Raw genomic sequence first — 57,671 nt, 5'->3', positions numbered from 1 at the left:
CATCGAAACAACGGTTCGAAATGCGGCCAGATTGTAGTAGCCGGCGGCTAATTCGCGGCAATCCTGTGGCGAAATTATGTTCCTGAGGATTGTGGCGCCGAACTCATCCAGTTCGGCGCCAATTTTTTGCCAGTCATAGGCGGCGATATTATCCGCGAGCATGGGTTCATTTCTGTTCATGCCTGGCTCTCCCGCTCCAGGAGATCGCGCTTGCGCTCGACGCCCCAGCGATAGCCGGAAAGACCGCCATCGTTGCGCACGACCCGGTGGCACGGAACCGCGACAGCAATCTTGTTGGCCGCACAGGCCTGTGCCACCGCCCGCACCGATTTCGGCGCGCCGATGCGCTCGGCAATATCAGTGTAACTCACTGTTTTTCCCGCAGGAATTTCGCGCAATGCCTGCCAGACGCGCTGCTGGAAAGCGGTTCCCTGCAGGTCGAGTGGCAGGTCGAGGCCAATGCGTGGCGCTTCGACGAAGCCGACCACCTCGGCCACCATGTTCTCGAAATCGCGGTCCGCGCCGATGAGATTGGCCTGCGGAAAACGCTTTTCCAGATCGCGGATCAATTCTTCCGGGTCGTCCCCCATCAAAATGGCACAGACGCCCTTGCCGCTTGCGGCCACCAGAACGGCCCCGAGTGACGACTGACCGATGGCAAAACGAATATCCGCATTCTTGCCACCTTGCTTGTAAGCCTTTGGAGTCATTCCCAAAATCCCATCCGAAGCCTCATAAAATCGGCTGCTGGAATTGTAACCGGCATCATAGATGGCGTCGGTTACACGGATTTCCGGTGCATCGAGCGCCGCCCGCATCTTCTTTGCACGATGCGCATTCGCATAGGCTTTCGGGGTCAGCCCCGTGAACTCCTTGAAAACACGATGAAAATGGGCAGGGCTCGCCTTCACGGAAGCCGCTATTTCTTCAAGGGAAGGCACCTCTTCCGCCATCTCAATGAAGCGGCAGGCGGCAGCTACCATATCGGCGTAACGCGTGCTGTTTTGCGTCGCCAAGGTTTCGGAGAGATGCGGCTTGCAGCGCATGCATGGCCGGAAGCCAGCGCGTTCTGCATCCTCGCAACCGTCGAAGAACTGCACATTTTCGCGTTTTCCACGCCGCGACGGGCATGATGGACGACAATAGACGCCCGTAGTGCGCACCGCATAGACAAATGCACCGTCCGACGCCTTGTCGCGGTCGAGCACTTTCTGCCAGCGGTTTTCATCAGGGTCGTGGGTCTTCATGGTCATAAGGTTCATGTCGGTATTCCTTCAATATGAGCATGAAGGAAGGCTAATGCCACCGCGTCGAAGCTACACTCCGCTGCTTGCTTTCAAATTCGAGACGATATCGTTGCACGTTTTGTCCGCAAGTGAGAACAATTCGGCAATCAGCTCCATCATCTGGCCGGACAGAAACTTGCCTCAACGCACAGTAAAATCAAATCCAGCAACAAAACAGAGAATCAATAAATCTCCTCCCCCGGAAGAAATACTAGATTTAATTCGACCGCCAATCCGATATTATTTATCGATTAAAATACATTTTCAATAGCACCAAGGAATTTAGAATGGTTAAACAGTTCACATGGGACCCGGATAAATCACAGGTATTTGATAGCAGCTATGAATCTCAAGAGAGCCTTTGCACCTCGGCTGTCTCCTTTTCCAAGGATAACGGAAGCAGCTTCGAGATGAATGCGCCGGGAAAAACGCTGACCTTGAAGCAATCCACAGCGACAGACATTGTTTCCTGGAACCCGACGGCAGACCAAGAAACTCCGGTAATTTCAGTAACCGGTGGAGAAGTTATCTTTGATTTCGCGGGTAATGCACAAACATTATATGTTTATAATCCATTCGGTGACGAAACAATAAAAATACTCAATGGCCGTTTTTTGGTACACAACGTATCAAGCTTTATATCAGAATCTGGGAGAATATATTTAGATGAAAACTCCCTCACACACATTCTAACCTCAGATGTAACGGATTTGACAGGATCAATTCTATATATAAATAGTAGCTCATTAAGTATAGATTCAGAAAATATAAAGTTCGGAGAATTCTCCATCAGCGAGTCGATACTCAATACAAATTCCAAAGTATTGGCGTTCGAGGGAAATGATATAAACATCACAAACAGTAAATTAGAATTTTATACAACTGAATTTTATACGAATGGGAAAATGGCTTTTGGCCAGAGAATAACAATACTAGACGCGAGTTTTATAATTTATTCTCAAAAGACATCTATCAGTAATTCTGAATTTGATATTTTTAATGCCAGCTTGCTAGAGATTAGCGGACAAAAGGATGAGGATTTTTCTGAAGGCGCGAGCTTCCGATTCAACTTCATAAAAGACAATGAATCTGGTCCGAATACATCTGAAATTCACTTCAACAATGGAAGTGCATTTCTTGCCAGCAGACTTGGTACTTACGGATTGATTTGCATTAATGGCGTGCCCCAGACCGGGACCAATTGGTCAAAGAATATTTCCTGGGAGATGACGTCGGACAGAGTTCTGATCGTAAAATTGCGCTAATATTCTCAAAGCATCGAAATACGTCTCCGGAGAGTGCGAAAGGATGCGATCGACAGACGATGAAGTGGCAAGACAGATATCGACCAGTTTGGCACTCTGGATTACCATTAACGGCCCGCAGCATTATCCGTTTTGAATCAAGAAAGGGCGGCATTTCAACTCCGCCCTTTCACAAATGGTATTGAATTAGGCCTTCCGCGCTTCCTTGATCGCTTCGATCAGTTCCGGCTCCTTCATGACCCCGCCATAGAGCTTGGTACCGATAACGAAGGAAGGCGTACCGCCGAAATTGAAGGCTTCGCCCTGATCCATGTTGCGCTCAAGAATGGCGTTGATGCGCTTGGAATCGGCTTTGTAGGCTGCATTGAGCTTTGCCGGATCAAGCCCACCCTTCTTCAGTGCCGTATCCACCTGTTCCGGCGTAAGACGACCGGGCGTTGCCATCAACGCCTCCATGGCCTTCACATAGTTGCCGGACTTTTCCGCAGCCAGAACGAGACGTGCGGCATAGGCCGACGTGTCACCGAAGATGATCCAGTCCTTCATGACAAGGCGAACATTGCCGTCATTCTTGACCACGCGCATCAGCTCGCCATGCCCCTTCTTGCAATAGGGGCATTGGTAATCGAAATATTCCACGATGGTCACATTGCCGTTCGGGTTGCCCAGAACCGGAATTTCCTTGTCGTAAAGCACTTCCGCAACCGTCGGCACGCGCTGTGCAAGGCTTTCGCCGCCTGAAATCGCAATCGTTGCGGCACCGGCTGCCGTTGCTGCCAGTATCTGACGACGATTCATCATGAGCTTGCTCCTTTCCCCGCCTTTGCTCCAGACTGGGATTTATCCAACACGACGACACGCGCACCGGCGGTGGCGCGCTTGTAGAGATCGAGAATGTCCTGATTGTAGAGACGGATGCAGCCGGACGATGCCGCCTTGCCGACGGACCAGGGCTCGTTGGTGCCGTGGATGCGGTACAGCGTGTCCTTGCCATCACGATAAAGATAAAGCGCACGGGCACCGAGCGGGTTGCGGATGCCGCCTTCCAGACCATTGGCGTATTTTGCGTAATGTTCCGGATTGCGCTTGATCATGTTGGCTGTCGGCGTCCAGCGCGGCCACTGCGACTTGTATGCAAGCTTGGCATCACCCTTGAAAGTCAGACCAGCGCGACCGACACCCACAGAATAACGGATCGCCTTGCCGCCCGGCTGCACGAGATAGAGATAGCGCGCATAGGGATCGACCACGATAGTGCCAACCGGCTCCGTCGTGGCATAATCGACTTCCCGGCGCAGATTGCGATCCGCAATCTTGCTGAGATCAAGTGCCGGAATGAGATTGCCGCGGTCGTTCACCGCGCCATACATGGTCTCATATTCGCTCTTGGCCGTTTGTACTTCCGGTGCCGGTTCGCTGACCGGTTCAACGGCAACAGGCTCCGGCGTGAAAGCAACAGTCTGCGGCATGGTAACGGCAATCGGTCGATCTGCGGATGCGGTCGTACATGCTGCGGCAGCAAAAGGCAGACAGGCAACCACAGCCATCCGTAGCAGCGATCTCCGTGCATCCGGCTTTTCATTCAGTACCATCAATTTCCTTGCCCCCGGGCCATCTTGAAATCCTTTATTTCTAGAGCATTTCCTGTTTTTCCTGAGCCATCGGAAATGCTCTATCTCTTTGTTTTTTTGCATTATCCGACGCAAAACCGCTTCGCAGTTTTGCTGGAAATGCTCTAGTCAGCGCTCACAAGGCCTACCGAACGTTCGATAGAGGCGGTCGTGACATCGCCCACCAATCTGGTCCCCTCCGGTTCTTTGCTGATGCGATCGAAGAAGATCATCGTCGGCGGGCCGGCGACACCAAGCTTTGCCATAAGATCGGCATTGCCGCTGGTAAGCTGCGAAATATCCGCCTTGATGAGCTGATAGTCGCCCAGCGCCTTCTTCACGCTCGCGTCGGGCAAAACCCGGCGCTCCACGGTGGAGCAGCTTACGCACCAGTCCGCCGTGAAATAGACAAGCGTCGGCTTGTCGCCGCGCGCTTCAACAAGTTTCTCCTGAAGGGAAGAAACAGTCTCGACCGGCGCAAATTGCAGCGCGGCCAGATTCTGGTTGCCGCCACGGTTACCGAATGCGGCCAGCGGTTGCAACGGGTCTTTTCCGCCCGAAGCCACGCCGAGCATCAAAATGACACCGTAAACGAAGGCTGCGGTGCCGATTGTGCGCGCCACAACGCTGCGCCCCGGAATCCTCAGAAATGCGAAACTTGCAGCCCCGAAAAGCAGGAGCGCCCACAGCACCATGTCCACGCCGGGCGGCAGAAGCGGGGCGGCCATGAAGATTGCGGTTGCCAGAAAACCGAAGCCGAAAATCTGCTTCACCGTTTCCATCCATGCGCCTGCGCGCGGAAGCGTGCCAGCGCCAAGCGTGGCGAACGCAATGAGCGGAAGTCCCTTGCCGATACCGAGCGCAAAGAGCGCGGAAGCGCCCAGAGCCACATTGGCCGTCTGCGCAATATAGAGCAGCGCGCCTGCAAGCGGAGCCGTCACGCAGGGGCCGACAATCAGCACGGACGAGAAACCGAGAATGGCTGCCGACCGCTTGGAACCTGTCCGCTGCTGGCCATTGGGGCCAGTACGCGACGAAATTGCGCTGACCCATGAATTTGGAAGCTGTATCTGGAACAGGCCGAACATGGAAAGCGCCAGAAGCGTGAATAGTCCGGCCAGTGCAAGCGCGGTCCATTTCGACTGCAGCACCATCTGCAGATTCTGCCCCGACCAGCCTGCAATTGCACCCACCACGGCAAAGCCCAGTGCGAGACTGACGACGTAGACGGCGGAAAGCACGAAGCCGCGCTTTGCCGTCAGCTTTTCACCTTCGCGGGCCAGCGTTCCGGCAAGGATCGGATAGATGGGAAACACGCACGGCGTGAAAGCAAGCAGAACACCGAAAGCCAGAAACGCCGCGATCACCAGCCCGGTGCCGCCCTGATCGAGCAGTCCTTCGACCATGCCTTTTTCGGGTGCAAGGGCAAACGCCGTATTCTGCTCAACGGTTGGCATAGCAGCTGGAGCGAAGACCGATGCCTGCGTCAGCGCTTTGGCCTTCTGCCCCATTTCGCTGGATATGGCGAGCGTGACCGGATCGACGGTTCTGGTTTCCGGACGGTAGCAGATGCCGTCTTCCTGACAGCCCTGATAGGTCAGTTCCACCGGCTGTGCATCTGCTTTCACACTTGCTGTGGCATGGGTGTAATAGACTTCAAGCCGTCCGAAATTCGGATCGTCCTTGGGCTGGCCGGGCTGCGTATCGACGGCAAGCGCATTTCCCTGCCCGTCCTTCGCCTCGATGTGATCGCGATAAAGATAGTAACCATCCGCGATCTGCCAGTTCAGCACGAGACGGCCATCCGTATCCTTCAGCACACTCAGGCGGAAAGCCTGATCGACCGGCAGCGGGTTCGCTGCCGATGCCGGGCCGAGCGCAAGAAACAAACTGATGAATAAGCCAGCGAGGCCCGTAAAGAAACGCATTACGATTTTCCGCATAAATTCGATTCGGACAAATTGATCATGTTGCAAAAGGCGAATGCTCCGGCCACCTTAAGACAGCCTTAAGCTGGCGCGGTGAAAAGCCCGTGTGCTTCTAATTGTCAATGAAGGCGGAAACAGGAACTCATGCGCATACTCGTGGTAGAAGACGACGCGATCCTCCTCGACGGACTGACCGTAGGATTGGGGCTTGCCGGTTTCACCGTGGATGCCGTTTCCAATTGCGGCGATGCGGAAGCAGCCCTTGCCGCCCAGAACTATCATGCCGTGGTGCTCGACCTGATGCTGCCCGATGGCTCGGGCCTCGACATCCTCAGAACGATGCGGCGCGGCCGCGACGAGACACCGGTGCTACTGTTGACTGCCCGCGATCAAGTGCCCGAGCGCATTGCCGGCCTTGATGCAGGTGCCGACGATTATGTCGGCAAGCCCTTCGACCTGCATGAGCTTGCAGCCCGCGTGCGCGCAGTCGCCCGACGCGGTGCAGGGCGCGCCAATGCCCTGCTTGAATGGCGCGGCGTGGAACTGGACCCGGCGGAGATGTCGGTGCTTCTTCATGGTGAACCCGTCAGGCTGACCCGACGCGAATTCTCGATCCTGCGCGCCTTGATGGAACGGCCGACCGCCACCTTCTCCAAATCCTCACTGGAAGAAGCGCTTTATGGCTGGCAGGAGGAAGTGGAGAGCAACGCAGTGGAAGTCCATATCCATCATCTGCGCTCGAAACTCGGTTCGGATTATATCGAAACGGTGCGTGGGGTCGGCTACCGTCTGGCAGGGGCAAGCGCATGAATTCCATCCGCAGCCGCCTGACCGGCATCCTGATCGGCGTTACCTGTCTCGTGTGGCTTTTCGCGGTGGTGTGGATCCATATCAGCACCCAGTCACAGCTTGAAAAAGTGCTCGATGCGCGCCTGATGGAGGCCGCACGCATGGTCAATTCGCTTCTGACCGAGCACCGTGTGGAGGTTGGCCCGGAAGGCGATGGCGGGCAATTGTCGCTGAAGCCAATGCCGGATTTTCCGCTTTATGACCGGCAGCTGTTCTGCCAGATATGGGCGCTTGACGGCAAGCTGGTGGGACGTTCCGAAAGTGCGCCCGGCGTGCGGCTCACCAATGTTGCAAACGGCTTTTCCGATACGGAAGTTGCGGGTGATCGCTGGCGTGTATTCGCTGTCGAAAATACCCAGCTCGGACTGCGTGTCATGGTCGGCGACAGCCTGAGCGTTCGTGAAAGGCTGGTGCAAAACGTCGTGGCGGGCCTCGTGCTGCCAGCCCTGCTGATGCTGCCGGTTCTGGCGCTCATGATCTGGCTGTGCGTGCGGCGGGGCCTCGACCCGCTGAGCCGCCTTGCATCCGTGCTTTCCAAGCGGCAGGCGCAGGATCTGCGCCCACTGCCCGAACAGAACCTGCCCAAGGAGATCGCACCCGCCGTCACCGCGCTGAACGGGCTTTTCCATCGCGTTGAAGAGGCGCGCGAGCGCGAGCGCAACTTTGCGATCTTTGCCGCGCATGAGTTGAAGACGCCGCTCGCCGGACTGAAGACGCAGGCACAGATTGCCGAAGGTGCGAAGGATGAAAAAATGCGCGCCAATGCGGTGCGCCAGATCGCGGCGGGCGTCGACCGCACCAGCCGCCTCACCAACCAGCTTCTGGATCTGGCAGCGCTTGAAACCAGCGATGAGATCGAAGCACCAGCATACGAACCGGTGTGCCAGCTTCTGGTTGCGGTATCCACCGACATGCGGATGCTCGCAGTCCAGCGCGGCATTTCCATCGAATTGCCAGACAACATGCCGCTGGTGCAGTTGCCCTCCCCGCATCTCTTCACGCTTGCTGCTCGCAACCTGATCGAAAATGCCGTCAATCACTCGCCCAGGGATGGCGCCGTGCGCTGCCGGATCGAAGCTGAAGCGGGCAAAGTCAGGCTCACTGTCGAGGATAATGGACCTGGCATTCCCGACAGCGAAATGCCGCATGTAACCGAGCGTTTCTTCCGTGGCGCACATCGCAACGAAACCGGCAGCGGCCTTGGCCTCGCAATTGTGAAAATGGCGGCAGAACGGATGGGTGGCGAATTGCAGCTGCAAAACCGCTCACAAGGCGGGTTAAGCGCATCAATCATCGTGCCGGGCACGATTGTCGAATGACATAATACTGCGTCCCGCATCATGATCCGGCTGAAGCGGAATATTGACGAATCCTGAGCAAGGCTCTCTTCCCTATTTTTCGGGCCTTCTGGCAGCTGTCTTTGATTTAGATCAATGACAGCTGCTCTCTAAGCGCTGATAGGAAACCTATCGCTATTGCTGTCTCATCCGAGATGGCTCTTGTCATGCGCTGCGAGGGGATTTCATGAACTACGCCGCTGGAACAGTCCTTTCCGGTCTGGGAGCACTTTTTGCCGTGCTTCTGGCCGGATTTTCCCATGATGAGCTGTTCAGAACCCATATGTGGATTCTGTTCGCTACACTGGCCATCTTCACCATTCTTCTGATGCGAAATGCCGATTACGGCCTGACGCCGAAAAAGGTCGACCAGTCCACCTATATGGACGGCCCGATCCGCTACGGCGTCATCGCAACGGTTTTCTGGGGAGTGACCGGTTTTCTGGTCGGTGTGGTTATCGCCGCGCAGCTCGCCTTTCCAGATCTCAATCTGGAACCTTACCTGAACTTCGGCCGCCTGCGTCCGCTGCATACCTCTGCGGTTGTTTTTGCGTTTGGCGGAAACATCCTGATCGCGTCATCGTTCTATGTCGTGCAGCGCACCTGCCGCGCCCGCCTCATCGGCGGCGATCTCGCATGGTTCGTATTCTGGGGCTATCAACTCTTCATCGTGATGGCTGCGACCGGCTATCTGCTCGGCATCACGCAGAGCCGTGAATATGCAGAACCGGAATGGTATGTCGACATCTGGCTCACCATCGTCTGGGTCGCCTATCTGGTCGTGTTCCTCGGCACGATCCTGAAGCGCAAGGAGCCGCATATCTATGTGGCGAACTGGTTCTACCTGTCCTTCATCATCACCATCGCCATGTTGCACATCATCAACAATCTGGCGATCCCGGTCTCCTTCCTCGGCGTGAAGAGCTATTCGGCTTTTTCCGGCGTTCAGGATGCTGTGACGCAGTGGTGGTATGGCCATAACGCCGTTGCCTTCTTCCTGACCGTGCCATTCCTGGCCATGATGTACTATTTCGTGCCCAAGCAGGCAGAGCGTCCGATCTACTCTTACCGCCTGTCGATCGTGCACTTCTGGTCGATCATCTTTCTCTATATCTGGGCTGGTCCGCACCATCTGCATTACACCGCCGTTCCCGATTGGGCGCAGACGCTGGGCATGGTGTTCTCCATCATGCTGTGGATGCCGTCCTGGGGTGGCATGATCAACGGTCTGATGACGCTTTCCGGCGCATGGGACAAGGTCCGTACCGATCCGATCATCCGCCTGATGGTTGCAGCTATCGCCTTCTACGGCATGGCGACCTTTGAAGGCCCGATGCTTTCGATCAAGGCCGTCAATTCGTTGTCGCACTATACGGACTGGACCATCGGTCACGTTCATGCGGGTGCGCTCGGCTGGAACGGCATGATCACCTTTGCCGCCGTCTATTATCTCGCACCGAAGCTGTGGAACCGCCAGCGGCTCTATTCGATCCGCATGGTCAACTGGCACTTCTGGCTGGCGACGCTCGGCATCGTTCTCTATGCGGCGGCCATGTGGGTTGCCGGTATCCAGCAGGGCTTGATGTGGCGCGAATACGACGATCAGGGCTTCCTCGTCTATTCCTTCGCGGAAACCGTGCTCGCCATGTTCCCATATTACGTCATCCGTACGCTTGGCGGCGTGCTCTACCTCGCCGGTGGCTTCGTGATGGCCTGGAACGTCTATCAGACCATTCGCGGCAATCTGCGCAACGAAGCCCCGATGGGCGGTGCGCAGCCTGCAACTGGCACCACCATGCAGCCTGCCGAATAAGGAGCGTGTGATTTATGTCGATACTAAAGAACCACTCCAAGCTGGAGAAAAACGCAACGCTGCTGCTGATCGCATCGCTCGCCGTGGTCACGGTCGGTGGCATCGTTGAAATCGCGCCGCTCTTCTATCTCGAGAACACAATCGAGAAGGTGGAGGGCATGCGCCCCTACTCGCCGCTGGAACTCGCGGGCCGTGACGTCTATGTGCGTGAAGGCTGCTACCTTTGCCACAGCCAGATGATCCGTCCGTTCCGCGACGAGGTGGAACGCTACGGTCATTACAGCCTTGCCGCGGAATCCATGTACGATCATTCGTTCCAGTGGGGTTCCAAGCGCACGGGGCCTGACCTCGCGCGCGTCGGTGGCCGCTATTCGAACGAATGGCACGTGCAGCACCTTGTCCGTCCGCGTGACGTGGTGCCGGAATCGGTCATGCCAAGCTACGCCTTCCTGAAGAACCGTCCGCTGGACGCCTCCAACATTGCTGGCAATCTGAAGGCCAATGTGGCGGTCGGTGTGCCCTACAGCCAGGAAATGATCGACAGCGCGCTGGACGATCTCAAGGCGCAGGCTACGCCCGATGCCGATACATCCGGTGTCGAGGCCCGCTATCCCAAGGCCAAGCTCGGTGATTTCGACGGCAATCCGCAGATGATCTCGGAGATGGACGCACTCATCGCCTATCTCCAGATGCTCGGCACACTGGTCGATTTCTCGACCTACGACCAGTCCCCCAAAGCGAGATAAAGCGGAGATTTAGCGATGGATTACAATACCATGCGCACGTTCGCCGATAGCTGGGGTTTGCTCGGCATGGCGCTCTTTTTCCTCTTCGTCGTCTTCTACGCCTTCCGGCCAGGCAGCAAGCAGATAGCCGACCACGCGAAGGACATTCCTTTCAAGGATGACGCAAATGACTGACAAGCAAATTGACGATGTCACCGGCGTAGCGACGACCGGCCACGAATGGGACGGCATCAAGGAACTCGACAATCCAATGCCCCGCTGGTGGCTGTGGACATTCTACGCCACCATTTTCTGGGCGATCGCCTATGTCATCGCCTATCCCGCCTGGCCGCTGATTTCCAGTTCCACCGGCGGCGTGCTCGGCTGGTCGAGCCGTGGCGCCTTCTGGGAAGAAACCGCCAAGATCGACAGCGAGCGCCAGGGCATTATCGACCAGATCAAGGCCAAGGACGTGCACGAGATTCTGGCTGATGAAAACCTGCGCCAATATGCGATTGCCGGTGGCGCTGCTGCCTTCCGCGTCAACTGCGTGCAGTGCCACGGTTCTGGCGCACAGGGCGCACCCGGCTATCCGAACCTCAACGATGACGACTGGCTGTGGGGCGGTTCCATCGACGACGTTCTGACGACCATTCGTCATGGTGTGCGCTCGAAGGACGATGCCGACACCCGCGTTTCCGAAATGCCGGCTTTTGTCGACGTGCTGGAACCACAGCAGATCCGCGATGTCGCGGCCTATGTGGTGAGCCTCTCCGGCACGCCGCACAATTCGGAAATGGTGCCGGAAGGCAAGAAGGTGTTCGCCGAAAACTGTGCTGTCTGCCATGGCGCGGATGCCAAGGGCCTGCGTGAGTTCGGTGCGCCTAACCTGACAGACGCCATCTGGTTCTATGGTTCCGGCGAGGACGCCATCGTGCGTCAGGTATCGCATCCCAAGCATGGCGTCATGCCTGCATGGGAAACACGCCTCGGCGATGCGACCGTCAAGCAGCTTGCCATCTTCGTCCATTCGCTGGGCGGTGGTGAGTAACAATCACTGCCCCCGCATCGGAACCGATGCGGGGGCAGATGCTCCCGGCTTAAACGGCAGGTCGGGATACACTTCAAACCACTGCATTGGAACGGACGGCGAATAACCACCCCGCTCTCAATTGTTGCAAGTGCGATCATTCCGGGAAACCAGCTTCTGTCTTTCCGGGATCACGCTTCAGGAGCAAGGCAAATGTCAGACGATGTCGAACGCATTGACGTTCAGGCAGTCAATTCCCCCAAGACCCGCCCCTCTAAGATTGGGCAGTCGCTTTATGCGGCGCGGGTGAAGATTTTTCCAAAGCGTGTGCAGGGCGAGTTCCGGCGCTTCAAATGGATTGTCATGCTCATTACACTGGGCATCTACTATCTGACGCCCTGGCTGCGCTGGGATCGCGGTCCCTATGCACCCGATCAGGCGGTGCTGATCGATCTTGCCAATCGCCGCTTCTATTTCTTCTTCGTCGAAATCTGGCCGCAGGAATTCTACTACGTCGCAGGACTGCTTATCATGGCGGGTCTCGGCCTGTTTCTTGTAACGTCCGTCGCGGGCCGCGCCTGGTGTGGATATACCTGCCCTCAGACCGTCTGGGTCGATCTCTATCTGGTCGTCGAGCGCGCCATCGAAGGCGACCGCAATGCGCGCATGAAACTCGACAAGGCACCTTGGACCTTCGACAAGGTCTGGAAGCGGGTTGCCAAACACTCCGTCTGGATCGTCATCGGTGTTCTGACCGGCGGCGCATGGATTTTCTATTTCGCCGATGCGCCGAAGCTGCTCATGGATTTCGTGACAGGTCAGGCCGCACCCGTCGCCTATTTCACCGTCGCCATCCTCACCGCCACCACCTATATTTTCGGCGGGCTGATGCGCGAGCAGGTCTGCACCTATATGTGCCCGTGGCCACGCATTCAGGCTGCGATGCTGGACGAAAATTCGCTCACCGTCACCTATAATGACTGGCGCGGCGAGCCACGCTCACGCCATTCCAAGAAGGCGATTGCCGCAGGCGAAACCGTGGGCGACTGCGTGGATTGCAATGCCTGTGTCGCTGCCTGCCCGATGGGTATCGACATTCGCGACGGCCAGCAGCTGGAATGCATCACCTGTGCGCTGTGCATCGATGCCTGCAATTCGGTGATGGACAAGATCGACAAGCCGCGCGGTCTCATCTCCTATGCAACGCTTGCCGATTACGACTTCAACATGGCGCTGGCGACCAATAATGGCACGGCGCCCATCGACCCGGCACGCGTTTACAAGGCGCCGAACAGCTTCTCGGACAAGGTGCAGAACCTGTCGTGGAAGAAGGTGTTGCGTCCGCGCAGCATGTTCTACTTCGCCGTATGGGCGCTGATCGGCCTGACGCTCATCATCTCGCTGTCGATGCGCCAGCGCATCGGCATCAACGTGCTGCATGATCGCACCCCGCAATATGTGCTTCTGTCTGATGGCTCGATCCGCAATGGCTACACGGTCAAGCTGCTCAACATGATCCCGACGCCGCGCACCTTCCGTCTCTCTATCGAAGGTCTGCCGGGGGCAACACTGACGGTGCAGGACGAAACAGCGGATGCAGACGGCAATTATGATGTTCCGGTGGAGCCGGACCGTCTGAAGACGTTGCGTGTCTTCGTCACCATGCCGCATGATGCGATTACCGATCATCGCAAGGACTATGAAATCGAAGTGCGTGACGCAAACGGCGCGGAACATGCACGCTACATGGCAACTTTCATGGCACCGGAGGGCAGATAATGTCGATCAAGTCGAAAACCTCAGGCACGTTTACCGGCTGGCATATGCTGGGCATCATGGTCGCTTTCTTCGGTGTCATTATCGCCGTCAATCTGACCATGGCCTATAATGCCATCCATAGCTGGAGCGGGCTGGTGGTGAAGAACACCTATGTCGCCAGTCAGGAGTTCAACGACAAGGCACAGACCGGCAAGGAGCAGGCCGCGCTGCAATGGCAGTCGAAGCCTGCTTTTGAAAGCGGCATCTTCACCTGGCAGCTGGCCGATCGTGACGGCAAGGCCGTCGCCATGACCGGCGGCACGGTTGAGTTCAAGCGCCCGGTCGGCGATGTGCACGACACCAAGGTCACGCTGACAGTCCGCGAGCCCGGCGTGCTGACCGCTCCGCTGGAACTGGGCGAGGGTGCATGGATCATGGAAGTGAATGCCGATGCCGGTCTTGAAGACCCCTATCGCCACATCATCCGCGTTCTTGTGAAGGACGGGAGGATACTATGAGCTGCTGCGTCGAGAATGCACAGATAGCGACCGTTGTTCAGGCCGTCTCGGTAGATGAAATGCAGGTCGCAAGCCGTGCGCTTGGAGACGGCTTTCGCCAGCTCGACCTGTCGGTTCCCGGTGTTCATTGCGGCCTGTGCATCAAGAATATCGAGGAGACGCTCGGCAAGATCGCGGGCGTTGTCTATGTCCGCGTCAACCTGACGGCGCGCCGCGTCACCGTGCGCTGGAAAGATGGCGAGACGCCGCCAGATGTGGTCGATCCGCTGCGCAGGCTCGGTTATGAAGCCCATATCTTCGATATGGCGCAGGACAAGGATCCGACCTTCACGCGGCTCCTGATCGCACTTGGCGTCGCGGCCTTTGCTTCGAGCAATGTCATGCTTTTATCGGTCGCGGTCTGGTCGGGCGCGGATGCCGCGACACGCGACATGTTTCACTGGATTTCCGGCCTTATCGCCCTGCCGACGCTGATCTATTCGGGTCGCATTTTCTATGTTTCCGCCTGGAATGCGCTGCGCGCACGGCGCGTCAACATGGATGTGCCGATTGCACTCGCAATCACGCTTGCCTTCGGCATGAGCGTTTATGAGACGATGAACCATGGCCAGCACGCCTATTTCGACGCATCGGTGACACTGCTGTTCTTCCTGCTGATCGGCCGCACGCTCGATTACATGATGCGCGCCCGTGCCCGTTCCGCCGTGCGCGGTCTGGCGCAGCTCGGCAGCCGCGGCGCGGTGGTGATCGGCGAGAACGACGAACGCAATTACCTGCCGGTCAACGAAATCCGCCCCGGAATGCGCATCATTCTTGCCGCTGGCGAACGCGTCCCCGTTGATGCCAAGGTGGAGGAAGGCCGTTCGGAACTTGATTGTGCCATTGCATCGGGTGAAAGCGATGCGGTCCCGGTCGGTCCCGGCTCGGATATTCGCGCGGGCACGCTCAATCTCTCCACGCCGCTTGTCATCCGCGCTACGGCGGAAGCCAAGGATTCCTTCCTTGCTGAAATGGTGCGACTGATGGATGTCGCCGAAGGCGGCCGCGCTTATTATCGTCGTCTTGCCGACCGTGCTTCCGAACTCTACGTGCCGATGGTCCATACCATCGCCTTTGCGGCCTTCGTCGGCTGGATGATCTACACCGGTGGCGACTGGTATCGCTCGATCTATATCGCGATCTGCACCCTCATCATCACCTGCCCTTGCGCGCTCGCCCTTGCAGTGCCGATTGTGCAGGTGGTTGCGGCCCGTCGCCTGTTCGAAAACGGCATCATGATCAAGGACGGCTCCGCCATGGAACGGATGGCCGAGATCGACACTGCCATTTTCGACAAGACCGGCACATTGACCCTCGGTCAGCCGAGACTGATTAATGCCGATGCGATTGATCCCCACAATCTGGAGATCGCTGCGGAGCTGTCGCTTTATTCGCGCCATCCTTTGTCGCGCGCACTTGCGCTGTTCTCGGGCGCAAAACCGATGACTGCCTTTACCCGTATCGAGGAAGTGCCGGGCGCAGGCATCGAAGCGGAACTGAACGGCTCCATCTATCGGCTTGGCAAGCGGGACTGGGCGGATGGTACCGCTGTCATGCCTCATGCAGATGGCCCAGAAACCTGTCTTTCCATTGATGGCAAGCTGGTTCAGACCTTCCGCTTTGAAGATCAGCCGCGCGAGGACGCTGCCGGAGCCATCGCCACACTGAAGCGCAACGGCCTGAAGCTTGGCATCATTTCCGGCGACAGGCTGCCTGCCGTCGAGAGGCTTGCAGGTTATCTCGGCGTCGACAATTTTCAGGCTCAGGTACTGCCTGCCGACAAGTCGGAGCTGGTGCAGAAGCTGTCGAGAGAAGGCAGCAAGGTTTTGATGGTCGGCGACGGATTGAACGATGCTCCGGCCCTTGTCGCCGCCCATGTTTCCATGGCCCCGGCGACGGCAGCCGACATTGGCCGCAATGCAGCGGATTTCGTCTTTCTGCGCGAAAGCCTGTCGGCAGTACCGCTTGCCTTTGCCGTCTCGAAGGAAGCGGGCCGGTTGATCAGTCAGAATTTTGCGCTTTCCATCGGCTATAATATCATAGCCGTGCCGATTGCGATTTTTGGCTATGTCACCCCGCTGGTGGCTGCGCTTTCGATGTCGCTATCGTCCATCGTGGTGGTCAGCAACGCATTGCGGTTGCGGGCCGGAAAACAAAAGCAACAGACGCAGAAGACCATCGCGCCTGTTGCTATCATCAAGGAAGCGCACAAATGAGCGGACTTCTCTTTCTCATTCCAATCGCGCTGTTTCTGGGCCTGCTTGGCCTTGTCGCCTTTCTCTGGTCGTTGAAGAACGGCCAGTACGACGATCTGGATGGAGCGGCCAGTCGCATCCTGTTGGACGATGAGTCTAAGCCACTATCAAAATAGCTCTGAGATCATTGACATTCGTGCCGGTTGGCCCCGGTACGAACAGATCGCCGATGGCGTCGAATGCCGTCCATGCATCATTGGCGTTGAGCCGCGCCGCGCCATCCTCGCCCGCTTTTTGCAGACGCAAAACAGTGGAACCATCAGCAAAGGCTCCTGCATTGTCCTCCGATCCGTCGATACCATCCGTGTCAGCGGCCAGCGCATGGATATTGTCATAACCATCAATATCGAGGGCAAAAGACAGCAGGAACTCGCTGTTGCGTCCGCCCTTGCCGCCCTTGCCGCGAATGGTGACGGTCGTCTCACCGCCTGACAGAATGACCACTGGCTTCCTGAACGGGCGGTCACGGTCGGCCACCTCGCGGGCAATCGCCGCATGAACATGCGCCACTTCCCGCGCCTCGCCTTCCATCGCATCGGAGAGGATCACCGCTTCGACGCCATGACGCGCGGCTTCCTTCACTGCCGCTTCCAGCGAAACGGCAGCGGAAGCAATGACGCGCACTTCATTGCCTGCAAAAACCTTGTCGTCCGGCTTTGGCGCGTGAGCCTTCTCGCTCTTGATGTGCGCAAGCACAGCATCGGGCAGTTCCAGTCTATAGCGTTCGATGATCTTCAAAGCCTCATCGCGGTTTGTCTCGTCCGGCACAGTCGGGCCAGAAGCCACGAAGGCCGGATTATCGCCTGGAATATCCGAGACAACGAGCGAAAAGACCTTTGCCGGATGCGCGGCTGCGGCGAGCCTGCCGCCCTTGATCGTCGACAGATGTTTGCGGACCGCATTCATGGCCGAAATCGGCGCACCGGAGGCGAGCAGGATCTTGTTGACGGCGATTTCGTCCTCAAGCGTCAATCCTTCCGGCGGCGACGGCAGCAAGGCAGACCCACCACCGGAAACAAGCGCTACCACGAGGTCATCTTCCGTCAGGTTCGACACTGCATCGAACAGCCGCTTCGAGGCTTGAAGTCCTGCTTCATCAGGAACCGGATGCGCGGCCTCGATAATCTCGATACGCTCGCAGGGCGTGCCATAGCCGTAACGTGTAACCACCACGCCCTCCAGTGGAGCTTCCCAGGCACGTTCGAAAGCCGCCGCCATCTGCGCCGATCCCTTACCCGCACCGATGACAATCGTTCGTCCCTTCGGCTTGGCCGGAAGATTGGCGCGGATCACCAGTTCAGGATCGGCAGCCGCGACAGCGGCATCAAAAAGGCTGGTCAGAAATTTCTTCGGATCGGAGATGGCTGTCATGAGATTCCCAGCTTTGATTATCGTTTGACGGCACTATTTCGTGCCCCGCATATAAAATCAATGGAGCCGGCCACCTCCTCCAAGCAGCCAGCTCCACCCTCTCCCTCCAGAGAAATCAAATCCCTGAGTTAGGCTACCTCGTGGTTTGCCATGCGTTCAAGCGCACGCACGAGACCGGAATGGTCGAGACCATCATCGCCATGCGCCGCGCAGGAATTGAACAGTTCCTGTGCCATGGCCGTGTTCGGCAGCGAAACACCGAGCGCCTTTGCACCTTGCAGCGCAAGGTTCAAATCCTTCTGGTGCAGCGAAATGCGGAAGCCCGGATCGAAGGTCCGCTTGATCATGCGTTCGCCATGCACTTCGAGAATGCGGGACGATGCAAAGCCGCCCATCAGGGCTTCGCGCACCTTTGCCGGGTCCGCGCCTGCCTTGGAAGCGAAAACCAGCGCTTCGGCAACAGCCTCGATGTTGAGTGCGACGATGATCTGGTTTGCAACCTTGGTGGTCTGGCCATCACCGCAATCGCCGACGAGCGTGATGTTCTTGCCCATGAGTTTCAGGAGTGGCAGAGCGCGGTCGAACGATTCCTGCGAGCCGCCAGCCATGATGGAGAGGCTGGCATTCTTCGCGCCGACCTCACCGCCCGAAACCGGTGCATCGACATATTCGCCACCTGTCGCACGGACCTTCTTCGCAAACTCTTTTGTCTCGATGGGGGAAATCGAGCTCATGTCGATGAGCAACTTGCCTTTGCCGAGACCACCGATCGCACCACCCTCGCCGAAAATAACTTCGGCTACCTGCGGCGTGTCCGGCAGCATGAGGATAATGGTGTCGCACTCTTCGGCAACAGCCTTCGGCGTTTCCAGAATTTGCAGACCGTTGTCGATCAGCTCCTGGCGCGGTGGAGGATTGAACCGGGAGGTGAAGAGCTGATGTCCCGCATCCTGCAAATGACGCGCCATCGGCGTACCCATGATCCCCAGTCCGATGAAGCCTATCTTGGCCATGTCGCTTACTCCCTAATCTAGAGCGCTTGTCGATCTGATCTCATCAGATCAGCACTCTAATCTTTTACCTGTACGCGCATCTTGTCCGAAAACCGTTTCACACTTTTCGGGATGCGCTTTAATTTATGCGGTCAGCCGTTCGGCTTCATGGTTCTTGAACCAGCCGAGGCCTTCTTCAGTGGTGGTCTTCGGCTTGTATTCGCAGCCGATCCAGCCCTTGTATCCGGCGTTTTTCAGTGCTTCGAACACGTTCGGATAATTGATCTCACCGGTGCCCGGCTCATTGCGGCCCGGATTATCGGCAAGCTGAACATGGGCAATCAGCGGCCTGTAACGTTCATACGTTGCAACCAGCTCGCCGCGTGTCCGCTGCTGATGGTAGAGATCGTACTGGATGAACAGGTTGTTGCTGCCCACTTCGTCGATGATCGAAACCGCCTGCTCCACCGTGTTGAGATAGAAGCCCGGAATATCATAGTGGTTGATCGGCTCGATCAGCAGGCGAATGCCATGCTTGCCCAGTTCCTTTGCCGCCAGACGCAGATTGCTGACAAAAGTGGCGCGCAAAACGTCCGGATCGACACCTTGCGGGGCAATGCCGGAAAGGCAGTTGACCTGCGAACAGTTGAGCGTCGTGGCATAATCGATGGCATCGGCCACACCGCGCCGGAAATCATCGACGCGATCCGGCAGAACCGCAATGCCACGCTCGCCGCCAGCCCAATTGCCCGCAGGCAGATTGTGCAGGACCTGCGCCAGATTATGCTTGGTCAGCGCCGCCTTCAGCTCATGCCGGTTGAACTCGTAAGGGAAGAGATATTCCACCCCGGTGAAACCGGCCTTTGCGGCCAGTGCGAAGCGGTCCATGAAAGGCACTTCATTAAAAAGCATTGTGAGATTGGCTGCAAATCTCGGCATTTTCGCCTCCTTATAATTCTCTATTTGCGCAATTCTGGAAAAAGCCATTTCGCAATTTTCCTGGAATCACCCTCAACCTTGTTCTTTTCCCTCATCCTGAGGAGCCTCCCGAGCTTGTCGAGGGGAGGCGTCTCGAAGGGCGAGGGAAAATGCACCGTGCCTGCCCTCGTCCTTCGAGGCTTCGCTACGCTCCGCACCTCAGGATGAGGGGGAAACGAAGTCGTAAATCGACGTTACGTTAATCCAAAAGTGCTGCGATAGCGGTCGGCGCATCTTCGCCACGTTCGGCCAGTTCCTCGAATTCGACAACCTGATCGATGTCGACACCCATGGAAATATTGGTAACGCGTTCCAGGATGAATTCCAGAACCACCGGCACCTGATGCTCCGCCATAAGCGCTTTTGCCTGTTCAAAACTCTCAGTAAACTGGTTGGGGCTGCGAACCCGGATCGCCTTGCAACCGAGGCCTTCGGCGACAGCTACGTGATCGACGCCATAGCCCTTTTCCGCGTCGCCATTGGCATTGATGTTGTCGAAGGCGAGGCTCACCTCGAAATCCATGTTGAAGCCGCGCTGCGCCTGCCGAATGAGGCCGAGATAGGAATTGTTCACGACCACATGAATGTAGGGCAGCTTGTGCTGTGCGCCGACCGCCAGTTCCTCGATCATGAACTGGAAATCATAGTCGCCGGAAAGTGCCACAATCGGACGGTCAGGATCGGCAGCACGCACGCCGAGCGCTGCTGGCAGCGTCCAGCCGAGCGGACCGGCCTGACCGCAATTGATCCAGTTGCGTGGGCGATAGACATGCAGGAACTGCGCGCCCGCGATCTGGCTAAGGCCGATGGTCGTGACATAGCAGGTATCGCGACCGAATGCCTTGTTCATCTCCTCATAAACGCGCTGCGGCTTGAGCGGCGTCTGATCGAAATGCGTCTTGCGCAGCATGGTGCGCTTGCGCTCGCCGCATTCCTTGGCCCAGTCCGACCAGTCACGCAGCTTGCCTGCAGACTTCCATTCGGTCGCAACGTCCAGCAGCAGCTTCAGCGCCTTGCCTGCATCCGAAACGATACCGAAGTCCGGTGCAAAGACACGGCCGATCTGCGTCGGCTCAATGTCGATATGGATGAACTTGCGATCTTTCTTATAGGTGTCGACATTACCCGTGTGACGGTTTGCCCAGCGGTTACCGATGCCGATGACGACATCGGAGGCCAGCAAATTGGCATTGCCATAGCGGTGCGAGGTCTGCAGACCGCACATGCCTGCCATCAGGCGATGGTCGTCGGGAATGACGCCCCAGCCCATCAGGGTCGGGATGACCGGAATGCCTGTGATTTCGGCGAGCTCAACCAGGAGATCGGACGCATCGGCATTGATGATGCCGCCACCAGCAACGATCAGCGGACGTTCCGCCTCGTTCAGCATGGCGAGCGCCTTTTCGGCCTGTGCCCGCGTGGCAGCAGGCTTGTAGGCTTCCATCGGCTGGTAAGTGTCGATGTCGAATTCGATTTCGGCAAGCTGGACATCAATCGGCAGGTCGATCAGAACCGGACCGGGACGGCCCGACTTCATGATGTGAAACGCCTTCTGGAAAACAAAAGGCACCAATGCCGGTTCCATGACCGTGACCGCCCACTTGGTGACGGGGGCTGCGATCTTGGCGATATCGACCGCCTGAAAGTCTTCCTTGTCCAGACGCGCACGTGGCGCCTGACCCGTGATGCAGAGGATCGGGATCGAGTCAGCCGAAGCCGAATAAAGGCCCGTAATCATATCCGTTCCGGCAGGGCCGGACGTGCCGATGCAGACGCCAAGATTGCCATGCTTTGCGCGGGTATAGCCCTCGGCCATATGCGAAGCACCTTCGACATGACGCGCCAGTATGTGGCGGATCGAGCCGCGCGCTTTCATCGCCGAATAAAATGGATTGATCGCTGCGCCCGGTACACCGAAAGCACAATTGATCCCTTCTCTTTCCAGCACAAGCACGGCTGCATCGACTGCACGCATTCTGGCCATGGCCAATCCTCCTATGGAATTACTCTCCATTTATGAATGTTATTATCAAAAAATGGAAATGCATATCATTATATGGAAATAAAGATTTTCAACGGAATGGAGATAATCCGTCGATGTCTTTCCGAGTAGCAATGGATGCGATAGTGGTAATTCGTGAGTTTAGGCGGGATTCGGAGACGGTAATGGAACAGGCAAAGGTAAAGCGGGGCCGCAAGGCGGCGGAAAACGCCGCGCCCTCGTCTGTGCAGGTTCTGGACCGAAGCCTGAAGCTGCTGGCATTGATTGCCGAGAATGATGGCTCGACATTGACCGACCTTGCCGATGAGAGCGGTATGGCGCCCTCCACCGTGCACCGCCTTCTGTCGTCGCTGGCAAATCATGGTATGGTTTCCCACGATCTGGAAAGCGGAGATTGGACCATCGGCGTCAAGGCTTTCGAAATCGGCAATGCCTTTCGCCGGTTCCGCAAGCTCGGCATTCTGGCGCGGCCTTATCTCAAGACATTGATGGAAACGAGCGGCGAAACCGCCAATATCGGCGTCGAGGACGGCGGCGATGTCGTGTTCATCTCGCAGATCGAAAGTCATGCGCCGATGCGCGCCTTTTTCCGGCCCGGACGGCGCGGGCCCATCCATGCATCCGGCATCGGCAAGGCCATATTGTCCACCTGGTCGGACAAGGAAATCGCGCACGCTCTTTCGGGGCGCACGCTTGAACATTTCACGCAGCGTACGCTCGACAGCCTGCCCGCGCTCTTGAAAGACATTCAGGCAACCCGCACCCGCGGCTGGTCTGTTGATGATGAAGAACATACGCTCGGCATGTGCTGCATCGCCGCTCCCATCTTCAATGAATATGGCGAGGCGATTGCTGGTATTTCCGTTTCCGGCCCTGCGGTGCGCCTGCCGAAAAAGAGACTCGAGGAGTTCGGGCCGCTGATCCGCTCCACCGCCGACGAGCTTACCCGTGCCATGGGCGGCAAACGCCCGGAAGAGTTTTAACAAAAAGACCCGCAGCGGATCGCTCCGCCACGGGTCATCCTCCTCCAAGGATTGGAGTAATCAGGCCAGTTCGGCCTTGAGCGGCTTGCCAGCCACATAGGTTTCGACGATGGCGCGGTCATCGCCCAGCGTCTGCAACAGGAACAGTTCCTGCTCCAGCGTCGCGCCAGCCGCCATGCGAAGCCGCATCGGCGATGTGGCCGATGAATCCAGCACCACGATATCCGCTTCCGTGCCCTCGTCGAGCGTACCGATCTTGTCTTCCATCGACAGCGCACGGGCATTGCCCAGCGTCATCATGTAGAATGACTGGAACGGGTTCAGACGCTGTTCGCGCAGCTGGAGGACTTTGTAGCCCTCGTCCATAGTGCGCAGCATGGAGAAACTCGTGCCGCCGCCGACATCGGTCGCCACCGCCATGCGCACGCCCGATGCTTTCAAGCGGTCGCGATCGAAAAGACCCGAGCCGAGGAACATATTGGAAGTCGGGCAGAAGACGGCAATCGAGCCGGTTTCCGCCATGACGCGCACTTCGCGCGGCTCCAGATGGATCGAATGGCCGAGCAGGGTCTTGTCGCCCAACAGGCCGTAATGCTCGTATATGCCGAGATAGTCCGGTGCATCGGGATAAAGCGACTTGGTGAAAGAGATTTCGTCGTGATTTTCCGAAAGATGCGTCTGGATGTAGCTGCCGGGATGCTCACGAACAAGCGCCTGGCTTGCCTCAAGCTGCTCCGGCGTGGACGTAATGGCAAAGCGCGGGGTGATCACATAATCGAGGCGGCCTTTGCCCTGCCAGCGTGCGATCAGCGCCTTCGTATCATCATAGCCGGACTTTGCCGTGTCGCAGAGTGCTGGCGGCGCATTGCGATCCATCATGACCTTGCCGCCGAGCATGCGCATGTTGCGATGTTGCGAGGCGCGGAAATAGGCATCGACGCTCTGCGGATGTACCGAGCAGTAAGCAACCGCCGTGGTGGTGCCGTGGCGGATCAGCTCGTCAAGAAAGCGCTCCGCGATGAATTCGGCATGTTGCTCATCGGCAAATTTCTGTTCAGCGACGAACGTATAGGTATTGAGCCACTCCAGCAGATTGGCTGCATAAGAAGCGACCACCTGCGTCTGCGGATAATGGATATGCGTATCGATGAAACCGGGCAGGATCAGGTGCGGGCGATGGTCGGCGACGTTGACGTCGCGGCCTGCCATGCTGCTTACTTCAGCATAGTCCCCGAGGCGCAGGATACGGCCATCTTCGACAAGAACAGCGCCGTCCTCGATATAGCGGTAAGCGGCATTGTCATCGAGGCTCTGCGGTTCGTCACGAAAGGTCAGCACACGGCCGCGGATCAGAAGCTTGGTCATTTTAGTCGTGGTCCTTATTTCGGGCCTTGCGTGGCAGACTGGTACCAGGAGGCAAGAAGCTGACGCTCTTCCTCGCTCACGCCGGTGACATTGGCGGGCGGCATGGCATGTGAGCGACCTGCCTGCAAATAGATTTCACGCGCATGCGCGGCAATATCCCGGTCGGTATCCAGCACGACGCCTTTCGGTGGCGCAATGATACCTTCCCAGCCCGGTTCCTTGGCATGGCACATGGCGCAACGCCCCAGAACGGTATCCCGCACTTTTTCAAAGTGCGGGTCCGAGATGAAAGACTGCTGCAATGCCGAAACCTTCTGTTCTTCCGGCTCACCGGTCAGAACCTTCGGCACTGTCGAGAGCCAGATGATGATGATGAACAGGATCACCGTTACCAGCCAGGTCCAGGTCGGGCTGCCCTTGCGGGCATGCTGTGTGTTGAACCAGTGGCGGATCGTGACGCCCATCAGGAACACCAGCGAGGCGATGATCCAGTTGAATTGCGTCCCGAAAGCCAGCGGATAGTGGTTCGACAGCATCAGGAACAGAACAGGCAGCGTCAGATAGTTGTTATGCGTCGAACGCTGCTTGGCGATCTTGCCGTATTTCGGGTCCGGCTTGCGGCCTGCGATCAGATCCGCCACCACGATCTTCTGGTTCGGGATGATGATCATGAACACGTTGGCAGACATGATCGTTGCCGTGAAGGCACCGAGATGCAGGAAGGCGGCGCGGCCTGTAAACAGGTGCGTATAGCCCCAGGCCACCACCACCAGAATACAGTAGAGAATGACCATCAGGAGCGTATCGCTCTTACCGAGCATCAACTTGCAGATGGTGTTATAGGCGATCCAGCCGAAGGCCAGCGAACCGATCGAGATCGCAATGGCGACCGGTACGGAAACATCGAGCACATTCGGATCGATCAGGTAGAGATCGGCGCCGGCATAGTAGACGATGCAGAGCAGCGTGAAACCCGACAGCCAGGTGGCGTAGGATTCCCATTTGAACCAGGTCAGGTGTTCCGGCATTTCGGCGGGCGCAACCAGATATTTCTGGATGTGATAGAAGCCACCGCCATGGACCTGCCATTCCTCGCCATGCGCACCAACCGGCAAGCCGGGACGCTGGCGCAGACCGAGATCAAGCGCGATGAAGTAGAAAGACGAGCCGATCCACGCAATCGCGGTAATCACATGCAGCCACCGCGCTGCGAAGCCCAGCCAGTCCCAGGCTACGGCGAAATCATACATCAGGCACTCCCATTTCTTGACCCATTTTTGAGCCCCATTGTTCGTTGTTGCATTATGTGCCAAAGGAATCAGGTTCAGGGAACGTCACATCACGACCAGCACTTTCAAAAAAATCTAGACAATCGTGGAGGGGACGTATGTCATATCTTGATAATCTGCGCGTTTTTGTGCGCGTTGTCGAATTGGGAAATCTATCTGCAGCGGGTCGCGACCAGCGCGCTTCGCCAGCAGTTGCAAGCAATCGAATCAAAGAGTTGGAGAAGCACCTGGGGGTCAGGCTCTTCAACCGGACGACACGCAAGCTTACGCCGACCGAACACGGTCGCGTATTCTATGACGGTGCGTTGAAAATCCTCGAAGCTGTGGATGAGGCGGAAGCTGCCGTGGCTGAACTGGCGAAAAATCCCAAGGGATCGATTCGCATTACCGCTCCGCTTGGCTTCGGGAGACGGCTGATTGCATCGGGAATTCCGGAGTTTCACGACAAATATCCGGATATCGAAGTACGGCTTCGCCTGTCCGATCATGAAGTCGATATTATGAGCGAAGGCGTCGATGTGGCTTTCAAGCTCGGCGTTCTGGAGAATTCGAACCTGCGTATGCGCGGGATCATGAATTGCGAGCGCGTGATCTGTGCAGCGCCTGCATATCTCGAGAAACACGGGGTTCCGCAGTCTCCTGACGAGCTGCTTGGCGACAAGCATGACTGTCTTCTGCTGCGTTTTCCAGGCTCAAAGGAATATTTCTGGTCCCTGCAAACGGCGGAAGGTCTGCGCAAATTCGAAGTCACCGGGCCATTTGACTCGGATGATGGCGACGTATTGACGCAATGGGCGCTTGGCGGGCGCGGCATCATCAACAAGCCGCTGTTCGAAGTGAAGGAATATATCCGTGACGGACGGCTGGTTCCAATCCTCGAAAGCACACCACCGGCGCCGATCCAGCTTGCTGCGATCTATCCGCACAAGCGCTTTCAGGACCCAAAGGTACGTCTGATCATCGATTTCATGACGGAACGGTGCCAGCGATTGATCCGCGAGGCTTTGATGTAGAGCGGCTCAAACCGCTCTATTCCTTTGTTTTCAAATATTATATCGCGCGAAACCTTCTCGCGCTTTACCGGAAATGCGAAAAGAAAACCCGCCTGATCAGGCGGGTTGCGATACACGTACGGAAGTCAGCACCGCCGTCAGAACTTCGGCTGCGGCCAATGCCGCAATGACTTCCGGCCTCTTGTCTTTCACAACGGCTCCGCCGACGGGACAGACAAGATTTTCAAAAAGATTGTCGCTACCGATTTCGCGTTTCAACCAATTTTTGAAAGTAGCTTTTTTGGTCTTCGAGCCGATCATGCCGACATAAACGGCGTCGCGTCGCTGCAATGCCTCAGCAACAATCAGAAAATCCAGCGCGTGGTCATGGGTGAGAACGATAAACGCGCTACCCGGCGGGGCAGAACGCACCACCTGTTCGGGCATGGCCGACAGACAGGTTTCGACGCCCGGCACATCGCACGCCATCAGCTCCGCTTCCCGCGTATCCACCAGAATGACCCGGACAGGCGTGAGCGAGAGAGCACTCGCCAGCGCATCGCCAACATGGCCCGCGCCGAAGACATAGACATGCGGGCGCGTGGCTATTTCCGCATCGACCTTGCTGACAAGCTCGTCGGTGAGCCCACGGCTGACACGCCTGAAGCTCAGGCCTACCCGTCCGCCGCAGCACTGGCCGATTTCGGGCCCCAGTGGCACATTCATGGGTGGAACGTCCTTGGGTGAGTCCCTGCCGCCGAGCAGCACCTTCCGGGCATGGTCGATAGCCATATATTCAAGCTGACCGCCACCGATCGTCCGGAAGATCATATCGCGGGCAACCAGCATCCACGCCCCGGCATCGCGGGGTGCGGAACCTTTCACATCGGTGACTTCAACCAGCACACTATCGGGACGCCGGTTGAGAAAAGCCCGGATATCGTCGCGCGCGCCTGGCATCTCTCTAGCCCTTTTGCTTGCGGAGCCGTTCGATGGCCATCAGCACACGTTCCGGCGTTGCTGGCGCATCGAGACGTGGGCAGACCTTGTGATCCGCCACGGTGGCAATGGCGTCGGCCAGAGCATGCAGCACCGACAACCCAAGCGGCAGTGGCGGTTCGCCGACAGCCTTGGAACGATGGATCGTCGGCTCATAAGCCTCGGACCAGTCGGTCAGCGCGACATTGAAGATCTTGGGCCGGTCGGAAGCCAGCGGGATCTTGTAGGTGGATGGCGCATGGGTGCGAAGCCGCCCCTTGTCGTCCCACACAAGCTCCTCTGTCGTCAGCCAGCCCATGCCCTGCACGAAGCCGCCTTCAACCTGACCGATATCGATGGCGCGGTTCAGGGAACGCCCGGTATCATGCAGAATATCGGTGCGCTCCACCACATATTCACCAGTCAGAGTGTCGACGGAAACTTCGGAGCAGGCTGCTCCGTAAGCATAGTAATAGAAGGCATGGCCCCGGCCCTTGGCACGGTCCCAGTGAATTTTCGGCGTCTTGTAGTGACCTGCCGCCGACAGCTGCACACGACCGATAAAGGCCTGCTTTACGAGATCGTTGAAGCTGATTTCCTGATTGCCGACACGAACCCGGTTGGGAAGGAAGACAACCTGATCTTCCGGCACCTGATATTGCTGTGCCGCAAAATGGATGAGGCGTTTCTTGATCTGGCGGGCTGCGTCCTGTGCAGCCATGCCGTTGAGATCGGCACCGGAAGAAGCCGCCGTCGGCGCCGTGTTCGGCACCTTGGCGGTGGTCGTCGCGGTGATCTTCACCCGGTCGATGTCGATCTGGAATTCCTCGGCCACGACTTGCGCCACTTTCAAATGGAGCCCCTGCCCCATTTCCGTGCCGCCATGGTTCATATGCACCGAGCCGTCATTGTATACATGCACCAGAGCGCCAGCCTGATTGGACTCCGTCTTGGTGAAGGAGATGCCGAATTTCACCGGCGTCAGCGCCATGCCGCGTTTGACATAACGGCTTTTCGCGTTGAACTCGCGGATCGCTTCGCGGCGCTTCGCGTAATCTGAACTTTCCTCAAGTTCCGAAACGATGCGCTGGATAATGCAATCTTCGACCTTCTGGTGATAGGGGGTGACGTTGCGTGTGCCGTCCTTACCCATTTCATCGTAGAAATTGCGCTTGCGGATTTCGAGCGGGTCCTTGCCGACAGCGAAAGCCACCTCATCGATCACGCGTTCTGCGCCAACCATGCCCTGCGGCCCACCGAAGCCGCGAAACGCCGTATTCGACACGGTGTTCGTGTAAAGCGGTGCCGACTGCGCATGAACTGCGGGGAAGAAATAGGCATTGTCGCAGTGAAACAGTGCGCGGTCGCCGACAGGTCCGGAAAGGTCTGCCGAGAACCCGGCATTGAGGGCAAACAGATAGTCGATGCCCAGAATATTGCCGTCATCGTCGAAGCCGACTTCATAGTCGATGACGAAGCCATGGCGCTTGCCGGTCGAGGTCATGTCCTCGTCGCGGTCGAGCCTGATCTTCATGGCGCGCTTGTGCTTCTTGGCAGCAATGGCTGCAATGGCCGCCCACTGGTTGGCCTGCGTTTCCTTGCCGCCGAAGCCACCGCCCATGCGGCGCACTTCCACCGTCACGGAATGGCTCGGCACGCCCAGCGCATGCGCAACCAGATGCTGGGTTTCGCTCGGCCCCTGCGTGGAGCAATAGACGGTGACGTCCTCATCCTCGCCGGGGATAGCCAGCGAAACCTGACCCTCAAGATAGAAATGATCCTGCCCACCAAGATACATGCGGTTCTTGATACGGTGCGGCGCGGTATCGATGGCCGCACGTGCATCACCGCGCTTCAGCGTCAGCGGCGTGGTGACAAGCCGGTCCTTCAGACCGTCCAGCGCATCGATGGAATAGATACCTGTCGTTTCTTCATATTCGATCTTTGCCAAACGCGCGGCGCGGCGCGCCTGATCGCGACTTTTCGCGATAACCGCAAAGATCGGCTGGCCGTGAAACTCAACCTTGTCGACTGCAAAGATCGGGTCGTCATGCATGCCCGATGGCGAAACATCGTTTTCGCCGGGCACGTCCTTGTAGGTCAACACGTCGATTACGCCGGGAGCGGCGCGCACTGCCGACAAATCAATCGACTTGAATGAACCATGTGCAACGGACGAATAGCCGACCCCGATATGCAACGTGCCTTCGGGCTCCGGTATATCATCGATATAGACAGCCGTTCCCGTCACATGCTTGTGCGCGGAATCGTGTTTCTGGTCGGTCGCGACGCCACCCACAATGCGGGCAGCTTTCAATGCATTTGCAGGATGCTTGTTCATGATTGCCTCCTCACGCCGCCGCGATTTCAGCCGCACGCAGCGGCACGTAACTGCCTTCCGTTTCGGCGAAGAAACGCCGCAACAGATTGCGCGCCGCGAGCAGCCGGTAATCTGCTGTCGCGCGCATATCGCTCAAGGGCGTATAGTCTTCAGCATAGGCTTCCAATGCCGCTTCAACCGTAGCCTCGGTCCAGGGCTTGGCCGTCAGTGCGGCTTCCACCGTGCTGGCGCGCTTCGGCGTTGCGGCCATGCCGCCATAGGCGATGCGGACCGTCTCCACATTGCCTGCCGCATCAAGCGTCAGATGGAAAGCGCCGAGCGTCGCCGTAATGTCTTCCTCGTAACGCTTCGACACTTTGTAAATGGCAAAATGGCTGCCTTCTGCCGGAACCGGTACATGCACGGCTTCGACAAACTCGCCGGGCTGGCGATCCTGCTTGCCATAAGCGATGAAGAACTCTTCCAGCGGTATAGTGCGGCGTTCCGCCCCTTTGCGCAGCGTCAGTTTTGCATTGAGCGCGATCAGCGGCGGCGGCGTGTCACCAATCGGCGAACCATTGGCGATATTGCCGCCGATGGTTCCCATATTGCGCACCTGCTCACCGCCAATGCGGTTGATGAGCTGGCCGAGCTGCGGAATGCGCTTGGCAAGAAATCCGAATGCTTCCGTGTAGGTGACACCTGCGCCGATGGTAACGACACCATTTTCCTCACGGACGGAGCGCAGTTCCTCCAGATGACCGATGAAGACGACCGGGGAAATGTCACGCATCATCTTGGTGACCCACAAGCCCACATCGGTAGAGCCGGCAACGATGGTCGCCTTCGGCTCTGCCGCCAGGATGGTGGCGAAATCATCGAGATCACCGGGCACAATCAACCGGTCCTTGCCTTCACCCACTTCCACCCGAACGCCATCGCGCATGGCCGTCAGCTGTTCGAGAACATGGGCGCGCTCAGCAGCAAGCGGGTCTTCCATGACCGTACCGTAGTCGGAAATGATGCGGGCGGCGCGCATGATCGCCTCATAGCCCGTGCAGCGGCAAAGATTGCCCTGCAATGCCTTTTCGATCTGTGCATCGGCGGGCTTCGGTTCGCGCATCCACAGAGCGTAGAGCGACATGACAAAGCCTGGCGTGCAGAAGCCGCATTGCGAGCCATGAAACTCGATCATTGCCTTCTGCACCGGATGCAGCTCGCCATCGGCGCCGCGCAGATGCTCGATCGTCACGACATGGCAGCCATCCAGCGAACCCATGAAGCGGATGCAGGCATTGACGCTTTCGTAAACGAGCTTGCCGTCGGAAATCTTGCCGACCAGCACCGTGCACGCACCGCAATCGCCTTCGCCGCAACCTTCCTTGGTGCCACGCAGCTTGGCGGACAGCCGCAGATAGTCGAGCAACGTTTCGGTCGGGGAAACGCGGTCGAGTTCAACCTTTTCACCGTTCAGAAGAAAGCGGATCGTGTGTCGCACAGACTGGTGCACAGACTGGTTCATGGCGCTTAGCTCCCGCGATAGGTGGAATAGGAAAACGGCGAAACGAGAAGCGGTACATGATAATGCGCTTTTTCATCGGAAATGCCAAAGCGCAGAGGAACAACATCGAGGAACGGTATGACATCATCTGTCTTGCCGAAATATTCGCCGACATGGAACAGGAGTTCATAGGAACCTGCCCGCAAATTCTCGCCCGCCAGCAGCGGCTCGCTGCAGCGGCCATCGTCGTTGGTGCGAATTTCCCGGATTGGTTCGGCCTGCTGATTCTCGACGCGACGCAATTCGATGCGCAGATTTGCCGCCGGCTTGCCGCTTACCGTGTCGAGGACATGCGTCGTCAACCGGCCATTACCGCTGTTTTCCTGACCCATTTACACTCCTGCAGCTTGCTGATTCTCTCATCAAATAGATTGGAAAATGTTACAAGCTTTTGATTTCCGGTGGTTTATTTGAGCCCAACGTCGCCATCGGCTGTGGGGGCCGCAAACCACACCATGTTCCCAGCATTTAGTATTTCGCGATCCTCCTCATTCTGAAAGATGGTTATCGTTGGATGTCTTTCAAATTTTTGGAGGGGAATAATAGCGATAAATCTTTATTATCATGGATAAAACGAACGAAAACGAGGGAAGACCCGCAATGAAATATCCGCGCAATCTCGTCGGCTATGGACGCAACACGCCAGATCCGCGCTGGCCGGGAGGAGCCAATATCGCAGTTCAATTCGTCGTCAACTATGAGGAAGGCGGCGAATGCAGCATTCTCGACGGTGACGCGGCCTCCGAATGCCTTCTGTCCGAGATTGTCGGCGCGCAGCCCTGGCAGGGCCAGCGCAACCTGAATATGGAATCCATCTACGAATATGGCGCGCGATCCGGCTTCTGGCGCTTGTGGCGCGCCTTCACCCGCCGCAACATGCCAGTCACCGTCTATGGCGTGACACTCGCCATGGCGCGCAATCCCGAAGCCGTTGCCGCCATGAAAGAGGCTGACTGGGAAATCGCCAGCCACGGATTGCGCTGGTGGGAATATAAGGACGTTCCCGAAGAGATCGAACGCGAGCATATCCGCGATGCGGTACGCCTTCATACGGAACTTACCGGCTCGCGACCGCTCGGCATCTATCAGGGCAAGCCTTCCGACAACACGCTGAAACTGGTGATGGAAGAAGGTGGCTTTCTCTATTCCGCCGATTCCTATGCCGACGAGTTGCCTTATTGGGTTGAGGGTCCGAAGGGACCGCACCTGATCGTGCCCTACACACTCGACGCCAATGATATGCGTTTTGCGACGCCGCAGGGTTTCAATTCCGGCGATCAGTTCTACACCTATCTGAAGGACACGTTCGACGTGCTCTATCGCGAAGGCGCGGAAGGCGCACCGAAGATGATGTCCATTGGCCTGCATTGCCGCCTTGTCGGTCGTCCCGGCCGTGTGGCCGCGCTCGAACGGTTCCTCGACTATGTGCAAAGCCATGACAAGGTATGGGTCGCCAAGCGCGTCGACATTGCCCGCCACTGGCACGAAAACTACAAGCCCGTTACCGCCGACGTCGTGCCTTCGAAAGCCAGCAGGGATGCGTTCGTCGCACGTTATGGCAGCATTTTCGAGCATTCGCCATGGATTGCCGAACGTGCATACGATGCGGGTTTCAGCCTGGAGGAAGATGCCGCATCCGGTCTTGCTGCCGCGATGACGAAGGCATTCCGCGCTGCCTCGACAGATGAGCGGCTTGCCGTGTTGAAGGCGCACCCGGATCTTGCTGGCAAGCTCGCACAGGCCAAACGGCTGACAGCGGAATCGACCGCCGAACAGGCCGGTGCGGGTCTCGATGCGCTGACTGATGCGGAAAAGCAGACATTCACCGAATTGAACGACGCCTATACGGCGAAGTTCGGCTTTCCGTTCATCATCGCCGTGAAGGGACGCAACAAAAAGGAAATCCTCGACGCTTTCCAGCGCCGCGTTTCCAATGACCGCGATACGGAATTTGAAACGGCTTGCGCTCAGGTGGAGCGCATCGCCCTCCTGCGCCTCAAGGATATTCTGCCGGAAGCGCTCTACTGATCCTTGCAGCCCGGAAGGTCGACTTCCGGGCGCATTCATTCCATGATCTCACGACAGGTTTTCCAGAACTCGCCGTGAGTGCCAGCTTCTCACATAAGGAATTCCCCACATGGGCAACGACAAGAACAATCGCAGCTATTATGCACCGACTGGCGGATTGCCGCCGCAGACCCAGCTCCTCACCGATCGCGCCATGTTCACCGAAGCCTATGCGGTGATCCCCAAGGGCACGTTCAGCGATATCGTGACGAGCTTCCTGCCCTTCTGGGACAAGACACGGCTTTGGGTGATTGCCCGCCCACTCTCCGGCTTCGCCGAGACCTTCTCGCAATACATCATGGAAGTGCAGCCGGGCGGCGGCAGCGACCGTGCCGAACTGGATGAAAGCGCGGAAGGCGTGCTGTTCGTGGTCGAGGGCGAAATCGCCGTCACCGTCGCCGGCAAAACGCACACGCTGACCGAAGGCGGCTACGCTTATCTGCCGCCGAAAAGCGGCTGGACACTTCGCAACAACGGCGCGATGACGGCCCGCTTCCATTGGGTGCGCAAGGCTTATGAATATGTCGACGGCCTCGATGTTCCCGAACCGCTATTCCTCAACGAAAAGGATATAGCGCCCAATCCGATGCCGGACACCAACGGCGCCTGGGCGACGACCCGCTTCGTCGATCCGAATGACCTGCGCCACGACATGCACGTCACCATCGTGACCCTGGAGCCCGGCGGCGTCATTCCTTTTGCCGAGACCCACGTCATGGAACACGGCCTCTATGTGTTGGAAGGCAAGGCCGTCTACCGGCTCAATCAGGACTGGGTGGAAGTGGAAGCCGGCGACTTCATGTGGCTGCGCGCCTTCTGCCCGCAGGCCTGTTACGCAGGCGGCCCCGGCAAGTTCCGCTATCTGCTCTACAAGGACGTCAACCGGCATATGAAGTTTTCCCGATAAAGGAGAGCAGTTCATATTCCGCGATGCATTCACGCAACGAAAAGGCCGGATCAATCCGGCCTTTTTCATATGTGCAGAACGATAGGACGGAAACAAAAACGGCGAGCCGAAGCTCGCCGTACCACTCTTCCGACTGGAGATCAGATTTGTAAACAGCGCAGTCCTTCTACGCTATCGAATGGTTCTTTTAAAATAGTACAAGCACACCAGAATGCAAATTACATTTTTGTTATATCAGCACTTGGTTACTTTTTATTTCATTCGAAAATTCAAGAATATTTCTTCAATTAAATATCAAAGTATTAGAAATTTTATTGAACTCATGACCGTTACACTAAGATGAACGGTTCAATATACTTTTGAATGCAGACCGGGAGGCCGATGTCGGCCTCCCGGTTAAGCATTAGAACGAGCGCTGGAAGCGGATCATACCCTGAACGGCATCCTTGCCGTTGAGATAGGACTTGCTGTCGCTCCATTTGGTGTAGGAAACTTCCGGCGTGACCGTGAAGCCCGGAACCATTTCATAAGCTACGTTGGCAGTAGCTGCGAAAGTGTTCGTGCCGTCATAAGCAAGCTGCGCATTGAAGACTGCCTTGTCGGTAGCCTTGAATGCTGCGCCGCCCCAGACAGCCCAATCGCCGCCCCAGGTGCCGTAGAAGCTGCTGATCGCACGAACCTGACCGATATCATGGCCATTGCCATCGGTCTGCATGATGTACTGGTCCTTATTGGACTTGTAACCACCCATCGCCCAGACCGAGAAGCGGTCCGTAATGTTCACGTCAGCGCGAACCTTACCGGCCCACTCTTCGTTGCGGGCATCATAAGCAGCGACGCCTGCGATCTTGCCCCAGCCGCCTTCATACTTCAGGCCACCGACAACGTGCGGCGTGTAGTCCTTGATGACGCCATTATAGCCGTATGCGCTATCCGTATCGTCATTGTTGCCCTGTTCGAGCGACAGAATGGCGGAGAAGCCGTTGCCACCGGTGAAGGTGTAGCTGATCAAGCCGGTGCGATAGCCGCCAGCGAGAATCACGTCATCGTTGATGACATCGCCGAGATAGCCCGGGAAGGTAACGAAGGCCGATTCATCGAGACCGACGCGGAGACCGCCAAGCTGGATATAGGCAAAACGCAGCGAACCGGAGGCACCTTCAACACCATTGCCCCAATCATAACGGGTTTCGGCAAAGGTCTTCAGAGTGCCAAGATCGGTTTCCGACGCCGTGGAGAGGCGCAGTGTGAAGCGAGCCTTGTTATCCCAGGAATTGCGGCGCGTATCGACGCTACCGTCACGATCAACGAAACCGCGACCGTAGACATTGTCACCGCCAGCAGCGTCGTAACGGACATAGCCGGATACGCGAAGGCAGGTTTCGGTGCCCGGAATATAGAAATATCCCGCACCATAGGCGTCGCAAACGCGAACATACTCAACAGATTCAGGCTCCGGTGCCACAACGGTATCCGCAGCATATGCTCCAGTGGTTGCAACCAGCGCTGCAGCCGAACCGAACAACAAGCTCTTGATCTTCATTTCATTGCCTCCAGAAATTTTTCAGACGAGGCCTGATAGAATGAATTCCACAAATACATCAATTCCAATTTTAAGAACTATATCAAGTTGAAAAGGAACATGTGTCCATTATGACACTAATTATAAACAGCTTTACTTTATAACAATAAATAACTCATAAAATATAAATCAAATAAAATTTCAAGTATATTAACACTAGCAATTTCTAACTACAAAACCCCTTTCGCCTTAATTACAATAAACGAAAACGGGGCCCGAAGGCCCCGTTTCACAAGCGTTTCGCGACTATGTCAGTCGATAGCTACCTGCCTGCAGCCTGCTGCGCATAGACGTAGCTGTCATAGGTATATTCAGCGACGCGGAACCATTCGAAGCCCTCGTCACGGAATTTTTTCCAGCTCGGGTAGATTTTCGCCCATGCCGGATTTTTCTCGTTGTATTCGGCGTAGAGTTCGAACGCGACCTTGTAGGCGGCATCCAGAACGTCTCGCGGAAGCGGTTGAAGCTTCACGCCCTTCGACACCAGCGAACGAATCGCAGCGGTGTTTTTCACGTCATAAAGCGAGATCATGTTCTGGGTCGCAGCTTCGGCAGCCGTATTCAGCGCAACCTTGTATGGCTCCGGCAGGCTTTCATATTGCTGCTTGTTGATGAAGAAGTGTACCGAAGCGCCACCTTCCCAGAAGGCCGGGTAATAATAATATGGCGCGATCTGGTAGAAGCCGAGCTTCTCGTCATCATAAGGACCGACCCATTCGGCCGCATCGATCGTGCCGCGCTCCAGCGACGGATAGATGTCGCCGCCCGGAAGCTGTTGCGGAACGACGCCGAGGCGCGACATGACCTCGCCAGCTACGCCCGCGATACGCATCTTCAGGCCCTTCAGATCCGCAAGGCTTTTAATTTCCTTGCGATACCAGCCGCCCATCTGGGCCGCCGTGTTGCCGCCGACGATACCGACAATGCCATAATCGGCAAGGAACGCATTATAAAGCTCGTTGCCACCGCCATGATAGAGCCAGGCATTCTGCAGGCGTGTGTTCATGCCGAAGGGAATAGCCGTCCCAATGGCGAAGGCCGGGTTCTTGCCGGTGAAATAATAGCCGCACGTATGCGCCATTTCGACCGTGTTGGCCTGAACCGCATCGATGGCCTGCGGGCCAGGCACGATTTCACCGGCCTGGAATACCTGAATCTGGAACTTGCCTTCTGTCATCTTTGAAACGGCATTGGCCATATAGACCGCACCGCCATAGATCGTATCCAGATTGTTCGGGAAGCCCGAGGTCAGACGCCAGCGCAGCGTCGGCAACTCCTGCGCGATTGCCGGTGTTGCGAGTGCCGCACCGCTTGTGGCAGCGGCAGCGCCAATTGCGGCACCCTTCGTCAGAAATGTGCGGCGGCTCAAATCCTGTTTCATGTGTCTCCTCCTAAGATTGTTCTGGTTTATCAGAATCTACGCAATGCTCGTTTTCCCCTCATTGCGCAGGTTTTTGCTGTAGGTCTTTGTCCTGTCCGAAGCTCGGCTGCGGAGAACCGAAAGACGGCGCGGGCAGAGGCTCAGTTGACGGCGAAGGCGCTCCGAAAGGTGCGGGTGCTGCGCCGAACGGATTGCCGCCGCCAGCATCTGGCATTGGCACATTGATCTGGATCGATGCCGGATCGGCCTGCGGATGGCCGCTCTTGTAGTGGGTGACGATGCCCGGGAAGCTGATGATGATGCCGACCATGACAAGCTGGATCAAAAGGAACGGGATCGATCCCATGTAGATTTGCCCCGACGTCACCGGCTGGATAGTCGCGCCTGTGACCTTGTCCTTATAGGGTCGGGATGGAGCGACCGAACGCAGATAGAAGAGCGAGAAGCCGAAAGGCGGATGCATGAACGATGTCTGCATATTGACCGCCAGCATGACGCCGAACCACACCAGATCAATGCCAAGGCTGTCGGCCACCGGCGCCAGAAGCGGGATGATGATGAAGGCCAGCTCGAAATAATCGAGGAAGAAGGCCAGAAAGAACACCAGAAGATTGGCGACAATCAGGAAGCCGACTTCACCGCCGGGGATGGACGTCATCAGGTGTTCGACCCAGATGTGACCGTTGACGCCATAGAAGGTGAGCGAAAACACGCGCGCGCCCAGCAGAATGAAAATGACGAAGGACGACAGTTTTGCCGTGGCGTAAAGCGCTGACGTCAGCATCGTCATGTTGAGGCGGCGATTGATGATAGCGAGAAGCAGAGCGCCGACCGCTCCCATCGCGCCACCTTCCGTAGGCGTTGCAACGCCGATGAAGATCGTTCCGAGAACAAGGAAGATCAGCACAAGCGGCGGCACCAGCGAAATCACCACTTTCTGCGCCAGTTTCCAGCCCTTCAATGTACGGGCATGCGGCGGCAGAGCCGGGACCGTATCAGGCCGGAAAATCGACATGCCGATGATAAAGGCGCAGTAGAAACCGACCAGCAGGAGACCGGGAACCAGCGCGCCCTTGTACATATCGCCAACCGAACGGCCCAGCTGATCGGCAAGCACGATCAGGACAAGGCTTGGTGGAATGATCTGTGCCAGCGTACCGGATGCTGCAATCGTGCCGCTCGCCACTTTGCGATCATAGCCGTAGCGCAGCATGATCGGGAGCGAAATCAGTCCCATCGAAATCACCGAAGCGGCGACAACGCCGGTCGTGGCCGCAAGAAGCGCGCCGACGATGATCACCGCAAAAGCCAGCCCGCCACGCACGGGACCGAAAAGCTGCCCGATCGTATCGAGCAGTTCTTCCGCCATGCCGCTTCGCTCCAGTATCAGCCCCATGAAGGTGAAGAACGGAATAGCGAGCAGCGTTTCATTCGACATCTGCCCGAAGATGCGATCCGGTATCGCGCCGAACAGGTTGACAGGCAGAAGCCCCATTTCGATGCCGACGAAGCCGAAGGCAAAACCGACGAAGGCCAGCGCGAAAGCCACCGGGTAGCCGAGCAACAGCACAACCACCAGCGACAGAAACATCAACGGGGCGAGATTTTCCGCAATAAAAGCAATCATATCCATTCCCCTCAGAGCGTCTGGGCTTCCGCATCTTCAAGGGCGACCGTGTCCGGTATGCGCCCTTGAAGGATGGCGATGCGCTTGATGAGTTCGGAAATGCCTTGCAATGCGAGCAGCCCGAAACCGATGGGGATCAACACCCAGACCGGCCAGAGAACCAGCCCACCCGTATTGTTGGAGGTTTCACCGCTGGCGATCTTGGCTTCCACGATGGGCCAGGAGAGGTAAATTGTGATGAGGCAGAAAGGCAGGAGGAAAAAGATCGTGCCGAAAATCTCGACCAATAGCTGGGTTCGCCGCGAGTAGCGGCTGTAGAGAAGATCAACCTTCACATGCTCGCTATGCAGAAGCGTATATCCGGCAGCGATCAGAAAGACCGCCGAGAACAGATACCATTGCGCTTCCAGCCACGCATTCGAGCTGACATTGAACAGCTTGCGCGAGACGGCATTGATAGCACTGATGAGCACTGCCACCAGGATCAGCCACGATACGGATTTTCCGATGAAATTATTGGCCGCGTCGATAGCACGCGACAACGCCAGCAAGACTGACATCGCTCCTCCCCTCCTGTTCCGCCTCCTCAAGCGGTTTTGGAGCGAATGATAGGACCGGCGAATCCATGCCGCAAGTTGACGAAAGTTCTAAGAAACGGAGACCTACCCATTAGTGGGTAAGGCAATATCGGGAGACGAACGGAATATCCGCTATTGCGACGACAGCTATTGCGAAGACAGGCGCAACCGGTTCTCGATGACGTAGCGCGTAAGCCCGGCGGTGCTGGCTATTCCGAGTTTCTTCTTGATATTCTTGCGATGAGTTTCGACCGTCGCCTCCGAGATGCCGAGCCTGATTGCAATTTCGCGGTTGCTTCCACCTTCGGCCACCAGCACCAGAACATCGTTTTCGCGGACCGACAGCCCTTCCGATTTCCTGTCGCCGCTGTCGAGCAGCGCTTCCGAAACACCGGAAGAGAAATAAGTTCCACCCGAAGCGACCGCATGAATGGCAGCGACGATTTCAGTGGTGGACACATCCTTCAACACATAGCCTGAAGCTCCGCGCATGATGGAGGTCGAGATATATTCGCGGCTGTCGTGCATGGACAGCATGAGGATGCGAATGCCCGGCAATTGTTTCTTGAACAGTTCGATAGCGTCGATACCGTTGAGAAGTGGCATGTTGATATCCATCAAAACCACATCGGGATTAACGGTCAGCGCCAGCTCCAGTGCAGCCCGCGCATTGGAAGCCGCGCCTGCAATATCGATATCGTCATAGGTTTCGAGTACAGCCCGCAAACCATCCAGAACCAGCGGATGATTATCCACGAGCAATACGCGAATCTTGCATTCATTCGTCATGCGACTTCCGGTTCCCGCTTTCTCTCTGTTGCCGATTTCGGCAAGCGCGCGGTGAGCTGCGTACCATCTGCGCCGGTTTCAACCAAGAGCACACCGCCGAAATGCGCCATTCGCTCCTGCATATTTCGCAAGCCAAGCCCTGAAAGCTGATCTTTCAGATCACGCGCGGTAAAACCATTACCGTCATCGGCGACTGTCATCGTCACCTTGCCGCCGGAACCCCAGAGGCGGATGCTCACCTGGCTTGCCCCGGAATGGCGCTCGACATTGGTGAGCGCTTCCTGCACGACGCGATAAAGCGCCGTGCTTGCCTCCGGCTTCAGCGTCTCGTTCAGCCCGCTTGCTTCGAGCTGCGTTTCAATACCGGTCCGCTCCGAAAAATGTTCGCACAAGGCCTTGAGCGCAACGGTCAGGCCAAGATCGTCCAGAATGCGCGGACGCAGATCATGCGAAAGCCGCCGCACCTCCTTGATTGCACCATTGAGCGCATCCGATGCCTTCTCGATCGCAAGCGGCGCGCCTCCGCTGTCCATGCGCACCTGACGGCTTGCTAAATCGATGGCATAGCGAACGCCGACAAGATTTTGGGAAATGCCGTCATGCAGTTCACGCGCCAGACGTGCCCGTTCCTCCTCCTGCGTATCGATGATGCGCTGCGCCAGCTCCTTCAGCTTGTTATCAGCCATCCGTCGCTCGCGCAGATTGAGCAGCATACAGGTCGCGAAGACGAGCATCACAGCCGGCACGGCGATCAGACTGACGATCAGGAATGTCGTTCGGATATTGGCCCGGAAATCGGCGTTGGCGGCAGCAGTCTGCACATAGACATCGTCAAGATAGACGCCAGTTCCGAGCATCCATTTCCATTTGCTCAGTCCGACAGCGAAGGAGAGCTTGTCCGCCATTTCGCCGCTTGACGGCTTTTCCCACTTATACTGGTGCAGCCCTCCACCTTCCTTCGCCTTGTCAATCAGATTGGCAATGACGCGATCTCCATCAGGATCAACAAGATCGAGCCAGTTATGGCCGGGCCGAAATGTCTGGCGAGGATGGACGACATTGTTGCCGTCATAGTCATAGACAAAGAAGTAGCCGTCGCGACCATAATCGAGCGAGGTCAGAATCTTCCGCACCTTTTCCATGGCAGCGGTATCGTCGGGGCCTGCATCGTCGTAAATCTGCTGGATAGAAGAAAGCGCCAGGTTGGTAAGATTGAGAAGCTCGGTCTCCTTGGCCTTCAGCATATTCTTCTCGAAGGTCGCGATACTGCTCTGCACAAGATTTGCCGATTGCCAGGTAATGAAGGCCGTGACCGTCAGAATAGCCACGATAAGGGGCACAATCGCCAGTGCAACGATCTGATAGCGTAGCGTCACGACTTCTCCTCCCGGCACAACGAGCCGACTTTTCCAGGGCGACTTTAGAGTTCCGGCTTGATGAGGAAAAGGGGACAATCAGCAAAACCTTGCCCAAGAAAAAGGCGCCTGCACAACCAATAATATATTATTCTTTTCTTATATAACTGAAATATAAACAATAATTCATAGTTGAAGACACGAATATTTTATGTTCAATAATGTTTTCTTGGACAGTGCGTCCGAGTATACGGTTCTGGGGCTCATTAATTTCAGAGAGAATCTTTTTATGAAAAGCTATCGCGTAATCGGTCTTGCATTCACGCTTGCAACCATTTCCGGCGCTTCGGCCTTTGCGGCTCCACTTCCAGGTGGAGCTAGCACCCTTCAGGAGACTTACCAAGACTGGACCGTTTCCTGTCAGAGCCAGAAGGAAACAAGCATCTGTGTGATGCGTCAGGACCAGAGCAGCACGCAGACCGGCCAGCGCGTTCTGACCGCGGAATTGCGCAATGTGGAAGGTAAGGTCGAGGGTGTTCTGCTGATGCCATTTGGCCTTGATCTTGCCAAGGGCGCAGCTCTTAAGATCGACGAAGTTGCCGGACCAAACCTGGCTTTCTCCACCTGCCTGCCGCAGGGTTGCCTCGCGCCGGTCAGCTTCGAAGCAAAGCAGGTTGCAGCTCTCAAGGCTGGCACCAATATCAACGTCACCACGACAGCCCTGAGCCCAAGCCAGCCGGTCGCCTTCAAGGTTTCGCTGAAGGGCTTCGGCGCAGCGCTTGACCGCATCACCGCATTGACGAAGTAAGTTTCAAAACTTTGATGGAAAAGCCATACGCCCGACGGGCGTATGGCTTTTTCTTTTGTCAGGCCGGATGCGCCGAGATATGCGCGAGATGCCTGCGCCATCGCAGCGTCATCAATACCGAGACAATACCGAGACCGGCGGCAAGGCCGAGCCAGATACCGACCCCACCCAGTTCAAACTGGAATGCAAGCAAGGCACCCAACGGCAACCCCACACCCCAATAGCCGAATAGCGCCAGGAACATCGGAATGCGTGTATCGCGCAATCCGCGCAACATGCCCGCGGCAACGGCCTGTGCACCGTCAACGATCTGGAAGAGAGCCGCCAGCGCAAGAAATGTGACAGCCAGTTCCATCACTGGCAGGTTCTGCGGATCGTGCAGATCGAGAAAAACACCAATGAACACGCGCGGGATGAGAACCATGAGAAGCCCCATCACGGCCATGAAACCGACGCCGAGCGCATAGGCGCTCCAGCCTGCATAGGCGACAGCCTGAGGGTCGCCGCGGCCATAGGCACGGCCCACGCGCACTGTTGCAACCTGACCGAAACCGAGTGGCACCATGAAGCTGAGCGATGCAATCTGGATCGCGACGGCATGAGCCGCCATGGCCGTCGGCCCGATGCGGCCCATCATCACCACTGCAGCATAGAAGATCGAAGTCTCGAACACGAATGTCAGCGCCATTGGAATACCAATGCGCCACAGTTCACGCAGGCGCGCCCAGTCGGGACGCCAGAAGCGGCCAAACAGGTGATAGCGGCGGAAGCGGTGGTGACGCACCGTGATGAATGCAAGCCCGAGGAACATCATCGTGCTTGACGCTGTTGTGGCGATACCGGCTCCGTGCAGTTCCATGCGCGGGAAGCCGAAGTGGCCGAATATCAGCGTCCAGCCGGCAAGCGCGTTGAAGCCGATGGCAAGGGCCGCAATAAGCAGCGTCCACATCGGTTTTTCCATCGCCGCAAAGAACGAGCGTAGAACAATATAGCCGAGATAAGGCAGCAGTGCCCATTGCAGCGTGTGCATGAAATCCGTCGATCGGGCAGCAATATCCGGACGCTGGCCGAGAAACAGGAAAATCTCCTCGCAATGCCAGAGCACGATCCAGACCGGGATCGAGATCATTATGACCGTCCATAGTCCCTGTCGCACCGTGCGGCGCACATCGCGAACCGAATGACGGTTCTTGCCAAGCGCGATGGCGATCATCGGCATGACGGCCGAAACGAGCCCCATCGAGAAGATCATGAGCGTATGATAGAAGCTGGTCGCCAGCAGGGCCGAAGCGAGCGTATCCGCTCCAAGACGGCCGATAAAGATGACGTCGGTTGCAGTCAGCGCTGCCTGCGAAAGATTGGTGAAGATCAGCGGCCAGCCAAGCTTCAACGCTGCCGCCATCTCCCTGCTCCAGCGTTGCGTGCCGGATTCATGCGGCTCCCGAAAGCCCGCATCGATTGTCCTGTCCATAGTCCGCTCCCCGAAGCATCCGGGGCCGTCAATCCGCCGGATGTTCCATTTGAATGAGGCCACGCCCCGGAACATCAGAGACCATGTCAATCTGAGAAGAGGCGCGGAAATACGATCATCGACCGTCCCATGCCGGCTAAGGGTGCCCATCGCCAAGAGAGCGATCACACCCCAACTTTTCGGGTTGCTCAATTTCTAACGGGAACGTTGTGTATGTTCCAGAAACTGATCCGGAGCCAAGCGGGCTGCGCATCGATTTGCACAAAATAAGAGCACAATGGATATCAGACTTGCTTAAAGAAGCAACACATCTCGGAATGGATTTTTCATCTCCTGACACTGAGGGGAATGGAATCCTCATTCTGACGCGAAAGCGCAATTACCCGTCCGATAAAGGATTGACGCTAACGCCCTAACCGATAGGAATGATTGCATTAATTGCAGGAGGCGTCATGCGCAGCACCAAAGTCATCCATATTGTCGGCTGTCACGCAGAAGGCGAAGTCGGTGATGTCATTGTCGGTGGCGTGGCCCCTCCTCCCGGCAAGACTGTGTGGGAGCAGTCGCGCTTCATCGCCAGCGACGAGACCCTGCGCAATTTCGTGCTGAACGAGCCGCGCGGTGGTGTGTTTCGCCATGTCAATCTGCTGGTGCCACCGAAAGACCCGCGTGCGCAGATGGGTTTCATCATCATGGAACCCGCTGACACCCCGCCAATGTCCGGCTCCAATTCGATCTGTGTCTCCACGGTTCTGCTGGATAGCGGCATCATCCCCATGCAGGAACCAGTCACGCGCATGGTGCTGGAGGCGCCGGGTGGCCTTATCGAAGTGGAAGCCGAATGCCGCAACGGCAAGGCCGAGCGCATCAGTGTCCGCAACGTGCCATCTTTTGCAGATCGCCTGAATGCATCGCTTGAAGTTGAGGGATTGGGCACAATTACCGTCGATACTGCTTATGGCGGCGACAGCTTCGTTATTGTTGATGCAGCTTCTATTGGAATGAAAATCGAGCCGGGTCAGGCACGGGAACTGGCTGAGATTGGCGTGAAAATCACCAAAGCTGCCAATGAGCAGCTTGGTTTCCGCCATCCTGAGAAAGACTGGAACCACATTTCCTTCTGCCAGATCACCGAGCCAGTGACGCGCGATGGCGATATACTGACGGGCGTGAACACCGTTGCCATTCGCCCGGCCAAGCTCGACCGTTCCCCGACCGGCACCGGCTGTTCGGCGCGCATGGCCGTGCTTCACGCAAAAGGCCAGATGAAAGTCGGTGAAAGATTTATCGGGAAGTCCGTACTTGGAACGGAATTTCATTGTCGATTGGACAAGACTCTGGAGCTTGGTGGCAAACCGGCCATCAGCCCCATCATTTCCGGTCGCGCTTGGGTGACGGGAACTTCGCAGCTCATGCTCGATCCGAGCGATCCGTTTCCGAGTGGGTATCGTCTCTCGGATACTTGGCCCAATATGCCAGAGTAAGCCAAAGCAAAGCGCCAATAAAAAACCCCGCACAAAGCATGGCATTGGGCGGGGTTTTCTTTACTCATTCAGATGAGGTTTACGCGAAATCCAGTGCGCGGTCGCCGTCTTCGTCCTTGATGCGCGATGGCAGGCCGATCTGGTTGAGGATGTGGAGGAAAGGCTTTGGATTAAGCTCTTCCACATTGACCATCTTCTTCACATCCCATTCGCCCGAGGCAATCAGGATTGCGGCTGCAACCGGCGGAACGCCTGCGGTGTAGGAAATGCCCTGCGAACCCACTTCGTTATAAGCGTCCTTGTGGTCGGCAACGTTATAGATGAAGACTTCCTTCTCTTTGCCGTCCTTGGTTCCCTTGACGAAATCGCCGATGCAGGTCTTGCCGGTATAGTCTGGTGCCAGCGACGATGGATCAGGCAGCACAGCCTTGACCACCTTGAGCGGCACAACTTCCAGACCTTCGGCAGTCTTGACCGGCTGTTCGGAGAGAAGGCCGAGATTGTTCAACACCGTGAAGACGTTGATGTAGTGATCGCCAAAACCCATCCAGAAACGCACATCTGCGTTCGGGTAGTTCTTGGACAGCGAATGCACTTCATCATGGCCGGTCATATAGGCCTTGCTCGGACCGACGACAGGCAGGTCAAAGGTGTGGCCAACTTCAAACATCTTGTTCGACTGCCACTGACCGCCCTGCCATGAATAGACCGTGCCGGTGAATTCGCGGAAGTTGATTTCCGGGTCGAAATTGGTCGAGAACCAGCGGCCATGCGAACCGGCATTGATGTCAACGATGTCGATGGATTTGACTTCATCGAGATAGTCGTCAGCAGCCAGACGTGCATAGGCATTGACCACGCCCGGATCAAAGCCAATGCCGAGAATGGCGGTGATGCCCTTCTCTTCGCATTCCTTGAGATGCTTCCATTCGTAGTTGCCATACCATGGCGGGGTTTCGCAGATCTTCTTCGGATCTTCATGGATCGCGGTGTCCATGTAAGCCACGCCCGTATCGATACAGGCGCGAAGGACCGACATATTGAGGAAGGCCGAGCCGACATTGATGACGATCTGAACGCCCGTCTTCTGGATCAGAGCCTTGGTGGCTTCAATGTCCAGAGCGTCCAGCGCATGCGCTTCCAGTTTCACCTCGGTCTTGAGGCTCTTCTTTTCATGCACGCTATCGATAATCTTGCGGCATTTCTCAACCGTGCGGGACGCAATATGGATATCGCCCAATATGTCAGAGTTTTGCGCACATTTATGTGCAACAACCTGTGCCACGCCCCCGGCGCCGATAATGAGAACGTTCTTCTTCATTTTCTGTCGATGCTTCCTCTTCCAGCGGTTACCCGCCATCTGTTTCGCGTCCCCGGCGCTCTCAGCCGCGGAACCTGTTTAAGTTTTACGCCGCCGAGTAATACCGCGACGCAGGGTTCAGGAGAGCGAACCCTCGAAATCCGCGTAATCAAATTCGCGGACAATTTTGACCGTGCCGTCGAGTTCACGCACGGCAATGGCTGGCATTTTCACGCCATTAAACCAGTTCTTCTTGACCATCGTATAACCGGCTGCATCTTCAAATGAGAGGCGGTCGCCGATGGAGAGCTCCTTGTCGAAAGTGAACTCGCCAAAAATATCGCCAGCAAGGCAGGATTTGCCGCAAACCATATAGCTGTGCTCGCCATTGTTGGGCGCCATCTTCGCCTTTTCGCGATAGATGAGCAGATCGAGCATATGCGCTTCAATCGAGCTATCGACGATGGCGAGGTTCTTGCCGTTATAAAGCGTGTCAAGAACCGTCACTTCCAGCGTCGTAGTTTTGGTGATCGAAGCTTCGCCCGGCTCCAGATAAACCTGTACGCCAAACTTTTCCGAGAACGCCTTCAGGCGCGCGCAGAAATCATCGACCGGATAATCGTCGCCGGTGAAGTGGATACCGCCGCCAAGGCTGACCCATTCAACGCGGTGCAGAAGCGAGCCGAACTTTTCTTCGATATCGGTCAGCATCTTGTCGAAAAGACCGAAATCGGAATTTTCGCAATTGTTATGGATCATAAAGCCGGTCACGCGGTCCATGACCTTTTCGACCTTCGCAACATCCCATTCGCCAAGACGGCTGAACGGACGCGCCGGGTCAGCCAGATCGAAGGTCGAAGACGAAACGCCTGGGTTCAGACGCAAGCCGCGCTTGATATGCGCTGCCTTGTCGGCAAAACGCTCCAGCTGACCGATCGAATTGAAGATGATCTTGTCGGCATGGCTGATAACTTCGTCGATCTCGTTATCAGCATAGGCCACGCTATAGGCATGGGTTTCACCGCCAAATCTTTCATGGCCAAGACGCACTTCATTGAGCGATGACGACGTGGTGCCGTCCATATATTCGCTCATCAGATCAAACACCGACCACGTGGCAAAGCATTTCAGCGCCAGCAGAGCCTTGGCGCCGGACTTTTCGCGCACATAGGCAACCTTTTCCATGTTGCGCTTCAGCTTGGTCTTGTCGATCAGGTAGTAAGGCGTCTGGATCATGAGAGTTCCGGGTCGTCCAAAGGGGAAATCTGGCCTCGCCAGCAAGGCTGGTTTGCCAAGTTGAGGAAACACACAGGTGGTTTCCCAAATTATTCGAAGGCTTATAGGAAGCTTGTGACAGAAACACAAATCCGCCACAGCATTATCGGGAAAAAATTTCCCCACAAGCTATCGCGGATTACTTCCCGACCTTCAGCAGGTGAGCTTCATATAGAGCTTTCTGCAGGAATTTGAACCCCTTCCCTCTTCTAGAGCGGTTCCGGTTGATAAGAAGTCGTTGGAACCGCTCTATCTGTTTGTTTTTACGCATGTCTCCCGAAACCGGTTCCCGCTTTCGGGAGACATGCGCTACCCCTTGCCCTGCCGTTTTCATTGAAAGTCTTTGCCCGGACAAATGGCTTCTGCCGGCCAATAGGGCTCGCTACAATCCCAGAAGTATCATCAAATTAATTAAACAAGCATTTGCTTGACAAATTACAGCCGCGGGCGTAGCCATTTTCTCCATGTTCGGGGCGACCTCATTCAGACTTTCGCCCGCACGATGACAGTCAAAGGAAAATGAAATGCAGGATCAGAAGCCGACCGCCGGTTGGGGAGACCTGTTCGCAGGCAGAAACGCTATCGTCTCGCTGACGCTTGTCGGCGGTGTCGCGCTTCATGCCATCAACGTGTTCATCGCTACAACCATTCTGCCAACGGTCGTCGCCGACATTGGCGGCATGGACTATTATGCGTGGAACACGGCGCTGTTCGTGACTGCATCCATTCTCGGCTCGGCTCTCGTGCCGCGCCTGCTTTCTCAGGCAGGCCCGCGCAGCGCTTATCTGATTGCGGCGGTAATCTTCGCTGCCGGAACCCTGACCTGTGGTCTGGCTCCATCTATGCCTGTCATGCTGGCGGGGCGAGCCATACAGGGTCTTGGCGGCGGCATGATGCTCGCCCTTTCCTATTCCATGATCCGCATCGTTTTCGACGAAGCATTGTGGCCACGCGCCATTGGCCTCGTTTCCGGTATGTGGGGCGTGGCCACACTTGTCGGCCCTGCCATCGGCGGCGTTTTTGCGGAGCTTGGCATCTGGCGCGCCGCCTTCTGGTCGCTCGCGCCGGTGATTGCTGTGTTCACCATCATGGCTATGACGGTGCTGCCGCGTGAATCCGGCTCCGCCGCCAGCAATGACCAGCTTGCCTGGCCACAGCTCATCCTTTTGACCGCTGCAGTCCTCGCCGTTTCTGCTGGAAGTATTTCATCCGAACTGGCGTTCAATGCCGGAGGTGTCGCGCTTGCCATTATTCTGCTGCTTCTCCTCGCAGCCGTCGAAAAGAAAGCCAGCAGGCGCATTCTGCCGAAAGGCTCGTTCAGCATCCAGAAACTCGGCGCGCTTTATCTGACCCTCGCCTTCCTCAGCGCATCCGTCACCAGTTCCGAAGTCTTCGTACCGCTGTTCTTTCAGGTGCTGCACAACCAGTCACCGCTTGTTGCGGGCTATCTGGCAGCCATCATGGGCGGCAGCTGGACACTTGGATCCATCGGATCGTCAGGGGTTGCCGCCGGGCGTACCGACCGTGTCATTCTGGCCGCCCCCGTCATGGGCGTGGCGGGCATGGTTACGCTGGCCGTTCTCATTCCCGCTGGCAGCGAAGGACATTGGTACGATCTGCTGCCGATCTGTATCGCGCTGGCCGTCATCGGTTTTGGCGTTGGCCTGACATGGCCGCACCTGCTGACCCGCATTTTCAAGCGTGCCGACGCAGAGGATCAGAATCTGGCTTCCGCATCCGTGACCATGGTGCAGCTTTTCACGACCGCCCTTGGCGCAGCACTTGCAGGAATGGTTGCCAATATGGCTGGCCTCACCAATCCCGGCGGCTTTACCGGCACTGCACATGCCGCACTTTGGCTCTTCTCCGGCTTTGCCATTCTGTCTGCACTGGCATTCGTGTCGGCACTCGCTCTGGTCCGCAGCGCGAGACAGCCGCAACCGGCATAGTGCTAAAAAAGGATGGTTAGGCGGTCGGCGCAATAACGTAAGCACAGCGCCGCGCACCGGCCAGAATATGCTCGGTGCGGTTTACAGAAACATCAGGGCCAAGCACGGCCCTGAATACCTGAAGCTCTGATCTGCAGAAGCCCTGACAGGCATCTGCAGCGGCGCAGATAGGACAATGATTTTCGATGAGCAGCCAGGAACCATCGTCCCGCTTTTCGGCATCAGCCATGTAGCCTTCGGCGGAACGAATGTCGGCAAGTTCCTTCACTCGCTGGTCGAGCGACAAATCCTTCAGCCGCGTCTGATATTGACGGCGCGTCTCGGTCTCGCGATGGGCGATCAGCGTGTCCAGCGCATCGTCACCAAGAATGGTACGCACCGAATGAAGAAGCTGAACTGTCAGATCAGCATGCGTATCGGGGAAACGTTTGTTACCGGCTTCGGTCAGATCCCAGAACAACGAAGGGCGGCCAACGCCTTGGGACACGGAATGTGAGGAAACAAGCCCTTCCTCTGCCAGACGCACGAGCTGTTGGCGAACGGCCTCACCTGTGGTTCCCAAATGTTCCCCGATGGTCGCGGCGGTTTGCGCTCCCCGCATCTTGAGCGAGAGCATGATCCTCTCCGCGGGAGAACGTGCTCCCAATTCATCGGTATTTAGAAAGTCATTCCTTGACATATGTGCCATTTTCTATTTAAAGAAGGATTATCTTGTTAAATAGGTGATCAGGCCTGTCGAAGCAAGATAATTCTGAATTTTCAATATTCAAACTCAAACCGGCTTTCGTCAAAGCCAGAGTCCACACCGGGATAGATCCTCAGGATGCTGAACGGTGATTATGCTCAAGCGATCAGGAGTTTTAAAATGAGCTTCACTTTGCCACCACTTCCCTTTGCAACCAACGCACTTGAAGGCGTCGGAATGGGCACGGAAACGCTTGAGCTGCACCACGGCAAGCACCATCAGGCCTATGTGACGGCACTCAACGGTTTCGTGGAGAAAAATGACGCGCTCAAGGGCAAGTCGCTCGAAGAAATCGTCCTCTTCGCCAAGGATAAGGCTGATCTAGCTCCCGTGTTCAACAATGCCGGCCAGCATTGGAACCACGATCTGTTCTGGCAGAACCTGTCGGCAACCGGTGGTCGCCTGCCTGGCGCTCTGGAAAAGAAGATCGTCGAGGATTTCGGTAGCGTCGACCAGTTCAAGGAAGCCTTCAAGGCTGCGGCCGTCGGGCAGTTCGGCTCGGGCTGGGCATGGCTGGTTCTGGCCAATGACGGCAAGCTGAAGGTCACCAAGACGCCAAATGGCTCCAACCCGCTGGCAACAGGCGAAGGCAAGGCACTATTAGGGCTTGATGTCTGGGAGCATAGCTATTATCTCGATTTCCGTAATCGTCGGCCTGACTATGTAACGAATTTCCTCGACAAGCTGGCCAACTACGAATTCGCGGAAGCCACCCTGAAGGCAGCATGACGCGCTTACATTGATTGTGATCAAGGCGTTTTGCCCGCAGCGGATGCAGTCTCCACGGAGCTGCACGACTGCGGGCAAAATGCAGCAATGACCGATAGAAACCGAACCGACCAATCCATTCCATAGGCGCCGTCCTCCCAAGCGGTGCTGGAGCAAGACAGAGACAGTTCCGAAAATGAGCAGCAACTTCAATCAGGAAACCGTCACCGACATCCATCACTGGACCGACACGCTGTTTTCCTTCCGCACGACGCGCGACCCCGGTTTTCGCTTCCAGAGCGGCCAGTTCATCATGATGGGCCTGGAAGTGAACGGCAAGCCGCTCACACGCGCCTATTCGATTGCCTCGAGCCTTTACGAAGACGGTCTGGAATTCTTCTCGATCAAGGTGCCGAACGGTCCATTGACCTCAAAGCTCCAGCACCTGAAGGTGGGTGACCAGATCATCCTGTCCAAGAAGCCGGTCGGCACGCTGCTCTATGACAATCTGAAGCCCGGAAAAAATCTCTGGTTGCTTTCGACCGGCACCGGTCTCGCGCCATTCCTGTCGATCATCCGCGATCTGGAGGCCTATGAACGTTTCGAGAAGATTATTCTCGTTCATGGCGTACGTCAGGTGGCTGAGCTTGCCTATACGGACTTCATCGCCAATGAATTACCGCAGGATGAATTCCTCGGCGAAATGGTGAAGAACCAGCTCATCTACTATCCGACTGTCACACGTGAGCCTTACAAGAATCGTGGCCGTCTGACCGACCTCATTCGTTCGGGTCAGCTCTTTACCGATATTGGTCTGCCGGAATTCAACCACGATGACGACCGCATGATGCTCTGCGGCAGCCCGGAAATGCTGGCCGAAACCAAGCAGATTTTGGAAGAACGCGGCTTCAAGGAAGGCAGCCAGAGCGAAGCCGGACATTACGTCATCGAAAAGGCCTTTGTTGAAAAGTAAGCCCTGCCACAAGCGCTGAAAAATGAATAGAGGGAGGCGTCGGCCTCCCTTTTTCTTTAACTGTACTTATTAAGATCGCACCGCCTGCAGGAAAAACGTCTTCACACCGGCGACCATCTCGGCACGATCCATCATATCCGGGTTGGAGATGATCTCATCGACCGCACCGTGCAGCGCATTGAACAGAAGTACAGCCGTCAAACGCGTATCGGCGATTTTCCATACGCCTGCAGCATTACCGTCGGTCAACAATGCATCGAGCCGGACGATTGCCGGATTTTCCTGCTTCATGCGACGCATGGGCGGGTGAAAATCATGGAACACCATGTCGTGGAGTTTGTAGTTGTCGAGATAACCGGCAATGCCGGTCTCGGCCCATGCAGCCAGTTTTCCCTGCCAGTCGTCGGCGGGAAGTAGACCGAGTTGGCGCTCCAATCGCGCGCAGAACCCATCGACAAATCGCTCCCGCAAGGCAAGCAGGATGTCGTCCTTGCTGCGAAAATGCAGATAGAACGTACCTTTGGCGACGTCCGCCAGACGCACGATTTCATCCACGCTTGTCGCCGCGAAGCCCTTTTCGAGGAAGAGGGCTTCGGCTGCAGCCATCAGCTCGTCGCGACGTATTTCCGCTGGTTTGGTGCGGGGCTTGGGCTTGATGGCAGTGGAAGGCAAATCAATCTCCAAAACTTCAGGTCGCTGCCAATTTATCCCGGATCGCCGCCCTGTCAAAATCAAGCTGATTTGGTCGAATGACCCGATCTTCCAGCCAATGCAGCGCCGCATCGACATTGGAGAATGTGCCCGCGGGGACGCGAAACAGCTTTTCTGCATCCATGCGGCTTGCCTGTTCATAAACAGATTCCGGAACGATGTTCACCATGCCCAGCACCTGTTCGCGAATACGCTGCGCATTCTGCTGCAACCATTGTTTCACTTCCCGTGCCGAACCTTCGGGATGCGCAAGTGCATCCTCGTCCAGAAAACGGCGGATCGTGATGAAGGGCTTTCCCTCGTCAAGCCACCGATTCCAGGCATCAAAGAATTCACGCGTTTCTTCCAAGGTCGATGCGCCCTTCGACAAGGTGACCACGTAAGGCCAATTTTCCGTATGGTGAAGCATCACGCTTCCCTCCTGCTCGATATCCATCAAACTTTCTGCGGCAATGCCGCTTTGAGCCGTGACGGCGATCCGGCAGCCGGCACGCACACAAGCAAGTTGCAGAACCACCGCACGACTCATGACTGACTATCAGTCAGTAATCGTGTGACATAAAAACATGAATTATTCAATCATGTTTTTGCATGTAGGATTCTTGCACGAGTATGGATGCAGTTTACGCCATGAATGAGCGAGACCTAACCCTTAGCGGTGGACTAGGTTTCACAGCGAAACACGTTTGGACATTGCCTATGTGGGAGATATTGCCCCTGTGTCCACACAAGACGTAAAGCCTCATCTATTCAGTTCAAAATCGAGCCCGATATCGAGATTTGGCGCGCTGTGCGTGGTCCAGCCGACCGAAATCAGATCAACCCCGCTGGCAGCAACCGCCGCCACCGTTTCCGGCGTGATGCCGCCCGAGGCTTCGGAAATGGCGCGACCGTCGATAATCGAGACCGCCTCGCGCAATTGCGCAGGCGACATATTGTCGAGCAATACAGCGTCCACACCAATGGCCATCGCCTCCTCGAGCTGTCGCAGCGTATCGACCTCGACCTCGATCTTGACCATGTGACCAGCACCGGCCTTGGCGCGTTCGATAGCCTCGCGCACACCGCCCGCGACTGCAATGTGATTATCCTTGATCAGCACCGCATCATAGAGCGCGAAACGATGGTTCATGCCGCCGCCTGCCCGGACTGCATATTTCTGCAAGGCACGCAGACCGGGCGTCGTCTTGCGGGTGCAGACGATGGAGGCCTTTGTGCCAGCCACAGCCTTGACCAGATTAGTCGTCGCCGTGGCGATGCCGGACAGATGGCCAAGGAAATTCAGCGCCGTCCGTTCTCCTGCGAGTATAGAGCGGGAGGAGCCGGAAACGCGGGCAACATCCGCCCCCTTCTCAAGAGACTGACCGTCGCGCGCCATGCGTTCGAATGTAACATCCGGGTCGACCAGACGAAATGCCATTTCGGCCACGTCCAGCCCGGCGATGACACCCGGCTGACGCAGGCTGAACAGCATGGCCGAGCGGTGATCCTCCGGCACCACCGCATTGCTGGTAATATCACCAGCAAGCCCCAGATCTTCCAGAAGTGCGGCGCGCACCAGCGGTTCGACGACGAGCGGAGACAAGCGCGGCAGGTTCATGAGGCTATCCTGGAGATTCGGTTTGTTTCAACTATTTCACGAGCAAGCGCGAACGCCGTCTTGAATGTGTGGAAGCGGCGTTTGGCCACCGCATCTTTGTGCGGATGGTCCGTCCGGGTATGGCCACCGCGTGACTCGCATCGTTCAAATGCTGCAACCGCAACAGCAAGCGCCACGGCTGCGGCATCGTCGGTCTCCGCGAGAGGGAGAAGGGTCGTGATTGCAAAACGCACACCTTCTTCATCGCGCAGCAGGCCAAGATGGCTGGAAACGATGCGCCGCACCGGTTCGGGATCGGCACTCTGTGGCAGGCTGAACGGCACGGGATGCCGCGCGTCGACGGCGTCTTCATTTGAGAGGGCGCGGGCGGCGCGCAGCCCCATGGCGGCAGCTTCAAGCAGCGAATTGCTGGCCAGCCGGTTGGCGCCGTGCAGGCCGGTGCAGGCCGCTTCGCCCACAGCCCACAGACCCGGCAGACTGCTGCGCCCGTCGGCGTCGGTCCTGATCCCGCCCATATGGTAATGCGTGGCCGGTCTGACCGGGATCAGATCACCGGACGGATCAATGCCATGCTGTTTGCAAAGCGCATCGATACCGGGAAACCGGGTTGCAAAACGCGCACCGAGAGCCGCGCGCGCATCCAGATAGACCTTGCGCCCTTGTGCAATCTCGCTGCCGATAGCGCGTGCGACCACATCACGGGGCGCAAGTTCGCGACCCGGAATATCGGCCATGAAGCGTTCACCGCGATCATTGACCAGATGCGCACCCTCCCCGCGCACCGCTTCGCTGACCAGTGGCAGACGCGGCGCAGACACGCCAAGCGCGGTCGGGTGGAACTGCACGAATTCCATATCGGCAAGCACAGCGCCAGCGCGGCCTGCCAGAGCGGCACCTTGGCCGAGATTACCGAGCGGCGTGGTTGTTGCGTTATAAAGTCCGCCGATCCCGCCCGTCGCCAGCACCACGGCGGTTGCTGCAACCGGTCCGAGATTTTCAAGACAGGCACCGACGACACGACCATCCTGCTTGATCAAACGCAGGGCGCGGGTGTTTTCCAGAACAGTGATCGAAGGCGTTGCCAGAACCTTTGCGGTTAAAGCGCGCATGATGCCCGCCCCCGTCGAGTCGCCATCCACATGCACAATCCGATGACGGCTATGGGCAGCTTCCAGACCGAGTGAAAATACCCCGTCCGCCTTGCGGTCGAAGTGCACGCCATGCGCTTCCAGCGCGGCAATGACTTCCGCGCCTGCCGCCACGATCTCCGCAGCCACGCCCCGGTCACACAGGCCGTCGCCAGCCGCAATCGTATCGGCCAGATGCAGCGCTGCGCTGTCATCAGCACCAACACTTGCAGCAATACCGCCTTGCGCCAGCATGCTGGAACCGGACAGGCCGAGGCTTCCCGCTGTCACCAGCAACACCGGCTGCGGAGATAGCGTCAGCGCCGTCATCAGACCGGCAAGACCGCTGCCAATGACGAGGACCGGGGTCGTAGTCATACCGCCAGCATCCGCTCGACGGCGCGGCGGGCAGGCTCCATCAGTGCTGCCTCGACTGTCACTTCGTGGCGATTGTTTTCCAGCGCATCGCGAATATTGGCAAGCGTGATCCGCTTCATATGCGGGCAGAGATTGCACGGGCGGATGAACTCGACATCGGGGTGATCGACAGCGACATTGTCGCTCATCGAGCATTCGGTCAAAAGCACGACACGCTGCGGCTTTTTCTCGCCGACATAATCCGACATGACCGCCGTGGACCCGGCGAAATCGGCAGCTTCCACCACGTCCGGCGGGCATTCGGGATGGGCCAGAACCACCACACCGGGGTGGCTCTCGCGCAATTCGCGAATATCGTCAGGGGTGAAGCGTTCATGCACCTCGCAATGGCCATGCCAAGCGAGAATTTCGACATCGGTTTCGCGCGCCACATTCTGCGCCAGAAACTCGTCGGGGATCATCAGCACGCGCGGCACGCCGAGCGACTCCACCACCTTTTTGGCATTGCCGGAGGTGCAGCAAATATCGGATGCCGCCTTAACGGCAGCGGATGTATTGACATAGGTGATGATCGGCACGCCGGGATGCGCTTCGCGCAGCAATGCCACATCTTCCGGCGTGATGCTGTCGGCCAGTGAACAGCCCGCAGCCATATCCGGGATCAGCACTGTCTTGTCTGGATTGAGCAGCTTGGCCGTCTCGGCCATGAAATGCACACCCGCCAGCACGATCACATCGGCATCGACCTCCGCAGCCTTGCGCGCCAGCGCCAGACTGTCGCCGACAATATCGGCCACGCAGTGGAAGATTTCCGGTGTCTGGTAATTATGCGCAAGGATAACCGCATTGCGCTTTTTCTTCAGTTCGAGGATCGCCGCAACGTCGTCCTCGAAGCCCAGCCACTCCGCCTTCGGCAGGACTTTGGCCACGCGATCATAGAGTTGCGAGACGGAAACATGATCGTTCATGGGTGATCTCCCGAGTGCATCCATTATACTCAACTTGAGTATTTCATGTTTGCGAAGTTATACTCGATTCGAGCATATTGTCAATCGCGAGAGATTGGCAGCTTGGCACCAGCCAGATGGCGCTCGGAAAGGGCGCGTTCCTCGACAATCGAGTAGCGGAAACGGAACAGTTTTGCCGGGCGACCGCCGGTTTCGCTGTCGCTTTCGCCGGTTTCCTCGACGAGATCCTGCTGTTCGATCAGGCGGCGGAAATTCTGCTTGTGCAGGCGCAAGCCGGCCAACGCCTCGACGGTGCGTTGCAACTGCAGCAGGGTGAAACTGTCGGGCATCAACTCGAACACCACCGGGCGGTATTTGATCTTGGCACGCAGCCGCGCAATTGCCGTGGCAAGGATACGGCGATGATCGGCAAACATGGAGCGGCCGTTCTCGTCTTCCTTCATTCCGGCCTCGGCCACCAGACCAGCCTCGAACAGCAGCTCATAACGTTGCAGCACGAGGTCTTCGTTCCAGCGCCCGCTCCACTCTCCGCTCTCAAAGCCGAAGGTGAAAGCGATGCGCCGCATGCGCTGCGCTGTCAGCTCCGGCGTTTCAGCCCGATAGGCCCAGACAAGCAGCGCATTGTTGAGATGCTCCATGATAGC

At 56.9% G+C, this 57,671-nt stretch carries 51 protein-coding genes (2 of these 51 cut by a window edge); 20 read left to right on the top strand and 31 right to left on the bottom strand.

The annotated features are described in order from the left end of the window. Both OANT_RS02495 and ada read right to left on the bottom strand, forming a co-directional pair. On the bottom strand, positions 1 to 180 hold the beginning of the coding sequence (locus OANT_RS02495; RefSeq protein WP_012090761.1) for a 2OG-Fe(II) oxygenase. The gene continues 543 nt to the left of window position 1, outside the view; the window shows 180 of its 723 coding nt (coding positions 1-180); its start codon is at positions 178 to 180; its stop codon lies off the left edge, out of view. Then, entirely contained in the window at positions 177 to 1,262 is a 1,086-nt protein-coding gene (gene ada, locus OANT_RS02490) for a bifunctional DNA-binding transcriptional regulator/O6-methylguanine-DNA methyltransferase Ada (RefSeq protein ID WP_012090760.1), read from the bottom strand. The genes OANT_RS02495 and ada overlap by 4 nt, the downstream gene beginning before the upstream one ends. Before the next feature lie 311 nt (positions 1,263 to 1,573). Between ada and OANT_RS02485 the strand changes: the two genes are divergently transcribed. Continuing rightward, entirely contained in the window at positions 1,574 to 2,551 is a 978-nt protein-coding gene (locus OANT_RS02485; protein ID WP_012090759.1) for a hypothetical protein, read from the top strand. 186 nt (positions 2,552 to 2,737) lie between these two features. On the opposite strand, the gene OANT_RS02480 is transcribed toward OANT_RS02485, so the two are convergent. The 3 genes from OANT_RS02480 to dsbD form a co-directional block, all read right to left on the bottom strand. Continuing rightward, positions 2,738 to 3,352: a DsbA family protein gene (locus OANT_RS02480; RefSeq protein WP_012090758.1), complete on the bottom strand. Its 615-nt coding sequence runs from the start codon at positions 3,350 to 3,352 to the stop codon at positions 2,738 to 2,740. Beyond that, positions 3,349 to 4,143, bottom strand: a complete 795-nt coding sequence (locus OANT_RS02475; RefSeq protein WP_012090757.1) for a L,D-transpeptidase — start codon at positions 4,141 to 4,143, stop codon at positions 3,349 to 3,351. The genes OANT_RS02480 and OANT_RS02475 overlap by 4 nt, the downstream gene beginning before the upstream one ends. Positions 4,144 to 4,286: 143 nt before the next feature. Then, complete coding sequence (gene dsbD / locus OANT_RS02470) at positions 4,287 to 6,089, bottom strand: protein-disulfide reductase DsbD (protein WP_010658295.1); 1,803 nt, start codon at positions 6,087 to 6,089, stop codon at positions 4,287 to 4,289. Between the two features lie 144 nt (positions 6,090 to 6,233). Here dsbD and OANT_RS02465 point away from each other — a divergent pair, with 144 nt between their 5' ends. The 10 genes from OANT_RS02465 to ccoS all read left to right on the top strand — a co-directional run bounded on the left by OANT_RS02465 (position 6,234) and on the right by ccoS (position 16,529). Further along, the gene (locus OANT_RS02465) at positions 6,234 to 6,899 is read left to right on the top strand and encodes a response regulator (RefSeq protein ID WP_012090755.1); all 666 of its coding nucleotides are present in this window, start codon (positions 6,234 to 6,236) and stop codon (positions 6,897 to 6,899) included. Then, complete coding sequence (locus OANT_RS02460; protein WP_012090754.1) at positions 6,896 to 8,257, top strand: ATP-binding protein; 1,362 nt, start codon at positions 6,896 to 6,898, stop codon at positions 8,255 to 8,257. The genes OANT_RS02465 and OANT_RS02460 overlap by 4 nt, the downstream gene beginning before the upstream one ends. Positions 8,258 to 8,462: 205 nt before the next feature. Next, positions 8,463 to 10,088: a cytochrome-c oxidase, cbb3-type subunit I gene (gene ccoN, locus OANT_RS02455; protein ID WP_012090753.1), complete on the top strand. Its 1,626-nt coding sequence runs from the start codon at positions 8,463 to 8,465 to the stop codon at positions 10,086 to 10,088. Between the two features lie 14 nt (positions 10,089 to 10,102). Beyond that, on the top strand, positions 10,103 to 10,834 hold the full coding sequence (ccoO, locus tag OANT_RS02450) for a cytochrome-c oxidase, cbb3-type subunit II (protein ID WP_010658291.1): 732 nt from the start codon (positions 10,103 to 10,105) through the stop codon (positions 10,832 to 10,834). A gap of 15 nt (positions 10,835 to 10,849) precedes the next feature. Then, positions 10,850 to 11,008 (top strand): CcoQ/FixQ family Cbb3-type cytochrome c oxidase assembly chaperone, encoded by a 159-nt coding sequence (locus tag OANT_RS02445; protein ID WP_010658290.1) that lies wholly within the window; start codon positions 10,850 to 10,852, stop codon positions 11,006 to 11,008. Continuing rightward, positions 11,001 to 11,864: a cytochrome-c oxidase, cbb3-type subunit III gene (ccoP, locus tag OANT_RS02440; RefSeq protein WP_012090752.1), complete on the top strand. Its 864-nt coding sequence runs from the start codon at positions 11,001 to 11,003 to the stop codon at positions 11,862 to 11,864. Before OANT_RS02445 ends, ccoP begins: the two co-directional genes overlap by 8 nt. Positions 11,865 to 12,056: 192 nt before the next feature. Continuing rightward, positions 12,057 to 13,622 (top strand): cytochrome c oxidase accessory protein CcoG, encoded by a 1,566-nt coding sequence (gene ccoG, locus OANT_RS02435; protein WP_012090751.1) that lies wholly within the window; start codon positions 12,057 to 12,059, stop codon positions 13,620 to 13,622. Next, the gene (locus OANT_RS02430; protein ID WP_012090750.1) at positions 13,622 to 14,119 is read left to right on the top strand and encodes a FixH family protein; all 498 of its coding nucleotides are present in this window, start codon (positions 13,622 to 13,624) and stop codon (positions 14,117 to 14,119) included. The genes ccoG and OANT_RS02430 overlap by 1 nt, the downstream gene beginning before the upstream one ends. Continuing rightward, positions 14,116 to 16,374, top strand: a complete 2,259-nt coding sequence (locus OANT_RS02425; protein ID WP_012090749.1) for a cation-translocating P-type ATPase — start codon at positions 14,116 to 14,118, stop codon at positions 16,372 to 16,374. Before OANT_RS02430 ends, OANT_RS02425 begins: the two co-directional genes overlap by 4 nt. Continuing rightward, positions 16,371 to 16,529, top strand: coding sequence for a cbb3-type cytochrome oxidase assembly protein CcoS (ccoS, locus tag OANT_RS02420; protein ID WP_010658285.1), 159 nt, complete (start codon positions 16,371 to 16,373; stop codon positions 16,527 to 16,529). The genes OANT_RS02425 and ccoS overlap by 4 nt, the downstream gene beginning before the upstream one ends. Here ccoS and OANT_RS02415 read toward each other — a convergent pair. The 4 genes from OANT_RS02415 to gcl form a co-directional block, all read right to left on the bottom strand. Further along, positions 16,510 to 17,784 carry a glycerate kinase type-2 family protein gene (locus OANT_RS02415; RefSeq protein WP_012090748.1) on the bottom strand — a complete coding sequence of 425 codons (1,275 nt, stop codon included), beginning with the start codon at positions 17,782 to 17,784 and terminating at the stop codon, positions 16,510 to 16,512. The two genes, ccoS and OANT_RS02415, sit on opposite strands and share 20 nt — an antisense overlap. A gap of 128 nt (positions 17,785 to 17,912) precedes the next feature. Next, the gene (locus OANT_RS02410) at positions 17,913 to 18,797 is read right to left on the bottom strand and encodes a 2-hydroxy-3-oxopropionate reductase (RefSeq protein ID WP_012090747.1); all 885 of its coding nucleotides are present in this window, start codon (positions 18,795 to 18,797) and stop codon (positions 17,913 to 17,915) included. Between the two features lie 123 nt (positions 18,798 to 18,920). Continuing rightward, positions 18,921 to 19,715, bottom strand: coding sequence for a hydroxypyruvate isomerase (gene hyi / locus OANT_RS02405; protein WP_012090746.1), 795 nt, complete (start codon positions 19,713 to 19,715; stop codon positions 18,921 to 18,923). 238 nt (positions 19,716 to 19,953) lie between these two features. Then, positions 19,954 to 21,738, bottom strand: a complete 1,785-nt coding sequence (gene gcl, locus OANT_RS02400; RefSeq protein WP_012090745.1) for a glyoxylate carboligase — start codon at positions 21,736 to 21,738, stop codon at positions 19,954 to 19,956. Positions 21,739 to 21,920: 182 nt separating this feature from the next. On the opposite strand from gcl, the gene OANT_RS02395 reads away from it, so the two are divergent. Beyond that, on the top strand, positions 21,921 to 22,739 hold the full coding sequence (locus OANT_RS02395) for an IclR family transcriptional regulator (protein WP_041544941.1): 819 nt from the start codon (positions 21,921 to 21,923) through the stop codon (positions 22,737 to 22,739). Positions 22,740 to 22,799: 60 nt separating this feature from the next. On the opposite strand, the gene guaD is transcribed toward OANT_RS02395, so the two are convergent. Both guaD and OANT_RS02385 read right to left on the bottom strand, forming a co-directional pair. Next, positions 22,800 to 24,104, bottom strand: coding sequence for a guanine deaminase (gene guaD, locus OANT_RS02390; protein ID WP_012090743.1), 1,305 nt, complete (start codon positions 24,102 to 24,104; stop codon positions 22,800 to 22,802). A gap of 14 nt (positions 24,105 to 24,118) precedes the next feature. After that, positions 24,119 to 25,354 (bottom strand): urate hydroxylase PuuD, encoded by a 1,236-nt coding sequence (locus OANT_RS02385; protein ID WP_012090742.1) that lies wholly within the window; start codon positions 25,352 to 25,354, stop codon positions 24,119 to 24,121. Between the two features lie 137 nt (positions 25,355 to 25,491). On the opposite strand from OANT_RS02385, the gene OANT_RS02380 reads away from it, so the two are divergent. After that, positions 25,492 to 26,406, top strand: a complete 915-nt coding sequence (locus tag OANT_RS02380) for a LysR family transcriptional regulator (protein ID WP_012090741.1) — start codon at positions 25,492 to 25,494, stop codon at positions 26,404 to 26,406. Positions 26,407 to 26,502: 96 nt separating this feature from the next. On the opposite strand, the gene xdhC is transcribed toward OANT_RS02380, so the two are convergent. From xdhC to uraH, 4 genes are read right to left on the bottom strand one after another with little or no spacing between them, the layout of a single operon-like run. Next, positions 26,503 to 27,345 (bottom strand): xanthine dehydrogenase accessory protein XdhC, encoded by an 843-nt coding sequence (gene xdhC, locus OANT_RS02375; protein ID WP_010658276.1) that lies wholly within the window; start codon positions 27,343 to 27,345, stop codon positions 26,503 to 26,505. 4 nt (positions 27,346 to 27,349) lie between these two features. Continuing rightward, complete coding sequence (gene xdhB, locus OANT_RS02370) at positions 27,350 to 29,704, bottom strand: xanthine dehydrogenase molybdopterin binding subunit (RefSeq protein ID WP_010658275.1); 2,355 nt, start codon at positions 29,702 to 29,704, stop codon at positions 27,350 to 27,352. 10 nt (positions 29,705 to 29,714) lie between these two features. Further along, positions 29,715 to 31,193, bottom strand: a complete 1,479-nt coding sequence (gene xdhA, locus OANT_RS02365; protein ID WP_172488796.1) for a xanthine dehydrogenase small subunit — start codon at positions 31,191 to 31,193, stop codon at positions 29,715 to 29,717. A gap of 17 nt (positions 31,194 to 31,210) precedes the next feature. Beyond that, the gene (gene uraH / locus OANT_RS02360) at positions 31,211 to 31,576 is read right to left on the bottom strand and encodes a hydroxyisourate hydrolase (RefSeq protein WP_012090739.1); all 366 of its coding nucleotides are present in this window, start codon (positions 31,574 to 31,576) and stop codon (positions 31,211 to 31,213) included. Between the two features lie 268 nt (positions 31,577 to 31,844). Between uraH and puuE the strand changes: the two genes are divergently transcribed. Both puuE and OANT_RS02350 read left to right on the top strand, forming a co-directional pair. After that, positions 31,845 to 33,272: an allantoinase PuuE gene (puuE, locus tag OANT_RS02355; protein WP_012090738.1), complete on the top strand. Its 1,428-nt coding sequence runs from the start codon at positions 31,845 to 31,847 to the stop codon at positions 33,270 to 33,272. Between the two features lie 109 nt (positions 33,273 to 33,381). Then, positions 33,382 to 34,218, top strand: coding sequence for a bifunctional allantoicase/(S)-ureidoglycine aminohydrolase (locus OANT_RS02350; protein ID WP_012090737.1), 837 nt, complete (start codon positions 33,382 to 33,384; stop codon positions 34,216 to 34,218). 403 nt (positions 34,219 to 34,621) lie between these two features. On the opposite strand, the gene OANT_RS02345 is transcribed toward OANT_RS02350, so the two are convergent. The 6 genes from OANT_RS02345 to mctS form a co-directional block, all read right to left on the bottom strand. Beyond that, entirely contained in the window at positions 34,622 to 35,761 is a 1,140-nt protein-coding gene (locus OANT_RS02345) for a porin (RefSeq protein ID WP_012090736.1), read from the bottom strand. A gap of 301 nt (positions 35,762 to 36,062) precedes the next feature. Further along, positions 36,063 to 37,181, bottom strand: coding sequence for a TRAP transporter substrate-binding protein (locus OANT_RS02340; RefSeq protein ID WP_010658269.1), 1,119 nt, complete (start codon positions 37,179 to 37,181; stop codon positions 36,063 to 36,065). 58 nt (positions 37,182 to 37,239) lie between these two features. After that, the gene (locus OANT_RS02335) at positions 37,240 to 38,808 is read right to left on the bottom strand and encodes a TRAP transporter large permease (protein ID WP_012090735.1); all 1,569 of its coding nucleotides are present in this window, start codon (positions 38,806 to 38,808) and stop codon (positions 37,240 to 37,242) included. Between the two features lie 11 nt (positions 38,809 to 38,819). Further along, complete coding sequence (locus OANT_RS02330) at positions 38,820 to 39,368, bottom strand: TRAP transporter small permease subunit (protein WP_012090734.1); 549 nt, start codon at positions 39,366 to 39,368, stop codon at positions 38,820 to 38,822. A 165-nt stretch (positions 39,369 to 39,533) separates the two neighbouring features. Then, positions 39,534 to 40,175 (bottom strand): two-component system response regulator MctR, encoded by a 642-nt coding sequence (mctR, locus tag OANT_RS02325; protein WP_010658266.1) that lies wholly within the window; start codon positions 40,173 to 40,175, stop codon positions 39,534 to 39,536. After that, on the bottom strand, positions 40,172 to 41,551 hold the full coding sequence (gene mctS / locus OANT_RS02320; protein WP_010658265.1) for a two-component system sensor histidine kinase MctS: 1,380 nt from the start codon (positions 41,549 to 41,551) through the stop codon (positions 40,172 to 40,174). Before mctS ends, mctR begins: the two co-directional genes overlap by 4 nt. A 268-nt stretch (positions 41,552 to 41,819) precedes the next feature. Here mctS and OANT_RS02315 point away from each other — a divergent pair, with 268 nt between their 5' ends. After that, positions 41,820 to 42,338, top strand: coding sequence for an invasion associated locus B family protein (locus tag OANT_RS02315; RefSeq protein ID WP_010658264.1), 519 nt, complete (start codon positions 41,820 to 41,822; stop codon positions 42,336 to 42,338). A 58-nt stretch (positions 42,339 to 42,396) separates the two neighbouring features. On the opposite strand, the gene OANT_RS02310 is transcribed toward OANT_RS02315, so the two are convergent. After that, complete coding sequence (locus tag OANT_RS02310) at positions 42,397 to 43,809, bottom strand: MATE family efflux transporter (RefSeq protein ID WP_012090732.1); 1,413 nt, start codon at positions 43,807 to 43,809, stop codon at positions 42,397 to 42,399. Positions 43,810 to 44,261: 452 nt separating this feature from the next. On the opposite strand from OANT_RS02310, the gene OANT_RS02305 reads away from it, so the two are divergent. Further along, positions 44,262 to 45,293, top strand: coding sequence for a trans-3-hydroxy-L-proline dehydratase (locus tag OANT_RS02305; RefSeq protein ID WP_012090731.1), 1,032 nt, complete (start codon positions 44,262 to 44,264; stop codon positions 45,291 to 45,293). A 79-nt stretch (positions 45,294 to 45,372) separates the two neighbouring features. Here OANT_RS02305 and OANT_RS02300 read toward each other — a convergent pair whose 3' ends face one another. Together OANT_RS02300 and nspC are read right to left on the bottom strand one after the other, a co-directional pair. Further along, the gene (locus OANT_RS02300) at positions 45,373 to 46,614 is read right to left on the bottom strand and encodes a saccharopine dehydrogenase family protein (protein WP_010658261.1); all 1,242 of its coding nucleotides are present in this window, start codon (positions 46,612 to 46,614) and stop codon (positions 45,373 to 45,375) included. 117 nt (positions 46,615 to 46,731) lie between these two features. Beyond that, the gene (gene nspC / locus OANT_RS02295; RefSeq protein WP_041544939.1) at positions 46,732 to 47,829 is read right to left on the bottom strand and encodes a carboxynorspermidine decarboxylase; all 1,098 of its coding nucleotides are present in this window, start codon (positions 47,827 to 47,829) and stop codon (positions 46,732 to 46,734) included. Positions 47,830 to 48,392: 563 nt separating this feature from the next. Between nspC and OANT_RS02285 the strand changes: the two genes are divergently transcribed. Further along, positions 48,393 to 49,817: an MFS transporter gene (locus OANT_RS02285; protein WP_012090728.1), complete on the top strand. Its 1,425-nt coding sequence runs from the start codon at positions 48,393 to 48,395 to the stop codon at positions 49,815 to 49,817. A gap of 16 nt (positions 49,818 to 49,833) precedes the next feature. On the opposite strand, the gene OANT_RS02280 is transcribed toward OANT_RS02285, so the two are convergent. Further along, complete coding sequence (locus OANT_RS02280; RefSeq protein ID WP_012090727.1) at positions 49,834 to 50,433, bottom strand: helix-turn-helix transcriptional regulator; 600 nt, start codon at positions 50,431 to 50,433, stop codon at positions 49,834 to 49,836. Between the two features lie 249 nt (positions 50,434 to 50,682). Here OANT_RS02280 and OANT_RS02275 point away from each other — a divergent pair, with 249 nt between their 5' ends. After that, positions 50,683 to 51,291: a superoxide dismutase gene (locus OANT_RS02275; protein ID WP_029925699.1), complete on the top strand. Its 609-nt coding sequence runs from the start codon at positions 50,683 to 50,685 to the stop codon at positions 51,289 to 51,291. A 175-nt stretch (positions 51,292 to 51,466) separates the two neighbouring features. Then, positions 51,467 to 52,243, top strand: a complete 777-nt coding sequence (locus OANT_RS02270; protein WP_012090725.1) for a ferredoxin--NADP reductase — start codon at positions 51,467 to 51,469, stop codon at positions 52,241 to 52,243. A 69-nt stretch (positions 52,244 to 52,312) separates the two neighbouring features. On the opposite strand, the gene OANT_RS02265 is transcribed toward OANT_RS02270, so the two are convergent. From OANT_RS02265 to OANT_RS02240, 6 genes are all read right to left on the bottom strand, one after another. Further along, positions 52,313 to 52,915 (bottom strand): TetR/AcrR family transcriptional regulator, encoded by a 603-nt coding sequence (locus tag OANT_RS02265; RefSeq protein ID WP_041544933.1) that lies wholly within the window; start codon positions 52,913 to 52,915, stop codon positions 52,313 to 52,315. 16 nt (positions 52,916 to 52,931) lie between these two features. Then, entirely contained in the window at positions 52,932 to 53,483 is a 552-nt protein-coding gene (locus OANT_RS02260; protein ID WP_231771318.1) for a hypothetical protein, read from the bottom strand. A 213-nt stretch (positions 53,484 to 53,696) separates the two neighbouring features. Next, positions 53,697 to 54,554, bottom strand: coding sequence for a carboxylating nicotinate-nucleotide diphosphorylase (gene nadC, locus OANT_RS02255; protein WP_012090723.1), 858 nt, complete (start codon positions 54,552 to 54,554; stop codon positions 53,697 to 53,699). Further along, positions 54,551 to 56,059, bottom strand: a complete 1,509-nt coding sequence (locus OANT_RS02250; RefSeq protein ID WP_012090722.1) for an L-aspartate oxidase — start codon at positions 56,057 to 56,059, stop codon at positions 54,551 to 54,553. The genes nadC and OANT_RS02250 overlap by 4 nt, the downstream gene beginning before the upstream one ends. Continuing rightward, the gene (nadA, locus tag OANT_RS02245; RefSeq protein WP_012090721.1) at positions 56,056 to 57,027 is read right to left on the bottom strand and encodes a quinolinate synthase NadA; all 972 of its coding nucleotides are present in this window, start codon (positions 57,025 to 57,027) and stop codon (positions 56,056 to 56,058) included. The genes OANT_RS02250 and nadA overlap by 4 nt, the downstream gene beginning before the upstream one ends. An 80-nt stretch (positions 57,028 to 57,107) precedes the next feature. Beyond that, a protein-coding gene (locus OANT_RS02240) for an NUDIX hydrolase (RefSeq protein WP_012090720.1) crosses the window boundary here: on the bottom strand, positions 57,108 to 57,671 show its 3' portion. The gene runs 387 nt beyond the window's last position; 564 of the gene's 951 nt are visible here — the last part of the coding sequence; its start codon lies off the right edge, out of view; its stop codon occupies positions 57,108 to 57,110.

It is taken from the genome of Brucella anthropi ATCC 49188 (assembly GCF_000017405.1).
Lineage (GTDB): Bacteria > Pseudomonadota > Alphaproteobacteria > Rhizobiales > Rhizobiaceae > Brucella > Brucella anthropi.
Note: the sequence above shows the minus strand (reverse complement) of the source record. Positions and strands in the feature narration are given on the sequence as shown.

Excerpts from the sequence above, each read along its gene's own strand:
- OANT_RS02310 (WP_012090732.1), bottom strand. The coding sequence starts at position 43,809 with ATGGACAGGACAATCGATGCGGGCTTTCGGGAGCCGCATGAATCCGGC.
- mctR (WP_010658266.1), bottom strand. The coding sequence starts at position 40,175 with ATGACGAATGAATGCAAGATTCGCGTATTGCTCGTGGATAATCATCCG.
- OANT_RS02335 (WP_012090735.1), bottom strand. The coding sequence starts at position 38,808 with ATGATTGCTTTTATTGCGGAAAATCTCGCCCCGTTGATGTTTCTGTCG.
- OANT_RS02260 (WP_231771318.1), bottom strand. The coding sequence starts at position 53,483 with ATGAGTCGTGCGGTGGTTCTGCAACTTGCTTGTGTGCGTGCCGGCTGC.
- ccoN (WP_012090753.1), top strand. The coding sequence starts at position 8,463 with ATGAACTACGCCGCTGGAACAGTCCTTTCCGGTCTGGGAGCACTTTTT.
- ccoG (WP_012090751.1), top strand. The coding sequence starts at position 12,057 with ATGTCAGACGATGTCGAACGCATTGACGTTCAGGCAGTCAATTCCCCC.
- OANT_RS02385 (WP_012090742.1), bottom strand. The coding sequence starts at position 25,354 with ATGTATGATTTCGCCGTAGCCTGGGACTGGCTGGGCTTCGCAGCGCGG.
- puuE (WP_012090738.1), top strand. The coding sequence starts at position 31,845 with ATGAAATATCCGCGCAATCTCGTCGGCTATGGACGCAACACGCCAGAT.
- OANT_RS02350 (WP_012090737.1), top strand. The coding sequence starts at position 33,382 with ATGGGCAACGACAAGAACAATCGCAGCTATTATGCACCGACTGGCGGA.
- OANT_RS02460 (WP_012090754.1), top strand. The coding sequence starts at position 6,896 with ATGAATTCCATCCGCAGCCGCCTGACCGGCATCCTGATCGGCGTTACC.
- ccoO (WP_010658291.1), top strand. The coding sequence starts at position 10,103 with ATGTCGATACTAAAGAACCACTCCAAGCTGGAGAAAAACGCAACGCTG.
- OANT_RS02250 (WP_012090722.1), bottom strand. The coding sequence starts at position 56,059 with ATGACTACGACCCCGGTCCTCGTCATTGGCAGCGGTCTTGCCGGTCTG.
- OANT_RS02425 (WP_012090749.1), top strand. The coding sequence starts at position 14,116 with ATGAGCTGCTGCGTCGAGAATGCACAGATAGCGACCGTTGTTCAGGCC.
- xdhB (WP_010658275.1), bottom strand. The coding sequence starts at position 29,704 with ATGAACAAGCATCCTGCAAATGCATTGAAAGCTGCCCGCATTGTGGGT.
- OANT_RS02380 (WP_012090741.1), top strand. The coding sequence starts at position 25,492 with ATGTCATATCTTGATAATCTGCGCGTTTTTGTGCGCGTTGTCGAATTG.
- dsbD (WP_010658295.1), bottom strand. The coding sequence starts at position 6,089 with ATGCGTTTCTTTACGGGCCTCGCTGGCTTATTCATCAGTTTGTTTCTT.
- ada (WP_012090760.1), bottom strand. The coding sequence starts at position 1,262 with ATGAACCTTATGACCATGAAGACCCACGACCCTGATGAAAACCGCTGG.
- OANT_RS02475 (WP_012090757.1), bottom strand. The coding sequence starts at position 4,143 with ATGGTACTGAATGAAAAGCCGGATGCACGGAGATCGCTGCTACGGATG.
- OANT_RS02280 (WP_012090727.1), bottom strand. The coding sequence starts at position 50,433 with ATGCTCTCGCTCAAGATGCGGGGAGCGCAAACCGCCGCGACCATCGGG.
- OANT_RS02395 (WP_041544941.1), top strand. The coding sequence starts at position 21,921 with ATGGAACAGGCAAAGGTAAAGCGGGGCCGCAAGGCGGCGGAAAACGCC.
- OANT_RS02485 (WP_012090759.1), top strand. The coding sequence starts at position 1,574 with ATGGTTAAACAGTTCACATGGGACCCGGATAAATCACAGGTATTTGAT.
- OANT_RS02415 (WP_012090748.1), bottom strand. The coding sequence starts at position 17,784 with ATGACAGCCATCTCCGATCCGAAGAAATTTCTGACCAGCCTTTTTGAT.
- ccoP (WP_012090752.1), top strand. The coding sequence starts at position 11,001 with ATGACTGACAAGCAAATTGACGATGTCACCGGCGTAGCGACGACCGGC.
- guaD (WP_012090743.1), bottom strand. The coding sequence starts at position 24,104 with ATGACCAAGCTTCTGATCCGCGGCCGTGTGCTGACCTTTCGTGACGAA.
- OANT_RS02445 (WP_010658290.1), top strand. The coding sequence starts at position 10,850 with ATGGATTACAATACCATGCGCACGTTCGCCGATAGCTGGGGTTTGCTC.
- OANT_RS02305 (WP_012090731.1), top strand. The coding sequence starts at position 44,262 with ATGCGCAGCACCAAAGTCATCCATATTGTCGGCTGTCACGCAGAAGGC.
- xdhC (WP_010658276.1), bottom strand. The coding sequence starts at position 27,345 with ATGCCAGGCGCGCGCGACGATATCCGGGCTTTTCTCAACCGGCGTCCC.
- OANT_RS02480 (WP_012090758.1), bottom strand. The coding sequence starts at position 3,352 with ATGATGAATCGTCGTCAGATACTGGCAGCAACGGCAGCCGGTGCCGCA.
- OANT_RS02430 (WP_012090750.1), top strand. The coding sequence starts at position 13,622 with ATGTCGATCAAGTCGAAAACCTCAGGCACGTTTACCGGCTGGCATATG.
- OANT_RS02330 (WP_012090734.1), bottom strand. The coding sequence starts at position 39,368 with ATGTCAGTCTTGCTGGCGTTGTCGCGTGCTATCGACGCGGCCAATAAT.
- OANT_RS02275 (WP_029925699.1), top strand. The coding sequence starts at position 50,683 with ATGAGCTTCACTTTGCCACCACTTCCCTTTGCAACCAACGCACTTGAA.
- OANT_RS02270 (WP_012090725.1), top strand. The coding sequence starts at position 51,467 with ATGAGCAGCAACTTCAATCAGGAAACCGTCACCGACATCCATCACTGG.
- OANT_RS02285 (WP_012090728.1), top strand. The coding sequence starts at position 48,393 with ATGCAGGATCAGAAGCCGACCGCCGGTTGGGGAGACCTGTTCGCAGGC.
- OANT_RS02465 (WP_012090755.1), top strand. The coding sequence starts at position 6,234 with ATGCGCATACTCGTGGTAGAAGACGACGCGATCCTCCTCGACGGACTG.
- gcl (WP_012090745.1), bottom strand. The coding sequence starts at position 21,738 with ATGGCCAGAATGCGTGCAGTCGATGCAGCCGTGCTTGTGCTGGAAAGA.
- OANT_RS02345 (WP_012090736.1), bottom strand. The coding sequence starts at position 35,761 with ATGAAGATCAAGAGCTTGTTGTTCGGTTCGGCTGCAGCGCTGGTTGCA.
- nadA (WP_012090721.1), bottom strand. The coding sequence starts at position 57,027 with ATGAACGATCATGTTTCCGTCTCGCAACTCTATGATCGCGTGGCCAAA.
- hyi (WP_012090746.1), bottom strand. The coding sequence starts at position 19,715 with ATGCCGAGATTTGCAGCCAATCTCACAATGCTTTTTAATGAAGTGCCT.
- OANT_RS02340 (WP_010658269.1), bottom strand. The coding sequence starts at position 37,181 with ATGAAACAGGATTTGAGCCGCCGCACATTTCTGACGAAGGGTGCCGCA.
- ccoS (WP_010658285.1), top strand. The coding sequence starts at position 16,371 with ATGAGCGGACTTCTCTTTCTCATTCCAATCGCGCTGTTTCTGGGCCTG.
- uraH (WP_012090739.1), bottom strand. The coding sequence starts at position 31,576 with ATGGGTCAGGAAAACAGCGGTAATGGCCGGTTGACGACGCATGTCCTC.
- OANT_RS02410 (WP_012090747.1), bottom strand. The coding sequence starts at position 18,797 with ATGGCCAAGATAGGCTTCATCGGACTGGGGATCATGGGTACGCCGATG.
- OANT_RS02315 (WP_010658264.1), top strand. The coding sequence starts at position 41,820 with ATGAAAAGCTATCGCGTAATCGGTCTTGCATTCACGCTTGCAACCATT.
- nspC (WP_041544939.1), bottom strand. The coding sequence starts at position 47,829 with ATGATCCAGACGCCTTACTACCTGATCGACAAGACCAAGCTGAAGCGC.
- nadC (WP_012090723.1), bottom strand. The coding sequence starts at position 54,554 with ATGAACCTGCCGCGCTTGTCTCCGCTCGTCGTCGAACCGCTGGTGCGC.
- OANT_RS02300 (WP_010658261.1), bottom strand. The coding sequence starts at position 46,614 with ATGAAGAAGAACGTTCTCATTATCGGCGCCGGGGGCGTGGCACAGGTT.